Raw genomic sequence first — 57,671 nt, 5'->3', positions numbered from 1 at the left:
GTTGTTTTTACTTCAAAATCTTGATTTACATTTTTGAATGATAAAGAAGCTTTTTTGTTTGCATGATGGATAGTTAAAATTTCTAATTTGACTTTTTGTCCAACTTTAAAGTTTAGTGTTGTTAAATCCTTAATAAACTTATTACTAATTTCATTTATAAATACAACACCTTGATATTCTTCGGGCATATCAGTTCAGAAATATTTTTCTTTTATTTCTTTAATGGCACACACAACTACTTGTCCTATTTCCATAGCTAAATTATACAACTTAGAATTATTAATTTGTTATTAATCAAACAAAGTTATTTGATGGGTTTCATTTAAATCTTTAAAAACACCCATATCTTTTAATTTTTGAATTACAGTTGAATTAACACCTGCACGTTTTTCGAAATCTTCGATTGAAGAAAACTCTTTTTCTTTTCTTGCTAGTATGATTTTAGTAGCGTTTGCTTCTCCTATTCCATCTAAAGACGAAAATGGAGGAATTAATGAATTGTTTTCTTGATTTATAACTCATTGAGTTGCTTCTGATAAATTTAGATTAATTTTTTCTATTTCAAATCCTCGAGCTTTTAGTTCCTCAGCAACTTCTAAAATAGGAATTAATTTTTTTTCTTTTTCTGACAATTTGTCTTCTTTTTTACTATTTTCTCTTGATTTTAAAGCCAATATTTGATTAGATAATTGCTGTTTAGGTAAAATCAAAGCATCTATATTTTTAAAGTCAATTCTAATTGAAAAGTAAACTGCATAAAAAGCTAAAGGAAAATAAAGCTTATAATATGTAATTCTTCAAGCCATTAACACATAAGCGGCTGCATGAGCTTTTGGAAACATATACTTAATTTTCTTTAATGATTCAATATATCAAGAAGGAACATTGTGATTTTCAAGAATTGTTTGTTGCTCTTCTGTTATAGATTTTCCTTTTCTAACAGATTCCATAATATTGAAGGAAATTAAAGGATTTACACCTTTGTTAATCAAGTAAAGCATAATGTCATCTCTACAAGAAATAACATCTTGAAGACTTAAATTTTGTTTAGAAATCAACTCTTCTGCATTATCTTGTCAAACATTTGTTCCGTGAGATAAACCTGATACTTTTATTAAATCTGAAAAAGATTTTACTTTTGCTGTATTTAGCATTCTTCTAACAAAAGATGTTCCAAATTCGGGTAATCCTCTTGCGCCATTTTTTTCTCCTGGCATATCTTTTGGATCAATATTTAAAGGCTCTAATGAAGAAAATAATTTAATAATATTAGGATCACTTTTAGGAATATCTTCAACTTTTGTGCTTGTTAATTTTTCTAGTTCACGAACCATAATAGGATCATCGTGACCAAGAAGATCGAATTTTAAAACATTGTCATGAATATTTTCAAAGTCAAAGTGTGTTGTTTTTCAATCAGAATTTTCATCGTTAGCAGGGAAATTGATAGGTGTAAATTCTTCTACTTCTAAATCATTTGGAATTACTATAATTCCTCCAGGATGTTGTCCAGTTGTTTTTTTAACTCCGCTTGATTTTGAAGCTAAAAAGTCTAAAAAAGTGTTTGAATACATAGAAAATTCGTATTCATTTGGGTGATCATTTAAGTACAATCTTGTATGGATTTCATTAAGTTTTTTTGCTAATGAAAAAGCCGATTTTTCAGCATAACCTAAAATGGTTCCTGCTCTAAAAGTAAATTTTTCACCAAAAAGTTCTCGAATATAATTGTGTGTTTGCACTTGAAAATCACCTGCAAAATTTAGATCAATATCAGGAACTTTATTTGCATTAAATCCTAAAAAAGTTTCAAATGGGATATTTTGTCCATCTTTGTCATAAGTGATTTTGCAAGTTTTACACATTTTATCTTTTAAATCAAAACCAGATAAAATGTTTTCATCTGTAGAAAATTCAACACTTTTACATTGTTTACAAACATAATGTGGTTCTAAAGGATTTACTTCTGTAATGCCTATTAAATAAGCAACAACTGAAGAACCTACAGAACCTCTAGAACCTACTTTTTGCCCCTCTGATTTTGCTTTATCTACTAATTCTTTAGAAATTCAGTAAACTACATCATAACCATTTTCAATAATAGGATTGAGTTCTTTTTCAATTCTTACAGCAATTTTATCAGGAAGATTGTTACCATATTTTTCATGAGCTCTTTTATATACTAAATCCTTTATTTTTGAAGCAGAATCATCAAATTTAGGTGGATAAAGTTTGTCTTTGATTATTTTTACATCTTCTACTAAACTTGCAATTTTATTGGAATTTCTAACAACAATTTCATCAATTAAATCTTGATCTTCTAAAAATGCAAATTCTGCTTTTAACTCCTGAGTGGTCATGAAGTATTTTGTAGGAAAAATGTGATCATTTTTTTGATTTGTATCTCCACCAAAAAAATTATGAGGTTTACCACCAACACCTTTTGCATAAATATAAACTTGATGAAAAATTTTGTCTTCTTGATTTATATATCTTGGTTCTGAAGAAGCTACAACAATTTTTTTGTGTTTTTTTGCTAAATCTATAACTAACTTCAATCCATTAAGTACATCTTCTTTTTTTAATTTATTTCTTTTTATTAAATGAATAAACGAAGAAGGGGTTGGAATTTCAATAAAATCTAATTTTTGAATAAAATTTTCTAAGTCATTGTGGTGATTGTAAAACACAATTTCCATTAGTTGAGAATCAAAACCACTTGTTCCTCATAAAATATTTTTTGAAGATTTAATTTGGTCATAAAAAAGAATTGGTTTTGATAAAAAATATTCTGTATTTGAAAGGCTAATAAGTTTAAAAAGTTCTTTTAATCCTTCTTGATTTTTAACAATTGCTCTTATTTCTTTTGAGAAAAATCCTCGCCTTTTAAAGTCTAAAACATTTGAACCAACTGAATCTAAAGTGTATAAATCCTTAATATTTTGTTCAATTAATTTTAATAAAAATTGGTCTCAAACTTTTGCTAAAACTTCAGCGTCATAACCTCCTCTATGTGATTCGGTTTCGTCATAGTTAATTGAAGAGTTTTTTGCTAATTCTTTAAGATTGTGTCTTTTTTGTGTTGGAAATAAAAATCTACTTACTTCCAAAGTATCAATAACTGGTTGTTGAATTTCATATAATTCTAATTTTTTATAAAACTCAACTAAACAACCATAATCGAATTTTGCATTATGCGCTACCAAAATACTATTTTCAAAAATTTGCTTAATTTTCACAGCAGCTTCTTCTACTGAAATTGCTTCTTTTTCTATCATTTTATTGGTAATTCCAGTTAAGTCTGTTATGTAAGAAGGAATTTTTTCTTTTGGTTTAATTAGAAACTCGTGCTTTTCTAATATTTGTCCATTTTGTCAAACAACAGCACCAAACTCAATTAATTCATTAAATTTTGGAGACAATCCTGTAGTTTCTAAGTCAAAAACAACGTATCTGGCGTTTTCTAAATCTCGGTTATATCTAAGATTTAAAACCTTAAAGATCTTTGAATGAGTAGAAGAAAATGTTGTTCCATAAATAGCTTTAATATTCTCTTTTTTGCAAGCAAAATAAAAATCTGGGAAAGCTTGTACTGACTCTAAATCAGAAATTCCTATAGCTGAATGACCTAGTGCTTTCGCGATTTTCACATAGTCTTGAGCATCTGTGACTCCGTCCATAGTTGACATTTTTGTTCTTGCAAATAATTCCACTCTTTTAGTGGTTGCTTCATCAATTCTAACAGGGAAAATATTATTAATTTTTTCTATTTTGTGAGATTTAATTACAAAATCTCTAGAATAAATATCTTTGACTAATTCACCATAAACCTTAACAAAATCGCCTTTATTTAAAGGGAAAACACTATCTTGATTATAAAAAGCATTAATCATAATAGCTTCTTCATAATCACTTACGTTTATGATTCGTAAAACATTTTTATTTTTAGTTACTTTGTCTTCAAGCTTATAAATTTGACCTTGAATTTCTACAAATTGTTCGTTTGAACTTCTAACTTCCTTTAATTTTAAAGGAACGTACTGATTTGCTTTGTTAAAAGATTTTCTGCTTGAAACTTTAGTTGATTTTTTTTCTTGTTGACTTAATTGTTGAGCTTCACGAATTTCTTTTTCTTTTTGATTAGTTAAATATTCTTGAATAGCTAAATTTTGTTTTTTGATACTTTCATGATCTAAAATGAAATGAATCTGAATAAAAGAAAGACCAAATCTTTTAAATAAGGATAAAATCTTTTCTTTTTTTTCTTCTAAATCCTTGATAATTTCTTCATCTACAAAATAAAATCAAAATTCACGAGCTTTATTTTGTAAAGGAAATTTACTAAAAAAGTTTTCTTTATTAAATAAAACTTGATAAATAAAATTTATATATTTTAAAAATTCTTTTTTTTCACAATATTGTTGCTCATATTCAAATTCTATTTTGTAATTAAGTCTTTGAACAAATGATTGTTGAACCTTCTTTTGAAAAGCAAAAAAGTCTTCAAATTTGAATATATTTAGGCTTTGTATTTTTAAAATGTACTTTTTTTTGTTATTTATTTCTACTTGTTCTAAAGTAGCTTGCGTTTCAAGTAAATAACTAGGAATTGTATAGTTTATGCTGTTGCAAAGAGAAATAAAAGATTGGTTGTCGCTCATAGTTTACTCATTTTATCAAGTTTCTAAAATTAGAAAAGTGAAATAATTGATGAAATTATTGAAAAAATAATGATTACTAAAAACGTAGAATCAAAACGATCAAAAATGCCACCATGATCTTTAATTAATGTTGAAAAGTCTTTGATATTTAGGCTTCTTTTTATGAAGGAAAACAGCAAATCTCCTAGTATAGCTGCAATCGGTAACAATATCGGACTTAACACCATTAAAACTATAAATTTGTCATTTGGAAAGTTGTCGTAAAAAAATGGAGTAAAGTAAAATGTTAAAATTACAAATACACAAGAAAAGGAAAAACCAAAAAATACTCCTTCTCAACTTTTTTTAGGTGAAATTTTACTAAATCCTTTTTTTATTCATTTTCTGCCAAATCAAGAACCAAAAAGATAACCAAAAGTGTCATAAAATGAAGCAGTTAAAGCTAATATAACTAAAACTTCAATATTAGTAATATTTAATAAAAACATAAATTTTGCAAAAGTTGCTATTAAATAAGAAAATATAAGTCTTAAAAAGAAATTTTTAGTTCTTTGTTTTCAATCTACGTTTTCAAATAAAGCACAAACTAGTGTCAAAGCAAAACTTACTAAATAAACAATTCAACTCTTATAATGTTCTGAAATATAGTAATTTCAAGGTAAATTGCCATTATTTATAAGTGCTTGAAAGTCTTCAAAAGGAAGGATAAAAACAAGAAATATGTTTATCAAAATCAGGACATTAATAAACATATTCTTATTTAGTTTTACAAAAATTTCATAAGCTCCGTATGTAAACACAGAAAAATAGAAAATAAATCCTATAATTCTTCCTCAAAAACCAGCATAATAAGTAATAAAAATAAAAGGTAAAATAAAAAAAACTATCAATATTGCTATTGATGATTTTTTTATTATGTTTTTATTTTTTTCTGATTTTAGCAATGAAAGCATATTATTAAAAACTCATTAAATTTGCTGATTTTTCAGAAAGAACTTTATCTACTTCTTGAATTTTTTTGTCAATCTGTTTTTGAAGCTCAGTTAAAATTCTTCTTTCTTCGTCTTCGCTAAATTCTTCTTTTTTAACAAGTTTATTTACTTCTTGTCTTACTTGTCTAATTTCAACTTTAGCTTCTTCATCGAATTTTTTAAGACTTTTAACAAGTTCTTGTCTTTTTTGTGTTGTTAATTCTGGAAGTATTAATCTTATTTGGTGTCCTTCATTTTGAAGTTGAACATCTAATTTGTGAGCTACAATTGTTGATGCTATTTTTTTGGTTATGTTTTGATCATAAGGTTTGATAAGTAATTGTTGTGGAGAAGGAACGCTAATAGCCGCTATTTCACCAATCGGAGTTAAAGTTTCATAGTAATCTACTTTTAAGTATGAAACTAATTGAGGATTTGCTCTACCAATATTAATTTTTGATAAGTTTCTTTCTAATCTTTGAAAAATTTGATCTGATTTTGTGTTAATCATTTCAATAAAATCTTTAAGTTCTAATTTTGTTTCCATATTATTATTTTACTACTTTTGTGTGTTTTATGTTTCCATTAATTACTTTTACTATTGAATTTTCTTCTTTAATATCAAAAATTAAAAGCTCTAAATCATTATCTTGTGCCATTGTAAAAGCTGTGGAGTCCATAACTTTTAAATTTTGTTTGATAGCATTGTAATAAGTTAAATTTTCATAATGTTTTGCATTTGGATTTGTTTTTGGATCTGCGTCATAAACTCCTGCAACATTATTTTTACCAAAGAGTATTTTGTTAGCACCCATTTCTGCAGCAAACAATGTTGAGGCACTATCTGTGGTAAAGTATGGTCTTCCTGTTCCTCCAACAAAAATAATTATATTTCCTTGATCTAAATATTTTTTTGCTTTTTCTACTACATAGTATTCGCAAACTCTTGAATCTATATCAATAGAGGAAAGTACACGAACCTTTAATCCTTCTTTTTTAAAGCCAGATTCTAAAGCTAAACCGTTCATCAGTGTTGCTAGCATTCCAATATAATCTGCTTTAGTTCTCATTATTCCGTTTTTTTCAGCAGAAGTACCTCTCCAAAAGTTACCTCCACCTACTACTATTAGAATTTTATAGCCTAATTTGACAACTTGTTTAAGTTGAGATGCAATATTTTTTACTAATTCATAATCAATTGCTAGTGATTTTTCTTTATTTGCAAGACTTTCGCCTGAAAGCTTAAGTAAAATAGTTTCTTTTGACATAATTAACCTTAATTTTTGTTCTTTATTTTACTTCAAAAATTGATTTTTTCTTTATCTTTTCCTAATTTTTTTTATTTTTAACAAAAACTCTCAAAAATAGGAAAAAATAGGTATGGCATGACAAATAAAAAAACTTTTTCTAAAAATTCTACCAATTTTATTTTTAATACTTATCCCAGCATTTTTTGGTCTTTCTACTAATGTGAAGAAAAATGAAGCAGAATATGACATAAATTATGCTTCTTTGTATGAAGAAGTAAATTTTTTAGACAAATTAGATAAATACAAAACACTAGATGAAAATAAGGTAGTTATTCTGAAATATAAAGAAGACAAACAAACTAATAACTACTGATCTGATAATGTAAAAGTGATTAGTCACATTTCGCCTAAAACTATTGTTGAAATTAAAGAATTTTCAACAAGTCAAGAGTGATTTGATGCTTTAGACAGCATTGATACAAAGATTACAAAATTTGTACTTCATTTATATAATGATGTGCCGTTTTTAGACAACGTTTCCTGAGAGGGAAATATTCACAATAGATTTTTAGATTATTTATTTTATGTAAAGGGCTTAATAAATATTTTTAATGTAGATGTAAATTCTAAAGAAAAATGAAGCACAAACAATATTGTTTTAGTTGGTACTTATGGTTCTTTTAAAAATAACAAATTTCTTCCTGGGCAAACTCAAAATTTATACAAAACTAATTTAAGTCAAAATCAAAATTCTATAATCAAACCTAATATCTATATTCCTAAAATATCCTTCAAAAAAGAAGGAAAAATTCAATCAAGTTATGATTCTAAATTATCAGCTTCCATATTCGCAGCTCTAGCTTCAAAACTTAATATGTTGTTAGAAACTAAACAAAATTACATAATGAAAAATTTAAAAGTTTTAAATGCAATTTATGCTAGTGCTAAACAATTTGAAAAACGAAACATTTCTTTTAGTGGTTTTGATACACAGTTAGGTTTGGGAAAATTTAATTTTTCAGGAGCGTGACAAATTTTAAGCAAAGATGAAAATAATCCTGAAGTTATTTTTAATAAAGAAGAAAAAGCTTTTATTTATGAATTTGAATTAGATAAAAATGAACAATTGCAAGTAAGTGCTTTATTTCCAAAAATTGATTTTTATATTGACCCTGATCCAAGATATTTTAATCTATGAAAATACCTTGCAATTCCTTTTAAAATTCAACTAAATGCTTTAGTTAGTTTGTTTTCAGGAACAAATATTGAAGAGCAGATTTTTAAAGATATTTTTGTTCGAAATGAAGCATTTAATATTTATCTAGAAAAATTTATTGGTGAATGAGAAAGAGTTGCTTTTTCTAATTCAAAAAAATCAAATATAGAAAAAATAATCTATAAAAGTGATATTAAAACGAAGTACAGAATAGTGATCGAACCTGAAGAACTAATTTATACTATTGAAAGTAGTTATTTTAATTTAGCTATCTTAAAAAATAACTAGCTAGGTAATTTAAGTTGCGTTGTTGGTGCATTAGAAACATGTGCGTGAAATGAAAGCAAAATAGAAGCAATAATGATACCTGAAACAAATCATATCAGTGTGATATATCATTGTTTTTTTGCTCCTGATCTTAGATGAATAAACTCAGGCACTAATTCAACTACTACTACGAAGGATAAAATTGCTCCACCTGAAGCATTTACAATTGGTAAAATTCAACCTGCTTGATTTAAAAATCTGTAGACAAAAGCTCCAATTGTGATTATTGGAATCAATATAATTGTAGTTAATAAATTATAAATTACAGCTTTTCTTACCTTTTGTCCGTACTGAATTTGCCTGTAATAAATGATTAAAATTTCTATCAAAATATGAGCTACAAAAGTTATGATCAGACCATAGTTTAATCTTTGTCCTTGGCTTATTTTAGATACTATTGAACCTAAAATAAATCCATCAATTGTTCTATGTGAAAGAAGTAAAATAATAGCTAATCAAGCAGCTCTTGGATTATCTATATCTTTAAAATTAATAATATGATCATCGTGATCATGTTCGTGATGATTTGAATGTGTGTCTTTTTTAAAATGTTTAACAAAGAAAAAACGTACTATAAAAATTGTACACACACCTAAAATAGCGCCTGAGCCTACTAAAATTGCTACTCAAAGTTGGCTGTATTTTATTCACTGAGTATTTGATGTTGCTCAAAACTGTTGAAAAGCAAAGTTTTCTGCATTTTCATAAGCTTCTCTTAAAAGTCCTGCTGTAGCAACTATTAACAAAAGACCAGCACTTAAAGAATAAAGATAAGTGTTGGTGATTTGTTTGATCTTGGGTTTAACAAGTGCAACTAGCAATACCAAAATTACAGGTATAGCTAAAATTATTAATATAAAAATTATTAAATTAACTAAAATAGCAATATTTAAATTGTTATTAAAAGTTCTTGCTGTGTATGGAAAAATGACTTTTTCCTCTTTCTACATTTAATTTTAATTTACTTTATTATCAAGGATTCTTCGTTCATTTCTGAAGGTTTTTCGATACCTAAATAATCTAAAATGGTTGGTGCTATATTAGCAAGTTTACCGTCTTTTAATTTTAAAGATTTATCAGTTGTAATCAACATAACTGGAAATGTAGTATGTTTTGTTGAAGGTTGATGATTTTCATCCTCAGTAAGTTCAGCATTTCCGTGATCTGCTGTTATAAATAAAGTAGCATTATTTGCTTCTACTCAATCTTTTATTCTTCCAATTTGTTGATCTAGAACTTCTACTGCTTTAATTGTAGCTTGTAAATCTCCAGTGTGTCCTACCATGTCAGGATTTGCGAAATTCATAATAACTAGATTGTATTTTGAAGCATTTTCTAATAAAGCATCTGTAATTTCTTTAGCTGACATTTGTGGAGCACTTGCGTATGAAGTAACCTTTAAAGAATCTATTAATATTCTATCTGAATTTGCTAATTGTATATCAAATCCACCATCCATAAAGAAAGTTACATGAGCATATTTTTGAGTTTCGGCAAGTCTTAACTGTTTTAGACCTTGTTCTGAAATTACTCTTCCTAAAGGTTTTTTAACTTCAACTTCTTCAAAAGCAATATCAGTATCTAAACCTTCATATTTCATCATTGAAACAAATACATTGACTTTAACTTTATGTTCTGAATGATAAGAATAAAGATTTGAATCTAAGATTAAATGTGTAATTTGTCTAGCTCGATCAGGTCTGAAATTAAAGAAAATAACTGAATCATTATCCTTTAAAAATGAAGAAGAATCAAGGTTTTTGTTGATTGCAGGAATAAAAAATTCATCCTTAATGCCTTGTTTATATTGTTCATTTATGTATGTTTTTACATCAGTAAAATTAGATTTAGATTTTCCTAAAATAGCTTCAAATCCTTGTTCAACTCTGTCAAACATTTGATCTCTGTCCATTGTATAAAATCTACCTGCTATTGAACCTATTTTATAATTTGGAAAATCTTTTAAAAGATTTTCAAGCTTTTGAATGGAACTTAAAATAGACGCAGGAGCAACATCTCTACCATCTCCAATAATATGAATTGTTGCTTGTGGAACTCCATAATTTCCTGCAGCTTTTATAAGTTCAAACAAATGCTCTTCTGATGAGTGAACACCTCCTGGAGAGAGTAAACCTATAATTTGTAAAGATGTATTTGTTTTAATGCTATTATCAAAAGCTTTTATAAACTTTGGATTGGATGCAAAAGTTTTTTCTTTAATTGCTTTATTTATCAAAGAAATTCCTGTATGAACAACAAAGCCTGCACCTATATTTAGATGACCAACTTCACTGTTTCCCATTTGTTTATCTGGTAAACCAACAAATTCACCTGATGCTTGAATTATTGAATGTGGATAATTTTTAAACAATTCATCAAAAACCGGAGTTTTGGCTAGTGCAAAACCATTTCCTTGAGTTTCTTTTCTTAGTCCAAGACCATCAATAATCGTTAAAATAACTGTTTTTGTCTTCGTTTTTCTTCCTGTTTTTAAATTATTTGGCATTTTTTACTGAACGCATAACAGCTTTAATTTGTGATTCAGATGGTTTTTTACCCATTTGCATATACATAGCTTTTATCATTTTTTCATTGATTGGCGGATTGTTTTTGATCTGTTTTTCGAACATTTTTCTAGATACTATTAGAGCAATAATACCTCCTGTAATAAATAATATAATTCCTACAGCAAAAACTATTCCTATTCAACCACCTAAACCAACACCTCCTGCTTCATAAATAACTTTTTCAGTTTGGGTCTCTGCAAAATTAATAAATTTCATGTTTCTCCTTCGTATTTAATTGTCTTTAATTATAAAGCTTTTTTAAAAATTATTTGTTGTATCTATTAACCTTTGAATTCTCTCTAGTACTGTTTTAGGTGAAATTTTTCACTCTAGAAGATTAATTACATCTACTGGAAAATCTTTGAATTTGACAAACTTAATTACATCTAAAAATTCTAAGTATTTTGAAGCGTCTTTGTAGTATTGTAAAGTGTCAGCAAAGATACCTAATACAAATTTTTGCTTCTTAAATAAAGCAAAATCAAATTTTATAGTTCCAATTGAGTAATCTGCAACAACTTGTACATCAGGAATTTTTTGTGATATTACCTGAGAAATTTGTTTTTTAAACTCTACGAATTTATCATTAGAATTTGAAGAGAGAGTATGTTCTTCTTTGTCTTTTGAAGCATAGCTAATTTGCTCTTGTAAAGTTAAATCTAAAAACTTCAATCATCTTCTAAATACTGAAATATCTTCACTTAATGTTGCACTTTGAACATCTTCTGCAACTACTGATTTTGCAACAATAATTTTTTCACGAGCCCTTGAGGTTGCTACATTTAAAGCATTTTTTCCGCCTTTTTTAGCTACATAAGTTGAATGTCAACCTGTATTTGCATCATACGCTACTGAAATTATTAATAAATCAGCTTCATCTCCTTGAATATTTTCTAGATTTTTAACTAAAAGTTTTTCTTGAGTTATAGCTTCATCTAGTTCAGGAAAATCTTTGAAAATAATATCTTCAATTACTTTTTGTTGTTGTGCATTAAATGTTAAAAGAATAATTTTATTGTATTTATTTATGTTTTCTAAAGTTTTTTGAATTACAAAATTAGCCTCAACTAAATTTTGACCATTAACTCATGAACCTTGAACATTAAAAACTTCTATACAGTCTTTAAAATCAGAATTAAATTGGTTAATAATATCTAACTTAGATTCGTAAAATTCTTTTGAATTAAATGTCATTAAAGCAGCGTGTTGAGATCTGTAATTTTTATCTAATAAAATCTGATGAACCCCTTCACTTACTACATAATTTAAAATTGATTTAATTCCTAAACTCTCATCTTCATCTTCATTAAATTCTCCATAAGAAGTTGAAAATCAATTTGTTGGTTGCATTTGTTCTTTATCACCTGCAAAAATATGTTTTTGAGCAAGATACAAAATTGGAAATGCATTTTCTAAAAACATTTGAGAAGCTTCATCTATAATCGCATAATCAAATTCTTGCTTTGTATACATTGATAAATCAGTTAAAGGTGTAGTAATAATAACAGAATAAATTACTTTAATTACATCACTGTATTTTAAGAAAAATTTGTATGGATCTCTTGTTTTAACTCTAATTTCTTTAACAAACTTTTTATAAGTTTTAAAATTTTCTTGAATGTATTCATTTAGTCTATTATATAGAACTTTAGCATGTCATTGGAATAATTCTTCATCTGTATTTACGCTTGTTTTTTCTTCATTTTTGAAGGATAAAAAGTTGTGAATGTTTAAAATATCTTCAGGTTTGATTGTGTTTAAATGAGGTAATAAGTTTCCTAATTCTCCATCGTATTTACTTAAATAATTTAGAATAATACTTGCATCACTTCATGCACTTCTGTGTTTTGATAAAGTGAGTTTTTGGAAAAATGTAAGTTTCTTTTTAGTTTGTGATTCAACAATGCTTTCTACTAATTTTGTTTTTTTAGTAGGAGAAAGTTTTGGATTTAATTTTATATCTTTAGATAAATTAAAAATTTGGTGAGCTGCTTTAACATCAAAATTAGGCATTGATTTTCTAAGCTCTTTATAAGCTGCAATAGCTGCTTCAAAATCAGAACTAAAAATGTTGTTCAATAGTTGTAAATAGTTTTTTTCACTTTCAGAAACTACTTTAATAGGCTTTATTTCTGTAGCTTCTTGGAAATTTTCTAAGTAATCAATTAGCTCTTCCATTGGCTTATAAAATTGAGTTTTGTCCATATTTTTGTCATTTAATAAGAATAAACAAAATAAAGACAATTTACCTAATCTGTTTTTTAAAACCTCTAGAGCAGCTTTTTTCTCGGAAACAACAAGGGCTGATAATTTTAAAATTAAAATGTTAGAAATTATATTTGCAATTACTTGAGATTTTCCTGTTCCTGGAGGTCCTCAAATAATAGTATCTTGCAAAATAGCAGAGATATGTGCTTTATCTTGAGAAAAATTTGTAGGATTTATTTTGAAAAAATTATCTAAACCTTCGCCACCAAAAATTGTGTTTTGAATATTATTTTTATATATGTTTTTGTCAAATTCTACTTTTATTATATCGTGAATTTCTTCGCTTCTGATTATGTATTCTAATAATTGTCTTTGATATCCTCCAGATGGCTCAAAAAAACCAAGAACAACACCTGAGTGGAAAATTATTTTTTGATTTCTAATGTCGTTAACAATATTTTTGTCAATTTTATCAACAAAATCAGGAATATCATAATCAGGTCAAATATGTTTTACTTTATCTTCAAGTTCAGCGATAGTTGCTTGTGAAAAATCAAAGTCTAATTTAAAGTCATTTAAATCTTGTGATTTTAAAAAAACTTGTAATTTTTCATTTATTTTTATATCCCCATTTGAAGTTAAAATAGGTAAAGATTGTCTAAGTTCTATGTTAACTTCCTTGAAAAATAAAGGTGCGAAGACAGTTTTTGCTTCAGTTTTAACACTTAAATAACAAAAACCAATATGAACAGGTCAGATGTTAGTTTCTGCATTTCTAGAGTTGGCTTTTCTAATATATTTTTTTCACCTAACTGAAGCTTTTTGAAGCTCTTTTTCAAAAAAGTCAACTATGTCTCTTTTAGCTTCTTCAAAATTTTGGTTTAAAGCTTTTGTATATTTTTTTTCTAATTCAGGACGATATTCTTCTGCAAGTTCAAAAATTTCGTCAGCTGAAAATGCTTTTTCAATTTTCTCTTTTTTCTTCAAAAGTGAAGCATTTGAAAGATAAATTGCAAAATTTTGTTGGGTATAAATTTTTCTAAAATCTGTAGGTGATAAAAAATCAACTAAATCTAAAAAATCAGTATTATCTATTTTCGAAAATAAACAACTATCATTTCTTTTAATGTTAATTAAATTATCTAATAAACGTTCTCATCCTTTGAGTTGTTCTTGTTTGTTAGTTTTGCTAAAAATATTATCCATTTTTTAATAACCTTTCTTTTAATTTTGTTGCTATTGTTGATGCATTATTACCAACTATTAAATTTAATGTTTTTTGGCTTAAAACAACACCAGAAATACCTTCTAAATTCTTTATTTTATCAAGATCTAAGCCTTTAGTTTCTTTTAAAAATATTTGAACTCTTGATAGTGTATTTGCTACGTTTTCAAAGTTATTTTCACCTACTATTTCTATTAAATTTTCTAAACTAAATGGTATCTTATCAGAAGTTATAAAAGTAGTATTTGGTTTTGCATATTTTTTGTTTCAATATTTTGTAATTTGATTAAAAGTTATAATTTTTAAAAAATAATATATAAATTTTGACAGTTTCCTCATAATAAACCTTTTTATATTAAATTATACCTTTTCTGCTAAAATTCTTAAATTATGAAAAATAGAATTGTGAGTGGAATTACAGCCACAGGAAAACTTACTTTAGGTAATTATTTAGGTTCTATTAAGACAATGGTGAAGATGCAAGAAGAATATGAATCCTACATTTTTGTAGCAGATTTGCATGCTCTTACAATTGAAATAAAACCTGAAGAACTTAGAGAAAACAGAAAAGATATATTTGCATTTTATTTAGCTTGTGGAATTGATCCACAGAAATCAATTATTTTTTATCAATCAGATGTTTCTGAACACTCTGAATTGGCTTGAATTATGCAAACTCATACGTCTATTGGTGAATTATCAAGAATGACTCAATTCAAAGATAAAAGTAAAGTAAAAAATGATAATGGAACTGAAACAGTACCAACTGGTCTACTAACTTATCCAACACTTATGGCTGCTGACATTTTGCTTTATAATCCTGATTTAGTGCCTGTTGGAATAGATCAAAAACAACACGTTGAACTAACAAGAAATTTAGCTATAAGATTAAATAATAAATACAAAACTCAATTTAAAGACGTGGATATTTTAACTCCTAAAATTGGTGCTAAAATTATGTCTTTAACTGAGCCTACCAAAAAAATGTCAAAATCTACTGAACAACCAAATTCAGCCATCTTTCTTTTAGATGATCCAGAATTAGCTTACAAAAAAATTCAAAAAGCTATCACAGATTCTGAAAACAAAATTTATTTAAGTGACGAAAAACCTGGTGTCAAAAATTTACTAACCATTTTTTCATCTTTAAAAGAATGAGAAATGGAAAAAACATTGGAATTCTTTAAAGACAAAAACTATAAAGAACTAAAACACGAAGTAGGAATTGTTGTGAAAGAGTTTTTAATTCACATACAAACTGAATACCAAAAAGTTAAAAATAATATTGAAAAATATAGCCAATTAGGTAAAGAAAAAGCTAAGGCTGTCGCTTCTGAACATTTAAAATTAATTAAACAAAAAATAGGTTTATAAAATGAAGAAAATCAACAAAGAATTAAATCATAGTGCTTCACATTTATTAGCACTCGCTGTTATAAAATTATTCCCTGATGTTCAGCTAGGATTTGGTCCAGCAACTGATGAAGGTTTTTACTATGATTTTAAATTTTCTCAACCTTTATCAGAACATGACCTGACAAAGATAGAAAAAATGATGCAAAAAATTGCAAACAATAATTTTGTTATGGAACAAACTGAAGGAAAAGTTATAGATTTTTCCTCTCAACCTTTTAAAAAAGAATTATTAGATGAATTTACTTCAGAAAATAAACAAATTACCTTCTTTTCTATAGTAAATCCAACAAAAAATGAAATACTTTTTGAAGATCTTTGTGCTGGTGGACATATCGAAAATATGAAGCAAATCAAGCATTTTAAACTCTTAAGTATTGCTGGTGCATACTGAAGAGGTAAGGTGGAAAATGAACAACTTACTAGAATTTATGGAACTGCTTGAGAAACTAAAGAAGATTTGGACGAATTTTTACATATTTTAGCTGAAAGAAAAGAGAGAGATCATAGAAAATTAGGAAAAGAATTAAAGCTTTTTACTTTTAATAAACTATTTGGTCAAGGTTTTCCTGTTTGGTTAGAAGATGGAATGAAAATTGTTAACAAAATCAAGGAAAAAATCCTTTTTTATGACAAAAAATATGGATTTAAAGAAGTATTTACTCCTCATTTTGGTGAACAAAAACTTTATGAAATTTCAGGACATTTCCAACACTACAAAGAAGATATGTTTGGGGCTTTGAAAATCGAAGGTGAAAATTTAATTCCTAGGCCAATGACCTGCCCACATCACATTATTTTGTTTGATACTTTCAAAAAAAGTTATAGAGAACTTCCTTATAGAATTTCTGAACAATCAAGACTTTATAGATATGAAAAATCTGGGGCTTTAACAGGTTTAGAACGAGTAAGATCAATGCTTCTTACTGAAGGTCATATTTTTGTTGCAAAAAATCAAATTGTTTCTGAGTTTAAACACCTTTACAAAATGATATTAGAAGTTCTAAAGTTCTTCAAAATTGAAGTAAATTATGTTTCTTTTTCTAAGAGAGACCCTGAAAATAAAGAGAAATTTTTTGATGATGATCAAATGTGAAATCAAGCTGAATCTGATTTAGAAAAAGTTTTAAAAGAACTTGGTGTTGAATACGAAGAAAAAATAGGTGAAGCTGCTTTTTATGGTCCTAAAATTGACTTTCAAATTAAGACTGTTTTAAATCACGAAATTACAATTTCTACTTTACAACTTGATTTTTTATTACCTAAAAAATTCGATATTTCCTTTATAAATCAAGACAACGAAAAAGAAACTCCTATTTTAATTCACAGAGGCTTAATCGGTACATATGAACGTTTTGTTTCTATTTTACTAGAACAAACTAAAGGTATTTTACCTTTTTGATTAAGTCCAAAACAATTTGTTATTATTCCTATTGAAAATTCAAAACACTCAGAATTTGCATTTGAAATCTATAAAAAATTAGAAGACTTAGGATTTAATGTAACTTTTGATGATAGAAATGAAAGAATAAACAAGAAAATCAGAGAAGCTCAAATTCAAAAAACCAAGTTTCAGATTATTATTGGTGATCAAGAAGTTGAAAACAGAAATGTTACTTTCAGAGAATATGGAAAACAAGATTCTTATACTTTAGAATTTGAAAATCTTCTTCAAATGGTTCAAGAAAAAATAGAAAATAATGAATAAAAAACTAACAAAAATCCCGGATTGAATCTTTAGTTTTTTGTTGATTTTTGTTCCTTTTTTAATAATTTATTTGTGTTTGTCTCCCGATATTTGAATACCACCTGTAATAGAATATAAATGGTTAGTAATAATAGGTTTTGGTTACTGATTATTTGTTAGTCTATGTTCAATTTTGTTTCTTTATTTAAAGATGGTCAATTTTTCTTTTCCATTTTATAGCATTATTTTGTCTTTGTCTTTTTGAATATTAATAATTAGTTCTCCATTAACAGAACAAGGGCAAAATGGTTTGCGAGCAGTAATTATTATTATTTCTATTTTAATGATAATTCCTAGTTTGATTTTAAAAAATTACTTTGAAAAACGACTTAATAAAACTTATAAAACTAAAGGAAATAAAAAAAGATTTACTAAAAAGTAAATCTTTTTTTATTAATTAAAATATTTTAGATATTCTGAATAACCTTCTTTTTCCAAGTCTTTTTTAGGTATAAATCTTAAAGAAGCAGAATTTATACAATATCTTCTTCCACCAAATTCTTTAGGTCCATCGTTGAAAACATGACCCAAATGAGAATCTGCATTTTTTGAACGTACTTCTGTTCTTTTTGCATACTTATAAGAAAAATCGTCTAATTCTACAATATCTTTTAAGTTAATTGGTGTTGTAAAAGCTGGTCAACCAGAACCTGAATCATATTTATGAATAGATAGAAAAAGTGGTGTTCCATCTACAACATCAACATAAATACCTTCTTCATAATTATTGTAATATTCGTTATCAAAAGGTTTTTCAGTTTTATTGTTTTGAGTAACTTCAAATTGAAGTTCATTTAAGTGTGAAAGTTCTTCTTTTTTCTTCATAATTTTTAAAATTTGTAAATTAATTCGTTGTCAATCATTGCTTGAACAATTGCTTCTTTTGCTTCTTTTTCGTCTTCACCAACAATTTCCAATTTAAAAATAGCTCCATGTTTTATACCTAAAGCCATAATGTTCATTATTGATTTCAAATTTCCTGTTTTACCACCAGAAATTATTTTAATATCTGATTTAAATTTAGATGCTATTGAAGCTATTTTAGATGCTGGTCTTGCATGAAAACCAATTTTATCTATAACAACTGATTCGAAAATTTCCATATTACGTCTCCTAATGTTTAGTTTGCTATATTTTACTATATTTGAATTAGTAAATATAAAAAGAATAATTTTAGATTAAAAATAAAAAAATAACCACTGATGTGGCTATTCTAAGTTCAAGATAGAAAAATACTTAAACTTAAGTGTAGTATTTGCTTTTGAAAAAATTTTTTTGAAGAAATAATTATCTTCTTGGATTATTATTTCCTCTTCCTCCACCGGAACGATTTCCTGTGGTTGAAGGATAACCTGCTCCATTTGGGTTGTTATGTGGAGTACTAGGTCTATTTTTATCACCTAAATTGTATTTCACAATTAGTCCTTTCTTTATTTTTTATTTTAAAAATGGCAAATACTAATAAAATTAAATCAAAAAAAAAAAAAAAAAACAAGGAAAAGGGAATAAAAAAATGAGCATAAAGCTCATCGGTCATATTTGATATGGAGCAAGTGAAGGGAATCGAACCCTCACAATCAGCTTGGAAGGCTGAAGTTCTGCCATTAAACTACACTTGCAGGTATATATATTATAACAGAAAAAAATAATTTACAAGTTTTTTTATAAATTATTTAAACCTTTGTTATGACAAATTCTACATCTTGCTTCATATTCATCTAAATCACCTATTACTTTTAATTTATTAGATTTAATTGTTCTATAAGTTGTAGAAGCTGCATTTTTACAAACTACACAAATAGCTTGTAATTTTGTAATATGTTCTGCCATCGCTAATAAACTTGGCATAACTCCAAAAGGACGTCTTAAATAATCTTGATCTAATCCACTAATTATTACTCTAATTCCTTGATTTGCTAATTCTTCAACATAAGGCACTAAGTCTTTGTCAAAAAATTGAGCTTCGTCTATTGCAATAGCTTTATATTTTGATTTTTCGAATAATTGTTTTATATCTGCCACTGTTTCAACAACATATGTAGGAATTTTTGTTCCTGCCCGAGAAACTATTTCGTTTGTAGAAAATCTAGAATCAATTCTAGGTTTTACAGCTAAAGTTTTGACATTCGCAAAAGATAATGTTCTAATTCTTTTTATTAACTCATCACTTTTACCTGAAAACATTGGACCTGTAATAACTTCTATTGTTCCATCTGAAAATTTTTTATACATAGCTTCTCCTTTAACTCATAGAGTAAATAAAATTTTAAACAAAAATAATAATTTTGAAAAAAATTTTAAAAATAAAAAATATAAGGTTTAAAAAATGAAACTAAAAATAAAAAAATAAAACATAAATAGAAATTCAATTATAATTAATAAAAAAAGGAGGAAGAAGATGAAGAAAATAATTTTTGACATTGGAAATGTTAGTCAAATCCCAAGTGTATTGAGCCCTGTTGCTCAAAGCGTTCAATTAATATCTGATAATAATATTAGTGAATTTCAAGTTTCAAAAATTGAAAGTGAAATGGATTTACATAGACAAATTAGTACTACAGAAATAAACAATCAAAATGTAGAATTAAAGTTTTTACAAGAAATTGATTTTCAAGAATTATCTCAAGAAATAAATTACACAAAAAAAGTCGTTAAAAATATAAATTTTTCTGATAATTCCAAAGTTTTTGAAGTTTTAGAACAAAATTTAGAAAAAATTGGAAACAAAAAAGACCAAGAGTTTTTTAAAGAAGTTTACTATGAAACTTTAGACATAATTAAGACAAGACAATTATCTGAAACAGATTTACAGTTATTATTAAAAGGCATAAATCCTACAACACAAGATTTGTTTATAAATAATAATTCATTTGATGAGAATTCCTTTATTGATATAAATCCAACAGATGATGGTGCTGGATGAAAAAATACAAAAGAAAAAGAAATTCAAAATCAAGAGGTATTGAACAATAGAACAAATCAAATTATTGATAACCCATGAATGAACATAAGTTCTAAAAGTAATAAATTCAAAAATACTCTTTCTAATAAAGAAAAACAAGATATTCTGGATTTAATCTTTAATGATATTCAAACAAAAAGCGAATTTCAAAATATTCAAAAAGATATTGTTGAAAATAATGAAAAATTAAAAAACTTTTATAAACATTATAAAGAGTTTTATGATATCAATTATAACATTAACAGAATGTCTTTAGCACTTTCTGCTACTTATGCGGGTTTAGCGGCTTGATATGGATTTGTGTCTTTTTTTGCTCCTGCCGTTGGTGTACCGATACTAACTGCTTTAATACTTCAGGGTTCTGTGACCGGAGCTTTTACAGCATTTGCTTTTAATACAGAAAAAGAAATTCAAAAAGACTTAAAAGATATTGAAAATTTTTGACACTCTGATACTTTTTATTTTTTAAATAATTTTGCAAAAAAAAGTTATTCTGAATTTGTAAAAGAAATGAAAAAGAAACTTTTGAACAATACTTATGATGTATCGTTCTGATTTAATTTTGCAAAATTCGCAACTAATAAATCTTCTTATAAATTTGCTTCAAAAACAGTTTTAAATAAGTTAAAAGATTCAATATTTTCTAAAATTAAATATTATCAACAAGTAAGAAGTTATGAAAATGAAATTTTAAAAATTGATATAAAAAAAATATTTTTTAAGCAATATTGAAAAGCTGCTAGTGGGATTTTTGATGAATACCTTTCTTTTATAAAAGCGAAAAGAATTGTTATGATTACTACAATTTTTGCAAATCCTATAGTTAGTTTTGTATCACTAATAGATAACGCTATTTCAATAACTACTACAATGGTCAATTTATCTTTTGCTTTAAAAACTAAAAAGAATTTTTAAATTTTATTATGATAGACTCTATAAAATATGTTAATTTTTTAAACTATAAACTTAAGAAAAATAAAGTTTGTTTTTTACTACTTTCTTTTTTGTTTATTTGTTTTATTTTATTTGTTAGTCAAATATTTTTTCTTCAATTTTTACTAAAAATTTTTTATTTGAAAAATGATCTTAATTTAACAAATATAGATAATATTATTTCAAAAATCAACAAAGTAAGTATTAGTTTTTTAGTTATAGCATTTTTAATTTTATTTTTTATAATTATTATTTGCATTAGAAATAAAAATGTTTTAAAGCAAAACCAAGTTTTACTGCAGGGCTTATCATTGCAATGCGAAGTTTCTTGAAAAAAGAAGGATTTTTTAATTATTCATCAACTTTTTAACGAATTTCAAGATTATAAAATTAAAGAGAATTTAAATATTTCTTGATTCGAACTTATTTGGTCGAGTTTGTGATTTTTAATTACTAAAAGAAAAATAAAATATAAAGATTTTTTATTCGAAACTATGTGCAGTAAAGAGTTATCTGAAACTTTTAATTTAAACATTGTTAAAAAAGTAAATTTTTCAGAAGTTTTATATATTAACCTTAAAAGAAAACACAAATATATTTTAATTTGTTCTTGAATAAGTGTAATTAGTTTTGCTATTTTAATAAACAGTATTACTTCAGTAATTGTGGCTTCAGTTTGTATTTCTTATTTAGAAAAGATTTCTAAATTGGAACAATTGTATGTTTTTCGCAATTTTGAAACTGTTTTTATCTGTTTGCTTGTGTTTTCATTTTTAATTTTCGGAGTTATTCAATGACAAGTTGCTTGTACAGACTTAATTGAATTTTACTTGTATTCTTCTCTTATTGTTTCATATCTTAAATTTAAAGTTGATATTAATGAATTAGAAAACAATGAACAACTAAAAAAAACTTTATTTGTTTGTATTAATAGAGAAAGGGGTTTAATTTTTCTTAAGAAAAATAAGTACTCGTAGATTATGTTTTCAAAAGATCAAATTGATATTATAGAGGATATTTTAGATTTATATAAATTAAAATCTGCACTAGTTAGATGAAGGTTAATAAAATTTGAGTCTCAAAAATTAAATAAACTTTTTTTCTTTTTAGTTTTTATTTTTGTTTTAATTCTAACTACATGCTTTTATTTAATTATTACTATTATCGTGCATTTATTAATTAATACAAAAGAAAATAACAAAACTAATTTTTTAGACAATTATTCTAATAAAATGATGGTTATATCTTTTTATTCTTTGATTTTTATATTAATAATTTTTTTAATTTTAGTTTCAATTATTGTAAAAATAAACAAAAAGAAGATTTTATTAGATTTTAATGAAAAATCTATGAAGCAAATTAACGATATTTTAGTAAATAATTTTTCTTTTATAAAAAGTATTGAAACAGAAGAAATTGAAAGACTACAATTATTAAAAAAAAGAGCAGAACTAAATCCATTACATAATATTGATTTTAATTTAAAAAAAATGTTTTCTGAAGTTTATTCTTTTAATTATACATATATGGAAAGTTGTTTTAAATTAACAACTAATAATGATTTTATTTTTTATTTAAAAAATACACAAACGCCTCAGCTTAACAAATCTTATAAAATGATAGCAACTGTAGAATTTAATAAATTAAAAATAAATGAAGAAAAAAGAAGGATTTTAGAAGAAAATAATTTTATACTGTTTGAAGAAAATGAAGAAAATATTAGTTTTGAAACTCCATTTGGTTCATTAAATGTTTTTGAATTTAATATAGAAAGATTAACTTACAAAAATGTTTTAAAATTTTTAATTTTGAGTATAGAAAATAAAGTAAAATATATCAAAAAATTTGTAGACATTATAGAAAGCTAGAAATTTAATTAATATATAATTTAAGAAATGAAAAATAAAAAAAACAAAATACCAGAAGATTTTTTAGATGAAATTTTATTTAAATACAAATTGAATAAATGAAGAAAAAGACTTGTCCATTTTAGATTTGAAAATAAAGTTCTGAATTATGTTTTTAATTTCTTTTATTATTCATCTTTTTTTAGCGCATTAGTTCTTTTTCCATTTTTAATAATATCTTTAATTCTCTATAAAGCTAATCGCAGCTCTGATCCAATAACGGATTACGCAATTTCTCGGCTTTTACTTACTGCTCTAAGTATGGCTATTATTTCAATTGTTTTTTGTTTCATTTGGAATATTTTGTATAAATCGATTCCAAATAAAAAATATGATTTAGATTTTAATAACTGATCTATGAACAAGATGGTTAACGAAACTGAATGGAATTTTAATTATATAAAAACATTTGAAACTGATTTTTCTAATCATGAGTTATTTATAAAAAAAATGAACACAAAAGTGTGAGAATCTTTAAAAAAAGACGATAAAGATTTTTTTGAAGTTTTTGTTTTTCGACTTGCTAATATGTCTTCACATTTTAAAATAACAACTGTAAATAATTTTGTTTTTTATTTAAAATATTCAAAAATTTCATCTAATTTTCGTGTTTATGAAAATGAAAACTTTTTAATTGTAAATTCTGAATCAATGAATGAAAATAAAAAAAATATATTAGAAGATAAAGGTTTTAAATTTTATAAAGAAAAAGATGGTAAGATGTATTTTTGAAGTCCTTATTCAGGTCTAAGCATTTTTAATATTATAGTAAAAGAATCTTCTTATTTCACTATAAAAGAAAGTATCAAAATTCATCTAGAAACAAAATTAAAGCTAATTGATGAAATAGCAAAAATAATAAATAACTAAGAAGGTAAATATGAAAAAAATATTATTCGATTTAGGTAATTTATCACAAATTCCAAGCATTGTATCTCCTATATATCAATATGCGAATATTAATATAGATAAAGTACCTCAAACTCTCCAAGTTCAACCATTAATAGATGGAACTATTTCAGATTATATTCCTATAAGTAAATCAGAAAATCTAATTTGAGATGCTAAAGTTGATGAATATTTTGAACAAGTACAAGATGTGATTCAATTTGTAGATTTTTCTCAATTCAAAGAAACAGAAATATTATTAAATAGTTATATAAAAAATTTCAGCAATAATTATGAAAAAAATAAATTTAAAGAAGAATTTTACAAAAATTTAAATTTAATTAAAAATAAACAAATTGACTTAACAGAAATTAAAAATCAATATGCACAATATTTAAAACTAAATCTTGATGATGAGGATCAACAAACATCAACATATGATAATTTTGAAGATCAAGATAATGAAAATTTAGCTGAATTATATAATCAAAATGATTCTAATTTAAATGAAAAGATTACTTCTAACAAAAATGTAACAAATAAAGATAAAGAAAAATTGATTGAAGAAGCTTTAAACGATCCTGAAGTAAAAGACAAATTTTTAAAATTAAAAAATGAGACACAAGATACTTTGAAAAAATTTAATTATTTTGTAGAAAAATACCAGACTTTATATGATATAAATCATGGTTTAAATATAACTTCTGCAGTTATAGCTGGTGTTTCTTGAGCTCTCGTTTTTACTTATTCTATTTCTAGTTTTTGAACTTTTGGTGCAACTGCGCCTCTTGCAGCAGGAGCAGCATTGCAGTCTTCTATAATGACATATTTTGTTCACGAATCCTTTGAAACGGAAAGAGCAATGAAAGCTGACTTAGATAAAATTAAAGAATTCAAAAATTCATCTGAATATCAAAAAATCCGTAAATTTTCTGGAATGACATATAATGAATTTAAAGGTGAATTAAAAAAGGAATTGTTAGCAAAAGTACTGGATTTTTCTTTCGTTTATAATGTATTAAATTTCGCAACTAAAACTTCTGCTATAAGAAAGTTAGCTAAATTCATAGTTGATAAGTTATATAACAAAGTTATGTCAAAAATTTTAGGAAAATTCGTCGAAGAAAAAGCGATAAAAGAAATTATAATGAAATCAGTATTTAAAAAAACTTTTTTTGGTGCTTCTAAAGTCTTAGAAAAAATGGGAATTTCTATAGGTCTTAAAAGATCAATATTATTAACTACTTCTTTTGCAAATCCTTTAGGAGTAATTATTAATATTATGGACAATCTAGTAAGTGGAATATCAGTTGTGTCTACTATTGCAATAACTTATCAAATTAAACGTTATAGTTAAATATGATGAAAAATGAAAAAATTTTTAAATACATTCTTTTTTTTAATTGAAAAATAAAAAGAAACAAGTTTATTTACTTACTTTTTATAATTTTTTTCTCTTTTTTTTCTTATTTTTTAGCATTGGCTCTTGTTTTTGAATTCCGTTTAAAACCTTATGTAAATAGAAATGAATCAATATTAACTGAAATTGGTTTTCCCGTTAGATTTATAAATATTTTGTCTATTATATTTTTTGTTGTTTCTTTTTTTTCTTTTATTTTTGTTATTTTATTTGGGTGAAAAAGCAAAAAAATATTTAAACAAAATAATCTTTTTTTAGAAGGTTTATCCTTACATTTTGAAAATAAATTTGTTCAACAAGAATTTTTGGTAAAAAATAATTTATGAAAAGAATTTGAAGAATTTGAAGAAAATAAAGGAATTAAAATTTCTAAATTTGATTATTTCTATAATGGGTCGATATTATTGAGTATATTTAAAAAAAATAAATTAACTGATTTTGTGAGCAATGAAACACATTCTTTAAAAGAAATTAACTTATTTATTAATGATTTTAGATTAAAAGACTATAAAATAAATTATTTTGAAGAAATTAAAAAAATATATAAAAATTTATTTGTAATGACAATTACTTCTTCTGTTTTGTTACTTGGAACTTGAATATTTGGAACATTCGTTATACTAGAAACAGTTCTACAATTTTTTATTTTTGATTTTGTAGAAGCTAGCGATGGTTCTATATTAGAATTCTACTTAGAATCACAATCATTTTCAATTATTTTAATACTGTTTTTACTTTTTTTAGTATGCTTTTGAATACTAAATTTTACACACTTTAGAAAGTATTTAATTATCTATTACAGAATATTTACTATTGCTTTATCAAATTTTGAAGAAATAGAAAATTTTGAAGAAAATGAAGACTTTAAGAACAGTTTATACGTTTGTATTAAACAAAAAAATAATATTTGAAGACCTCTTGATTTAAATTCTACATATAATTAATATTATATTGTTTCACTATCACTAAAAAAGGGCTAAAATTTAGTTATCAATAGAGGTTATATGGAAAATATTCTTAAAAAATTAGAAGATGTAAAAAACAGCACAGATAACTTGGTTTTTTCTCACATTGCATCTTATTTGTTATCTAATTTAAATAATATAGACACTATGAAAATTGGACAAATTTCAAAAAATTCAGACGTTTCGAATGGTTCTGTTTCTAAATTTATAAAATATTTGGGATACAAAGGAGTAAAAGACTTTTTACCTGAATTAAAACAGCAACTTAAATTTTATGGTGTCTCTTCTGATACTTGTAAAAAACCTTTGGAAAAAAATTTAAGATATCTAAAATATCACAACTTAATAAAGTCAAATCTTGACTATATTTTTGAAGTAAATCAAGAATCTATTTTAAAAGCTGTGGAGCTATTAAAACGATACAAATATATTTTACTTTTCGGTCGTGGGGCAAATTTAGCTGTTATTAATGTCTATGCAAATTATCTATCAAAACTAAATTATTTTGTCGATTATTCTTTTGATTTAGATGTTCAGAAAAAATGAGTAGAAAAAGCTAATGAAAATTCATTATGTATTTTCTTTTCTTTTTCTTCATTAACACCAAATATTGAAAAAATTTTTACTGAAATTAAACAAAAAGGCAACATTAAAACTATTTTATTTACAGCAAATAAAGATTCTATGATGGCTAAAAAATCAGATGTTGTTTTACTTACTAAAAATAATGAAGACTTATTTTTAAATCACACTAATTCACGAATTGGTTTTAATTATTTATTTATGCAGATACTTAATTTACTTTCCGAATAAAGGAAAAAATTAGGAAAAATAGAACAAAAAGTTTAATAATTAAAAAAATGGCACTTTTTACTTGTGAGTGCCATTTTTTGTGTTATACTATTGCTGTCATAAGAATTTAAATCAATACAAAGTTATAAAATAGATAGATTATAAGGAGCGACAAAATGGCAAAAGAAATAATTTTAGGTATAGACTTAGGAACTACAAACTCTGTAGTTTCTATTATAGAAAATGGAAAACCAATCGTTTTAGAAAATCCAAACGGAAAAAACACAACTCCTTCTGTTGTTGCATTTAAAAACGGAGAAGAAATTGTAGGAGATGCTGCTAAAAGACAATTAGAAACAAATCCTGATGCAATTGCTTCAATTAAAAGACTAATGGGAACATCTCAAACAGTAAAAGCTAACGGAAAAGAATACAAACCAGAAGAAATTTCTGCAAAAATTCTTTCTTATTTAAAAGAATATGCAGAGAAAAAAATTGGTCACAAAATTTCAAAAGCAGTTATAACAGTTCCAGCTTACTTTGATAATGCGCAAAGAGAAGCTACAAAAAATGCAGGAAAAATTGCTGGATTAGAAGTTGAAAGAATTATTAATGAACCAACAGCTGCAGCTTTAGCTTTTGGATTAGACAAGTCTGACAAAGAAATGAAAGTTTTAGTATACGACTTAGGTGGAGGAACATTTGACGTTTCTGTACTTGAACTTTCAGGGGGAACATTTGAAGTTCTTTCAACAAGTGGAGATAACAAATTAGGTGGTGATGACTGAGACCACGTTATTGTTGATTGACTAGTTGACAAAATTAAAAAAGAATATGATTTTGATCCTTCAAAAGACAAAATGGCTTTATCTCGTTTAAAAGAAGAAGCAGAAAAAACAAAAATTTCTTTATCAAATCAATCAGTTGCTACAATTTCCTTACCATTTTTAGGAATTGGACCAAACGGACCTATTAACGTTGAATTAGAACTAAAAAGATCTGAATTTGAAAAAATGACAGCTCATTTAGTTGATAGAACAAGAAAACCAATTATGGATGCTTTAAAAGAAGCAAAATTAGAAGCAAAAGATTTAGATGAAGTATTGTTAGTTGGTGGATCAACAAGAATTCCAGCTGTACAAGCAATGATTGAACACACATTAGGTAAAAAACCAAATAGATCAATTAACCCAGACGAAGTTGTTGCTATCGGTGCTGCAATTCAAGGGGGAGTTTTAGCAGGAGAAATCAACGATGTTTTATTACTTGACGTTACTCCATTAACTTTAGGAATTGAAACATTAGGTGGTATTGCAACACCATTAATTCCAAGAAACACAACAATCCCTGTAACTAAATCACAGATTTTTTCAACTGCTGAAAACAACCAAACAGAAGTAACAATTTCTGTAGTTCAAGGAGAAAGACAACTAGCTGCTGATAATAAATTATTAGGAAGATTTAATCTTTCTGGAATTGAACAAGCACCTAGAGGAGTTCCTCAAATTGAAGTTAGTTTTTCTATCGATGTTAATGGTATAACAACTGTTTCAGCTAAAGATAAAAAGACAAATAAAGAACAAACTATTACTATTAAAAACACAACTACTCTATCTGAAGAAGAAATTCAAAGAATGGTAAAAGAAGCTGAAGAAAATCGTGAAGCAGATACTAAGAAAAAAGAAAAAATTGAAATTACAGTTAGAGCCGAAGCATTAATTAACCAACTTGAAAAATCTATTACTGATCAAGGTGATAAAGTAGATGCAAAACAAAAAGAAACTTTAGAAAAACAAATTCAAGAACTAAAAGACTTGTTAAAAGAAGAAAAATTTGAAGAACTAAAAACAAAATTAGATCAAATTGAACAAGCTGCACAAGCTTTTGCACAAGCCGCAGCACAACAAGCAAATACTTCTGATACTTCATCAGATGACAATCCAATCGAAGCAGAAGTAAAAGAAAATTAATTTTTTAAAACAGTCTATAATTGGACTGTTTTTTGATAAGAAATATATTATTTTAAAATTAAAAAAGAGTATAATTTAATAAGTTCTTTTTAACAAGAATTTTTACTTAAATACTATAAAATCAAAGGAAAAAAATGAAAAAAATAGCTATAAACGGATTCGGAAGAATCGGTAGATTAATTTTAAGAAGAATAGTTGAAATTGATACAAAAGAAATTCAAGTTGTAGCAATTAATGACTTAACAAGTGCTTCAGTTTTAAAGGATTTATTCAAATATGACTCAGCACATGGAACTTTTAAAGGTACTGTTGAAACAAGAGGCGAAGATAAATTAGTTATTAATGGACACGAGATTCAAATTTTTGCTGAAAGAGACCCAGAAAACTTACCTTGAGGAAAATTAGGTATTGACTTAGTATTTGAATCAACAGGATTCTTTACATCAAGAGAAGGAAGTGAAAAACACTTAAAAACAGGAGCTAAGAAAGTATTAATTTCAGCACCAGCTGGAAATGATGTTAAAACTATTGTTTACAATGTTAACCATGAACAAATTACTTCAGAAGATAAAATAATTTCTGCAGCTTCTTGTACAACAAATGCTTTAGCTCCTTTAGTTCACTTTTTAGATAAAAAATTCGGAATCAGTCATGGATTTATGACAACTGTGCACGCTTATACAGCTGACCAAAAATTACAAGATTCACCACACAGAGACTTAAGAAGAGCAAGAGCAGCAGCATTTAATATCGTTCCTTCTTCTACAGGAGCAGCAAAAGCTATAGGATTAGTTGTTCCTTCATTAACAGGAAAATTAGATGGAATTGCTATTAGAGTTCCTGTTATTACTGGTTCATTCGTTGACTTATCAGTTGAATTAAAATCAAATCCTACTATAGAAGAAATTAACGCTGAAATGAAAAGAGTTGAAAACGAATCATTCCAATACAATGAAGATCAAATTGTATCTTCAGATATTATTAACAACACACATGGTTCAATTTTCGATGCAACATTAACTAAGTTTGTTGATGTAAATGGAAAAAGATTATACAAAGTTTACACATGATATGACAATGAATCTTCATTTGTTGCTCAATATGTAAGAGTTGCTTTACATTTTGCTAAAAAATAATTTTTATTTTAAGAAATTATAGAAAATACATATTAAAATAAGAAGTAGTTTTACTTCTTATTTTAATATTTTAAGGAATTTATATGAATAAATCATATACACAAATTGCCATTAAAAATAACTTTAGAGTATTTTTATCAGATTTTACTGAAGTGGCACAAAATATCATTAAAGTGCAAAATACTAGACAAATTCCTTCTATTATTTTAGCTAGCGCTGTAGCTTTATTTGGTCCACTTTTAGTTGTTTTAAATCCTAAAAATGACAAAACTACTACTTTAATTAAAACAGATACAATTGATTCTTTAATAATTGATTCAAATTCAAATCAAACTATTAGAGCAATGTTTAAATACAATGAATTTGCTTCAGAAATCAAGGATTTTTCAAAAATTAATTATCTGGATTTGCTTCAAAAATCTATAACTAAAAACGGATTTATAAAAATAGTAAGCACAAAACAAGAACAAAATTATGGTGGACAAGTAGATTTACAAAGTGGTGATCTTATTTCAGATTTAGCTTTTTATTTTTATTTATCTGAGCAAGTTCATTCTGTGGCTAAGCTTTATTTAAAAATCGACAAAAGTGGTAATATTTTACAAGCTCAATCTGTAATTTTTCAATTACTACCACAACACAGTGAAAATGATATTGCTTGATTAGAAACATTTTTAAAAGAAAATCCTTTTGAAATTTTAGGTTTAGAATCTTTTTCGTCCAAGCTGGATATCGAAGTATTAGACACTAAATTTTGAAAATACAAATGTGGTTGTTCAAGAGAAAAAACTAAAAATTTACTTAAAGTATTAAGTAGGGAAGATATAGAAAAAATCCTTCAAAAACAAAGAAAAATTGAACTTATTTGCCAATTTTGTAGAAGAAAATTTTTATTTACAAAACAAGATTGAGAACTTGAAAACACAGTTCAAACAATTTCATGTGTAGAATCATTTACAGGTGGAGGTTTTACCGCAAAAATAGTCTCAACTCCTGGTGCTTCAAAGTATTTTAAAGGTGGTTTAATAACTTACACAAATGAAATAAAACAAAAATTAAATATAGACACATCAAACGGGGTTGTAAACAAAAAAACAGCTTTAGAAATGGCAAAAAAAGGTAAAAAATTTTTTAATACTACATTTTGTGTTTCTTTCACAGGAAATGCAGGACCTACCGCTGAAGTTGGAACAAAAGTAGGTCAAGTTTTTATAGCTATTAATGATAAAGTTTGAGAACAGAATTTTAAAGGATCAAGAAAACAAGTTACAGAAAAATCAATTAAATTTGCTTTAAGTAAATTGAAAAAAATAGTAAATTTTACTTTATAAAATGAAGTAATTTGTTAAAATATTAAATACTAAAAACTAATGCAAAACTATTAGTTAGACTGGAGAAAAAATGGTAAAAAGAGAACTACTAGCTGAATCATCAGAATTAAAAATTACAGTTAAACCAGAAGAAAATGTTTGAAAGAAAACTCAAGAAAAAGCAAATAAAGCTTTAATTAAAAATTTAAAAGTTGATGGATTTAGAAAAGGAAGCGTTCCTGCTAATATTGCTAAAAAATATATTTCTGAAGCATCTATTTTAAGAGAGGCAGTTTCATTAATTGCACCTGAATTAGAAACTGAAGCAAGAAAAAATATTATTGAAGATGACAACGTTTTAGATAGTCCTATCTATAAAATCGAAGATATTTCTACTTCAAATTTAGAAATTAGTTTTTTATATCCTGTATATCCAACTTTAAATTTACCTGATTATAAACATTTAAAAACTAAATTTATTGAACCTAAAGTTGGTAAAGAAGATATAGATTTACAAATTCAAAGATTATTAGAAACTAGCGCTGCAACTCAAGAAACTGATAAACCTATTAAAAAAAGAGATATTGTAAACTTCAATTTTAAAGGTTTTATCGATGGACAAGCTTTTGAAGGTGGAGAAGCAGAAAACTTTGATTTAAAAATTGGTTCAGGAAGTTTTATAGCTGGTTTTGAAGACCAATTAGTTGGTATGAAAAAAGGTGATAAAAAGGAAATCACAGTAACTTTCCCTGAAAATTATCACGTAACAGCTTATGCTGGAAAAGAAGCTAAATTCAAAATTAAAATTAATCAAGTAAATGAGTTAGTTTTACCTAAATTAGATGAAGAATTTATTAAAAAATTAAGTCTAGAAGATGTAAAAAATGAAAAAGATTTAAGAGCATATTTAGAAAAATTAACATTTAATGAAAAACTAGAACAAAATAGAGTTATATTTCAAAAAGAATCATTTGCTGAAATTCAAAAACAAGTTCAAATTCCTATATCAGAAAAATTACTTTTAAATGAAATTAGAAGACTAGAAAAATTATTTGAAAATAATTTAAAATCACAAGGTTTTACTGTAAAAGAATATTTAGAAATTACTAAATTTACTGAAGAAGACATTAAACTTCAAATGAGAACTGAATCTATTAATTTACTAAAAAATGCTTTTATTTATGCTGAAATTGCTAAGTTAGAGAAAATATTTGCAACTGCAGCTGATTATGATATTGAATATGGAAAACTTGCTAAATTCTACGGAAAATCAATTGAAGATATTAAGAAAACATTCCCTCTTGCACAATTACAAGTAAATATCACAAATTCAAAAGTATTAGATAAATTAATTGAATATAATTCAACAAAATCTTCTAAAGTTTCTTCAGAAAAAGAAGTAAAAACCGCTAAATCTGCTGATAAAAAAGAAGTAAAACAAACTAAGTCAAACACAGAATCTTCTGTAAAGAAAAATACTAAAAAAGAAGCTACTTCACAAACTAAACAACCTGCTTCTAAACCTGCTTCTAAAAAGCCAGTGAAAAAATAATTGTTAAAATTATCATAATAAAAACAACGAATTGATTTCGTTGTTTTTTGTTTTTATTTAAGTTAATTTCGTTTTGATATTATTAAATATTTTTCTGAAATAATATTCGACTAATTTTTTATTTTGAACTTTTAAATTAAAGTAAAATTGTAAAAACTGTATTATTGCTATAAATATTCAACTGACTCAAGAATAGGTAAAAAGCTGTGCAATATCTTCAGTTCTTTCTCCGGCTTGTCCGACAATACTAATTTTGGAACCCAATAAAGAACCTCCAACTGAACCTAATAAAATAAGTGTTTGGACTTGATTTTCAAAGTAAAATAGTAAAAATGAATAAAAGTCTTTCTTAATGGAGGGAATTACAAATTTGATTATTCTTTGAAATTTACTTTTTCCTTGTATTTCCAAAGTTTTGTATATTTCTCAATTTATAGAATTAATGCTTTCGTTTAATTGCTTTACTAAACTTGTTGATTTGTGTAGAGCTGTTATTATTGCAGTGAGTAAAAAAATGTTTGTTCCTATTCAAAATATCGAAAATAAATAAATAAAAATTATTGTTGGAATTATTCTAAATAATGTGTTTAAAAAACGAAGTGGAACTCATTGAACTCATCTATTTAATTTTTCATTTCCTAAGATTGAGAAGCACAAAGAAACTATTGCTATTATTGTGATTGACAACACACACTGATAGATTAAAATTAAAATTCAATAAAATGGATTATCTTCTTTGTTGCTTGAAAATACTTCTTTTTTGAAGCTAAAAAAATGCTGTCAGAAATTTTTAATATGATTTGGATATGTAGAAAACGAAGAAACCTGAACAATTGCATATATATTAAATGCTATAAAAAACAAGACAAAAATTCATTTAAAAATTCTTCTAAAATTTAATTTTAGCCACAAAAATGAAGTATTTTTGTAATCTAAATTTTTAACATTTAAAATTACTTTATTTAAAAATAAACTTAAAAATTCAAAAAATATTGTTGTAATTAAAATTACCAATAACGGAAAACCAACTACTGATCAACCTAAAGAAAAATCTCTTGCATCATTTAGAAGTAAACCAATTCCAATAACACCAGCTGCATTGATTATTGTTGTTCAACGAATATTACTCTCCAAAGAATAAACAAAGAACATAAAATATTTATTTATTATATAAGGTAATAATGTTTTTCTAAATGAAGAAAAATTATCATTGGTTTTCATATACATAATTTTGTATGTAGTTAAATCTAAATTATTTAAAAAATCAAAAAAATACTTGTGCATTCAGAGCCAACTAAACCAAAATAAAATTAATGTTGCTGCTAATTCTTTATCAAAACCTACTGAGAAAAAATATACAAATAAAGAAATTGGAAAGGCTTTTAAAAAAAGAACTACTGCGGAAATACTTCATCTAATGGCTTTGTATTTTTGAAAATTTGAACTAATAAAAGAAGTAAAAAAAGCAAAAATAAAACCTAATGTTGTTCCCAATATACAATAACGAACTGTTAAAAACATATAATATCAACTTAGTTGTCAAAGGCTTCAACTTGGATATTTTTTGGAATAATTGGAAAATGTAAACAAATCTTTTAAGTTTTTTGTAAAGATTTTTGTTGACCCACTATTTATTGGTTCATAAAGTGAATAGAAAGAAAAAACAAAGAGAGAAAATAAAAGAAATAAAATTAAAATTTTTCATTTTAATTTTATTTTCTTGTTATTTTTATCTATTCATTCAAAAAATAAATTTTCTTTAATCATTTTTAAAAACCTGTTCTAAAATAGTAGAATTCATTTGTTTATTAGATTCATAAAAATGATATTCTTGATTTTTTATCAACAAAATTGAAGAATCAAACTGTTCAACAAGATTGGTGTTGTGAGTTACTATAATCAAAATTGAGTTAAATTTTTTTGCCATTTTTATCAATAATTCTATTATATTTTTCGAAGTTTCAGGGTCTAAAAAGTTTGTAGGTTCATCAGCTAAAATAATTTTTGGTTTTTGTATCATTAATTTTGCAATTTCCACTCTTTGTTGTTGACCACCTGAAAGTGAATCTACTCTGTGATAAATTTTATCTAAAATATTTAGTTCTTTTAATATTGAAATTATCTCTTCTTTTTGAGATTTTGTAGCTAAGTTGAAAAGATTAAAGACTACATTTTTGTATTCTTGAATCGACCTTGTAATATTAGTAAAAACTGTTTCAAAAGGAATCGAAGTTGTGGTTTGATTCAAGTAACTTACTTCTTTTAAGAAGGATTTTCAATCTTTTTTATTTAGTTGAAAAATGTTTTGATTATTGAATAAAATTGTTCCTGAAATAATATCAGTTTGCTTCAAAATTGTTTTTAATAAAGAACTTTTTCCTTGACCAGAAGAACCAAGCAAAAATAAAACTTTATCTGAATTTAAGTTTAAATTTAAATTTTTCAGAATAATATAATTATCATTTTTGTTTTTAAAAGTTAAGTTATTGATTTCTAATTTATTTAATGGCTTTTTCATAAACTTCTACAATATCTCTTTGGAAATTGTTGATTTTTTTATAACCATTATACCCCAAAAGTGGTCCATATGTATCTTGTTTATTTTTAGCTAAATTAATAAAAGTCTGAACAATTAAATCTTGCTCTAGTTTATTGACACTCTTTCTAAATATACCAATATCATATGAAATTGGATTTGTTACTATTAAAGCTTCAATTTTTTCATTGTCTTTTGTTAAAAAAGGTTTAGTTTCTGCTTTATTATGTGTTCAAGCAAAAGAACCTTCTTCTGAAAATGCAATGTGGAAATTTTCTTGTTCTCCTAATGTATCTGCAGATTTTAGTTTGTATTTATCAGGATGTGCAGTTCTATCTTCGTTTAATGTAGTAAATTTGCCTTGAAAATGGTTTTTTAGAATTGTTTCTTCTAGTTTAAATTTACTTGAGGAATTGTCTTTACCGTGAAGGATTCCATAGTTTCTAAAGGTTTCTCAGTTCTTTTCATTTCAAGCTTTTTTGATATTTGTACGAGTAGTTTCATCTCCTTTTATTCAAATCATACCTCTATAAAAATTAGCTTGCACTGAAGGATCATAAAGTGTTTGATATACACTGCCATTTCATTTATGGTCTTCATCTGTTCAATTTGCATAAGGTGTATCAACAAATATTTTGTTTATTTCTTTAGCAATTTTTACAAGTGGATCTGTTTCTGAACCATCAACATAAAATTTTTCTTTTTCCTTATCAAAGGTGAAAGAGTTTGTTGTAGTTTCTAATGCTGGAGTCACAACATCTGGATTAGTTTTTAAGAATTCTACAAGTTTTCCGGAAGCACTAATACCAAAATCAAGATTTTTATTATCAGTTTGTAAATTAGTTAATAATATTGTTGAATCTTGAACTGGTGAAACTATAAAGTTAACATCTGGATAATTTTTAGCATTTTCATCTGCATTTTTTAACCTATCAAATTCTGCTTTAAAATTTTGTAAAAAAGAGCCAATTTTTTCTTTGTTAGGAAAAGCATCACCTTGTTTCTTGTTAAGTCAAGCTTGAGAAATTCCAATGGTAATGGTCTTGTCTCAGTCTGCCGGTGAAACAATTGGTGTTGGAGTTTCAACAGGTGTTCCAGGATCTGGAGTTGGAGTTGGTTTTTCGTTTTTATCTGTATTTCCACAAGAAATGGCAAATATTGCTGGAGTAAAAATAGAAGTAAATAAAATTAAATTTTTAAGTTTTTTGAGCAAAAAAGCTACCTCCTTTATTGTGTTATAAACAGAGATAGCTTATAAAAAATATAAACAAAAAATAAACTCGTTACGCTAGTATTACCTAGATCAACTTTTAGAGTATTTCTCAGCCTTTTACAGCACCCCTGTTTGTAATATTATACAAAAAAAGTAATACAAATTAAATTTTTGCATTACTTTTTAAAATATGTTGATTTTTGAAGTTATTTTTTATAGTAAGGAATAATGTGAACGTGAGTGTGGAAAATTGACTGTTCAGCGTCAGGTTCATTGTTGATAAGTAATTTAAAGCCTGTGGCACCTAGTTTTTGTACTTCTTTTAAAGCAAATTCTCTAGCTTTTAGAATTAAGTATGATAAATCTGCGTCGGTAATTGTGTATAAATTTCTAGAATAAACTTTTGGTACTACTAAAAAATGTCCTTTTGTATGTGCGTATTTATCTAAAAATGCTATTACTTTATCATCTTCATACAAAATAGTTGCTGGTTCTTCTCTTTTAATAATTTTTAAAAATAATTCTTCTTGTCAAGTTTTCATAAGTTAAATTATATTAAAACTAAAGTTTTTTAATTATTTTTTATTATCTTTTTTATCTTTAGAATCTTCTAATTTAATTACTTTATCTTTAACATTGATTATATAACCCATATCTTCAAAGTAAGTTTTTACATCATTAAAAATAAGATTTTGATCTGCTAAAAATAAAGAAAAAGCAAGGATTTCTTTTTGTTCTAAAGTAGATCAAGGAGTATTATCTAAAGAAAAGTATCTTTTTGTTTCTTTCTTGTTATCATCTTTTACTACTTTGTCAAACAAAGGAACAATTTTGTTTACATAACTAATGCTAATTTTTGAAGCATCGGAAGAAAGAGAAGAAATACTTGCTGGTATTTCTTGTGATAGTTTTTGTCCATCTTGGTTGATTTGTGGACTATAAGTTATGTTGTCTTTGTTATTTCAATCTACTGTTACTGTGTAGAAATAGCTTTTATCTTTTAAGTTTGCATTATCAGATTTGATTGTTATTTTAATTACAACTTGAGCACTTTTTTTGTTTGAAGAAACAAGGGAAGGATAAATTTTATCTACTTCGTAAGTTGCATAAGTTAATGAATTTTGATCAGCTTGAATTTCTATATCTGATGATGAAAGTTCTTCTTTTTCCTTGTTAGTATCAAAAGTTGTCTTTAATTTTATAGGTGCTAATTTTACTTGATTTCACTTGTCAAATAAACTTAATTGATCTTGACTAAAAATGTTGTTGTTAGCATCTAAAAATCCTGATTTTATTTTAAATTCACTTTGAAGATGAGAAATCGAATAATCTAAATCGTTTCTTGAACTAACACCTTGATTGTATAAAATTCCTTGATAACCAAATAAATTATGTAAATCTATTGAATCATTTGCTTGTAGAAACTCAAAATTTTCTTGTTTTTGTGTAGTTTTAGAATCTAGTTTTGCATCTGCAAGTACTATAGAGTTGAAGGATTTTGCGTCTTTAACTTGAGTTGCAGCAAAAGTTGCTAAATCAAGACCGTCTGAGGATTCAAATTTTCAAACTTGAGCTGGTTGTTTTTCTAATAAAAGCTTCATTAAGAAGAAGTCTTTGTCACTTGGATCTAAACTTTCAAAAATATTTTTTGTTGTAAAAGAAGCTTTATCACTAGTAGATTCTTTGTATATTTTTGAGTTTTTAATATCGTTTTCTTCTTGACCTAGTAAAAAGTGTTTGGTTAAAAGTAATTTGTTAATAATTTCAGCAATTCCTGTATCAAAATTATTATAAAGAATTTTAAAAGAAGGAGTGGAAAATTTGTTTCCTGAACCCAAGTCTTCTTGAAGTACTCTAAAATCATTTGACTTTAAAACTTGATCTTTTAATAATTTAGAATAAGTAGTATAAGTAAAATTTTCATCTTGTTTTAATTGGTAATTTTGATAAAAATTAAAAGCTTGTTGTGCGTCTTTAAAAAATTCTGAGTTGGTATCGTTGAAGTTAGATGCTATAGCAGTTGGCTGGATTTTATAGACTCTTTGAGCTAAAATAGTTTCTACAAAAGCATTGTCAACATATCTTTGTACAATTTTGTCTTGTAATTTTTTATCTTCTTCAATTCTTTCTGGACTTTCCACATTATAGCTACATGAAATAAAAGTAATTGCTGAAAATCCTACAGCAGGAGTTAAAAGTCATTTTAGTTTACTTATTTTTTTCATCATTTTTCCTAATTATTTCCTAACTTAAATCAAGTTTGTAACTCATCTAGTATTGCTTGAGAAGCTTTTTTATCCATCTGTGTTTTTACTGCTCAGAATTTTTGTTGATCATTAAATACATAATCATCAACTAATCTATTTTCCAACTCTTTTTTGAGATAAGTTTGTACATTTGAGTTTATTTTTAAAACTTTGTTAATTACAAATGAAACTAAAAAATTATTTGATAAGTCAGTAATGTTTTTAAGATATTCTTGTTTTTGTTGTTCTGTTCTTAACTTATCATTTAATAACACATCTTGAAATTTTTTGTCTTTTATTGAAGAATATAAAGCAAAATCATCGTTTTGTACTTCAGATAGTAAAGAAGAAAGATTAATATTAGAGTTTATTTTATTATCAAATTGATTGTTTGCTTTTAGTTGTAATTCTTTATGAATTATTTGATCAAAAGCATCTCAGGTTTTAATTTGTGATACTTTGAGAATTTGCATTCCTTTATCATCAAAAACAATTTTTATGTTTGGATTATCAGTTAAAGTATAACTATAATGAATTCTGAAGTTGTTTGTTTGTTCCCCAAAAGTGTTTCTAAATGCTTCACCTGCTTTGTTTAGTTCTGTATCACTTAATTTTTCTATAAAGTCTTTTAAGCGGCGGTTGATTTCTTTAATTTCTGCAACGGTTTTTCCGACTAAAGTACTTGATTCTGGAAGCAAGTTTTCATTATTTTTAAAGACTTCAGATTTAATTTTGTCAAATAATGTTTTGGAAAGAATTTGAGTTGTGGATTTTGGAGTAAAAAGTTTATCTAAGAAAGAAAGTCCAAATGGAACAGAGTTATTTTCAAAAATTTGACTCAGATTTTGAAGAGGTAATTTTCCAAAAGTATCAGCAGTTTGTTTGTTAACTGAAGGATTAATAGTTGTTAGTAAAATTTTGTCTTCTTGATTAGTTTTATATGATTCTTCTTCTTTTTTAAAGGATTCTAAAGATTCTAAACCATTTCTGATTACTTTAGCTTTTAATCCGTCTTCTTGAACCTCAACCAAGAAATAAGTTAATAATTGTTCAAGATCGGCTTTAGCAATTTTTCAAGCTGATTGTGAATTTTTATCATCAGTTTTAACATTTACAACTATTTTGGACATATCAAATAATTCAAAGTTATCTTTTAAAATTGCTCCATCATTGAAGTAAATTTCATCAAATAATTTTTTAGGATACATATAATCTTTAACAAATGATTTACTTAAAAATGCTGCTACTGTTTGATTTTCTTTGTTTTTTTCTATATCTTCTGGTTTTTGATTTTCATCTTTTGGATTTTTAATGTTAGGTAAAAAACCATTAATAAAATCTTCACCTTCTTTAGTTGATAAATTTATGATATTTTTAAACAGTCTATCTCCTTGGTGGAAAACAACGCGACCTGAATCGTCTTTAATATCATTTTTTAGCACTCTGTTAGTTACATCTGAATTTGTAAATGAAGTATTAAACTCAAATTTAAAACGTGAAAAAGCAACAGGAATTAAAGCCTGAAATGTTAAATAATCAACTGCATCTTCAAATGTTTTTGCATTTCCGTATTTTTCAGTTGTTAATTCCTTATTAAACTCAGTTTCTCAATTGTTAAATCCGAAGTTTTTTTGGAATCTTGCTCTTTCATCTTTTAGTCTGTTTTCTTGTTCAGTTCTTACTTCTTGTTGACTTCTTATAGTAAAAGTTCTTGAATTGTTTGAAGTTTTATCTGAGTTAGAATCATTTCAAGCTTTTTGAAATAGCTCTGCATTTTTTACTTCTTGATCGTAAAGGTATTCAACAATTTTTTTCTTTGCTTGTTTTAATTCTTCGTTTTGTTCTTCACCTGTTGATTTAATAGCTTTTAAAAGTTGTGAAGCTAAAATATTTTGCTCACCTGAAGGTGTCGCAATACTTACTAAAACATCTGAATCTGCTCTTTGCTGAATTAAAGAACCTGAAGTGCTAGATGCGCTAACTGGAACTCCAATTCCCAATCCCAAAATCAAAATAAAACTTCCAATTCCAATAGCTGAATAAACCATTTTTCTTTTCTTAGAAATAGGCTTTTTTGATTTTTTATCTTTTGGATTATTGTTGTTTTCTTTTGAGTTAAGACGAGCAATTTTTTGTAATAAATTAAATTTACTCATAATCCTTCTCTTTTTTTAAAATTAATTAAGTTATAAAATTTTACTAAATTTTTGTTAATTTTAAAGCATACAAGACAATAAAAAAACAAAAGACTTAAAAATTATTAAGTCTTTTGCAAAAATTATTTGTTTTGACTTGATTTTTCTTCTTTGAATAACTCTGAAACTGTTGCCATTGTTGATGCAACATTAGATAAATTTGGTGGAATAATAATTTTTGTTGCTTTTCCGTTAGCAAGTGTTCCTAATTGTTCAATAGATTTTAGTACAAGAACTTCTCTTTTTACATTTGAACTATTTAATAATTCAATAGCTTCTTTAGTTCCTGCTGCTTTTAAAATCTGTGATTCTTTTTCTGCTTCCGCAGCTAGAATTGCAGCTTGTTTTTTACCTTCTGCTTCAAGAATTGAAGATTGTTTGAAAGCTTCAGCTTCTAAAATTTTTGCTGTTTTTGAACCTTCAGCTTCTAAAATGTTAGCTCTTTTTTCTCTCTCTGCTCTCATTTGTTTTTCCATTGCATTTTGGATATCTTTAGGTGGAATTATATTTTTAATCTCTACTCTGTGAACTTTAATTCCTCAAGCATCTGAAGCAGTATCTAAAATTTGAGTTAGCTTTAAATTTATAGTATCTCTTGAAGTTAATGTTTCGTCTAACTCTAGATCACCTAATAAGTTTCTTAAAGTAGTTGCTGAAAGATTTTCTATAGCTTTTATAGGTTTTTCAGCTCCATATGCAAAGAGTTTAGGATCTGTAATTTGTAAAAATACAACTGAATCAACCTTGATATTTGCATTATCTTTAGTAATAATATCTTGTGCTGGAAAATCGTAAACTTTTTCTTTTCAGTTTTCTTTTAAACTTATTCTTTCTAAAAACGGTCAAATGAAATGTAGTCCATTTTGAATAGTTCTATGATATTTTCCTAATCTTTCAACAATATAAAAATGTGATTGAGGAATAATTCTAATTCTTGATACTAAAATTATTGCTAAAACAACAAGAATGATTATAAAAAATATTAATATTACTAAGCCTGCTGTTGACATTATTCTCCTTTTTGTATTGCTTTTTTAACAATTAATGTTGTTCCTTCTATTCGAACTATTTTGACAAAAGTTCCTTCAGAAATAGTACCTTGTCCTTTCTCTGACAAGGTTCTATAAATTTTACCTTGAACATTTATTTGTCCATACTTTGTCTCTTCAAATCCCTTTTCATAAGTTGTATGAGTAAGAGGGATAGGATCTAAATCAAAAAGCTCTAAAACTGGACCATCATATTTTGTTTTGTTAAAAATACGTTTTAAAAATTTAAATAAAGAAAAATATAAAATTAGGAACAAAACAATAAATAAAATCAATTGTAGTGTAACTGATCAACCTTGACCATCTGTTGTTATTGCTAAAATAAATGGAATTATTGTAGACACTGAAATTAATCCAGATCAAACTCCTGTTGTTAGCAATTCTACTATTAGAAAAATAAGAAAAATAATTGCTCAAAGAACTGCCATAACAACAAATGTTGAATAATCTTTTGTTAAAAAATCCATTTTATTTCTCCTTATTTTTATGTTTTATAACTATATTTATATAATTATATTCAATATGTTAAAGAAAAAAATTTTTTTTATCGATTTAGATGGGACATTGCTAGATTCGGGTTATGGTCGTTCAGCTAAAATGAGCAAACGAAATGAACAAGCAGTTTTAAAAGCTTCCAAGAAAAACATAATTGTTATTTCAACAGGGAGAAAATACTCTTCAAAAGTTCAAAATATTTCAAAGAAAATTGGTGCTAAATACATTGCTTGTTTAAATGGTGCTTTAATTTTACAAACTGATAATCAAAGCGTTCTTAAATCTGAAGATATTAATGAAATAGTGGTAAAAGAAGTTTTTGAAATAGCACAAAATAATAATATTTGTTTTTCAACTGATACTGAAAAAATATTATTTGGTGAAGGAATAAGAAGTAAAATTTTAGCTTTTATAACAAGTTTAAAAGCTGAAAGTTTTAAAACTTTTAAAGTCAAAACTGCTAAAAAAATTTTACTTATGTCTTTTTCTACAAATAATATTGAGATTGTATTTAAACAAATCAAGAACAAATATGAAGGATTTTTAAATTTAGCTTTGGTTGCAAAGGGTAGAGCTATAGAAATAACATCTAAACCTGCTTCTAAAGGAGAAGTGATAAAATTTATTGCTGCTTTAGAAAATATAAATCTTAAAAATACTGTTCATATTGGAGATTCAATGAATGATGCTTCAACAAAAAACATTGCAGGGCAACTTATTGCTTTAAAATCAGGTTCTAAAAATTTACAAAAAATTGCTGATAAAGTAGATGGAAAAATAAAATATTCTGCAGTAGCTAAAATTTTAAGAAAAGAAGAAAACAATAATGAAAAATAAACCAAAAATGTATGCTGTTATTGGAAAATATGCTGTTGGTAAAACTACTTTTTTAAATTTACTTCAAGATTACAGTAAAAAAGTGTTAAAAAAGGAACAAAAAATTTTATTTTCTGATGAATTTTTTCAAAAATGCTATTTAAAAAATGAACCTTGTTTTTTAGCTTTAAAAAATTATAATCCTTCTTTTGTTGAAACAAATCAAGTAAATAAAGAGAAATTAAGAGAATTTATAAGATCAAATATTGATAATATTAATGTCATTGAAAAACTTGTATATCCATTTTTGGAACAGCATTTAAGAAATAATAAATATGATTTTGTAGAAATTCCAAATTTGTTTACTAAAAATGCTAATTTTACAATTTATTTTGATGGTGTTATTAACATTTATTCTTCTGAAGAACAGCGTGTTAAAAACATTTTAAATAAAAATGTTAATAACTCAATTTCTAGCTTAAATGACTTCTTAAATAAAGGATTTTTTGATAGAGTGGATGTTAATATCTGTAATAGTGACTGGAAAAATGAAGACTTTTTTCCTAAATTTTTTTCTAAATTAAATAAAAGTTTATAAAATTAATGAAATAAATAAAAGGGAGATTTTATGAATAAAAAATATTTAATATTTGGAACAAAAAATATAAGCCAAGAAGACTTTAGACTTATCAGGTTTTTTTATTTACCTATAATTGAAAAAGAAGCATACATTTTGTTTAATTACTTTTATGATTTTGAATTTTTTAACGAAAAAAAAGAATTTTTGAATTTAAGTGATTTAGAACCTATATTTAAGATTGATAAAGTAATTTTTGAAAAAAATAAAAAGATTTTAGAAGCAATAGGTTTGATTAGAACTTTTTATAATGAAGAGGAAAAAATTGTTTTAATTGAACTGAAAAAACCTTCTACAGTTACACAAATTCTAAAAAACAGTTACTTTAGTGATTTGTTAATTAAGAAAATTGGAAAAAATAAATTTGAAGAACTTATTGAAAGATTTTCTGAAAAAGACTATAAAAAAGAAGGTTTTTCTGAAGTATCTACAAATTTTTTTCAAATATTTATTTCTGATAATATTAAAGAAGAAGTTCACATAAATGACATAAAAAGCAATATTGAAGCAAAGCAAGTATTAAACAGTAAAAGATATATAGAATATTTAACACACAGGCAACCAATGCCTAGTTTAGAAAAAAAAGTAGAACACTATCATCAACAGGGATTTTCTTTTCATGCATTAAACGAAATATTAGATTATTGCTATAAAATAAACAATAAAATTAATTTTCAATATTTTGAAAAAATTGCTAAAGATTTATATAGTAAAAAAATAATTCTACACCATGAAGTTTATCAAGAATTACTTGAAAAATTTGAATATAAACAAAAATTAAATTCTAAACCGAAACCATTATTTGAACCTTTTGAAACAATGGGTGTTTCAATCGAAGCAGAAAACAAAGAAAACACAATAGATGATTTTCTAAAAGAAGTAGAAGAAACGGAATGATAAAATGAAGACTAATAAAATCTCTTTAAAAGATGTTGTGCCTGCAACTAATCAAGATGATTTTGAAAAAATAAAAGAATTTTTTATAGAAAAGGTAACTACTGAACCGGAAGTTCAAAAAATTGTTAGCAAACTTAACATTAGTGAACAAGAAATTAATAATAATATTGATATTTTCTTGAATTTCTTAGACCAAGAACCTAATGCTAAGTTTAAAAAAATCATTATAAGAGATTCAAGAACAAATGCTTTAAAAATAAAGCTAATTGAGTCTGAAATAGGAAAATCCGATAGTTTAGAAAAATATATTTTATTAAAAGAAATTTCTCAAATTTCTTTTGATAATTTAACAGTTAGTTTTAAAGAAAATTTCTTAAAGCAAGTTAATAATGAAGTAAAACAAAAATTATCTGTATTATGAAAAGAAGTTCCGAAAAATAAAAAGTGAAGTTTTATTTATGGACCTTCTTTATCAGGCAAAACTGCTTTTTTTAAAATATTAGCTTGAAGTATAGTTTCAAAAGAAAAAACAATAATTTATACTAATTTTTTAGATTTATTAAATTTATACTCACATTCTATTTCCAAAAAAGGTGTAGTGTTTGATATAGTAAATAAACTGAAAAAAGCAGACTATCTTTTAATTGAAGATTTTATTATTTCTAATGATGTTTCTTGATTTATTGAACAAGTTTTAAACCCTGTTTTAGATAGTAGAATTAAGGAAAATAAAAAGATTTTTATTTCTTCTTTATATAATCTTAATCAAATTGAACAGATGTTAATTGAAAACTTAAAAAAAGAAGTGAAAATTCAAGAAATTACAAAATTTATTAACCGTATAAAAAATTATTCTAACATTTATAAATTATAAATTTGCTTCATTTTTGAAGAAAAAATAAAAAATATTCAAGAAAAATCTTGAATATTTTTTTATATTATGAATTGAAAAAAGGTAATGCAATGATTATTAATATTAAACCCACAACAAAACCTAATAATATAGGGATTAAAGATTTTTTTTGTCTCTCAGCTTTAAGTATATTGTCATCGACTTTTTCTATTTCTGGTAATTGATTTTCTCTTCGCATTTTATTTTCTGAAGAGATTTTTCAATTTTTATAAGTTTTTGAATAGCTGTTAAAAAATCCTAATCTTAAAACCGTTGAAAAAGCACTCACACAGATTAATAAAAGTCCGATCATTGATTGTGCATCGTATCATTTACTTTCTTTAGCAAAAACTAAAACTAAATACAAAACAATGCAAACAATGCTTCAAAATACTATTCAAACTATAGAAAATTTATTAAAATCTCTAACAATTTTTGTTTTTAAAAATGAAGTAAATGTTTCTTTAGACATACATTAATTATACTTCTTTAAGTCACTCATTAATTTGTTTTTGTGTTCCAAATACGTAGTGATTTTCTTCAACTTTTTGAGAAACTATTTTGTTTGGAAATTCTTGTTCACTTAAATATGAATTTACAAACGGAAGAGGTTTAAAAGGAATATGTGCATTTGACATTTTAGGTACAGATTCAAGGAGATTTTTTGTATAAGGATGGATTGGGTTATTATAAACTAAATCTGTTTTTCCTCTTTCTACAATTTTTCCTGTATGTAAAATAACAACTTCATCTACTAGGTATTCAACAATTGATAAATCGTGTGCAATGAAAATCATACATAGATTTTTTTCTTCAACTAATTTTTTTAGAAGGTTAACAACTTGGGCTTGAATTGAAATATCTAGAGAAGCTATTGGTTCATCAGCAATTAAAACTTTTGGTTCAACAATTAATGCTCTTGCAATAACAATTCTTTGTCTTTGACCACCTGAAAATTCATGAGGATATCTATAAGCAAATTGTCTTAACAGACCTACACTTTCGAGTGCTTCATAAATTAATTCACTTGTTATGAATTTTTTTATCCTTCTTTTTAGAAGACAAATTGAAATTGCTTGTTCTATACCAAAAAATAATCTTATGTTTCTATAAATGTTTGAAATATTTTTATTTTCAATAGAAAATGACTTAATAATATCTTGCTTTTCTTTAAATCTATTTTTTTGTCTATTAAAAAGATCTTCATCTCTTTTAATTGTTTCAAGTAATTTTTGATTTAGTTCTAAAACTTCTTTTTCAAGTTGTGCTACTTTTTCTTTTAGTTCTTTGTTTTGTTGAATTAAATTAGCTAATTGCGCTTCTTTTCTTTTTTGAACCAAAGAAAATTCAGCTACGAATCTCTTTGTTTCTTCTTCAAAAACATTTTTAGCATCTTCATGCTCTTTAGTAACTTCTTTTAATTGATTCTCTAAACGAGATTTTTGTTCATGATCTTTTTTAGGAAAACTAATTAAATATTTGTTAATGATTGACTCAAGATGAATAATATTTTTGTTTTTGTAATTATTCTCAAAATTGTTTTTAGAATTTAAAATAAATTTAGTAACTTCTAGGTTTGCAAGAATATCAATAAATTCATGTCTAAAACTTGAAACTGATCTGAATTTTTCAGAAGTTTTTTGAGCTAATAAAACTCTTTGATTTTGAAGTAAAAATTCTTCTTTTGTGTTTTCAAAAATGTAAATAAAATCATCAATTTTTGAATATGTTAAATTAGCAAATTTATTAAAATGTAATTTTAAATAACTATAAATTTCATAGTTAACAATGGAAAGCCTTTTATAGTATGAATACTGTTCAAGATCATCTGTGATTAATGCATTGTGTTCATTAATTTTATATTCATATTTATATTGTGACACATATGAATTTAGTAGGTTTTTGGAATTATTATATTTTGTTCAGTTTTCTCAATGTTTTTCGATTTCTTGATTATGTTCTGGATTTTCTTTGACTCTTATGAAATGACTAATATCTTTAATTTCTTCTTGAATTTGCTTTAATTTTTTAGCTGTGTTTTTAACTTCTACTTCATCAAAAGTAATTTCACCCAAACGGTATTTTTCTTGCATTTTAAAATAGAATTTATATAAAACACCAGCTCTTTTATAAATATCATTAAAGTTTTGAGTTAAAAATAATTGTTTTTTATCTAAGAAAGCAAAAAAAGCATTAAATTGTTCTTCTATTTCCTTTGTGTTTTCTTTATTTACATTAGAAAATTGTTCTTTTCAAAGTTGAACTTTTTCTTCAAATTCTCCTAAAAAAGTTTTTAATTTCTTGTTATAACCCAAAGTATTTTCAATATCAACATCTAAATATTTTTCTAAAAATGTATACTTAAAGTTTTTTACTACATCTTGTCAATCTTGAAAAATATCCTTCATTTTTTCTTTTAAAATTCCATTTACTATTAATGGTTCTTTTAAAATAGAATAAATATTTTTTTGACCATTTAAAGAAGAATATGGATCTTGAAAAATCATTTGCATGTTTTTTCTTAAAAATAGATTTTGTTTTTTAGTTAATTTATTTCCTGAAATAACTTCATCTAATAAAGTAACTTGACCACCATAAGACTCATATAATCTAATAAGAGATCTTCCCACTGTTGTTTTTCCTGATCCTGATTCACCAATTAAACCTAAAATCTTTCCTTGTTCTAAACTAAAGTTTACATTGTCAACAGCTTTTACAACTCCGAATTTGTTAGAGAAATATTTTTTTAAATTTTTGACATTCAATGTGGTTTGTTGCGCCATTATTTTAATACCTCTTTAAATAGTTTTAGTCTAGCTTGTAATTCTTTTGTTAATTCTACTTTTGGTGCATCTGGATGAAGTAATCAAGTAGCAGCGGCATGTGTTTTAGATATAGAAATTAAAGGAGGTTCTTTTTCAAAATCTAAAGCCAGTGCATAATCATTTCTTGGAGCAAATGGATCTCCTGCTGGCAAGTTAGCCATATCAGGTGGAGAACCTTGAATTGTGTATAATCTTTCATCTTTGTCTTCAGGAATTGCAGAAATTAAAGCTCAAGTATAAGGATGTCTTGGATCAGTAAAGATGTCTTTTCTTGTTCCTTTTTCAATTATTCTTCCTGCATACATAATATAAATATAGTCACAGAATTTAGCTATAACCGAAATGTTGTGAGAAATGAAGATAATTGAAATTCCATATTCTCTTCTAATTTGGTCAAATAAAGCAAGAACTGAAGCTTGAACTGTTGGATCTAAAGCTGTTGTTGGCTCATCAGCGATAATTAAATCCGGACTTGCAGCCACAGTCATAGCAATAATCACTCTTTGCTTCATACCACCAGAAAGTGTGTGTGGGTATGAATGAAATCTATCTTTTGCACGTTCTAAACCAAATGATTCTAAAAGATTGATTAAATATTCTTCTTTTTCTTGTTTAGTTTTGAATCTTTCTGATTTTTCTAAAACATCGAGTAGTTGTTTTCCAATAGTTCTTGTTGGATTTAAAGCAACTAAAGGATCTTGTGGGATATAACCGACTTTTTTACCTCTAACTTGTAGCCACTGTTTATCTTTAGTGAATTTAGCAACATCAATGCCACTAATTACCATTTTATCAGCACTTGTTTTAGCAAATTCGTTAACACCCAATAAAGCTTTTGAAGTAACAGATTTTCCTGAACCTGATTCACCTACGAGTCCAACTATTTGTCCTCTTCTAATTGATAAATCAACGCCTCTTACTATTTCTACGTACTTTTTACCTTTTATTTTGAAGGAAACTTTTAAATTTTTTAAATCTAAAACTTTATCTTCTAAATTTATTTTTACTTCTGAATTTACCATTATTTTCTTCCTCCAATTCTTGGATCAAGTGCGTCGTGAATTCCGTTTGCTATAAATCTTGTACTTAAAGCTAAAATAACTAAAATAAAGGATGGGAATAATAAAGCTCAAATATTTGAATCAGCTAATTGTCTTGAAGAGTTAATAATTAGTCCTAAGTTTGCTGGAGAATTAAGGTTTTCTTTTAAAAATCCTAAGAAAGCTAAACCAGCAATAATTGATATAGCAGATAGTAATCTGGAAACAAAACCAGAAAGTAGTTTTCCTAAAATATTTGGAAGTATATGTGAGTAAATTTGTCTTAATTTTGAAGCACCAACAGCTTTTGCAGCTTGAATATATTCTTCATCTTTAATAATAATTGTATAAGATCTGGCTAAATAAGTAGGTCCAGTTCAACCTGTTGCTGTTAGTAAAATAATTATAACTATTGTTTTTGGTCCAAAGATACCAATAAAGATAACGAAGATAACAATTCAAGGAATAGAGTTAAAAACATCAATAACTCTTAAAAATATGTTGTCAATTCATTTTCCAATATGGTAACCCAAATAAGTACCTAACGCAACACCTATAATAGTTTCTATAACAGCAATTATTACTGAAATTCCTAGAGCATTAAGTGTTCCTACTCAAGTTCTTAGTCAAATATCACGTCCAAATTCATCGGTTCCTACAATTGAAAATATTTGTTTTTGTGATAGAACCGAAATCACCTCATATGGGTTGAAATGAGCTAAGTATCTACCAGGTACTATTTCTTCAACTGAACCATGAATTAGTTGAACGTTTGCATCTGCTTGTGCTTTTAAAATCTTGTTTAAAAGGTCTGCTGAAATGTTGTTTTCAAAAATTCCTCAAGAACCTGGTTTTTGTGAAAACACAAGTTCACTATCTACACCTGCAATTGCTTCTGTTGTTTTAAAAGGAGAAAAAGCAGCTGTAAAAATTGCTGTTAAAAGAAGCAAAATGAAGACTATTGTAGCAATTAAAGCAAGTGGAGTTTTGAAAAAGTTTTTAATTGTGTCTTTTCAAAGTTCAGAAACTTTTCCTGTAATTTGAAAGGAATTAAAGTGATTTGGAGAAACTTTTAATAGTCTTAAATCTTGCTGAGTTAAACGATATTTTGTGTTAAATTCTTGTGATGAATTAGACATTAGTTACTTCTCCTTTTTTAACTTTTTCTTTTCTTGATTTTCAGGTTTTAAATTCTGCTCAGTAGTTTCTTTCTGATTTTGATGCAATTGAAATTCTTGGATCCATAAAAACATAGGAAAGATCGGCAACAATATCAGTAACTAATGAAAGAGAAGTAAAGAAAATTAAAGAAAACATTGAAATATTAATTTCTCCATCTTGAATTGCGTTAACAATAATTGTAGATGAACCTGGAATTCTGAAAAATTGTTCTAAAATAATTGATCCTGATAGAAGAGCTAGATATGAAAAAATCAGTGTTCTTACTAAAGGAATTGAAGCATTTCTGAAAACATGTTTTGTAAAAATTTTGAATTTAGAAAGCCCTTTAGCTTTTGCAATCAACACTTGGTGTGAAGAAAGTGTTGTTACCACTCAGTTTCTTACTAAGAATGTATAACCTGCTATAGAAGAAAGAACAAAAACAAAAATTGGTGGTATCAATGAAATAATCATAGTGCCTACAGAATATTCAGATGCTTCTTTAAACTCAAAAGGAAGTTGAACTTTTAGAGCTATTAAAATCACAAATGGAGCTAAGATAAATGAAGGTAAAGCAACAAAAACTGTAGCAAATGAAGTAATTGAAGCATCTTGTCATTTTCCTCTTTTATAAGCTGAAATTGTTCCTAAAATTACTCCTAAAATTACACTGATGATAAATGAAGGAAGTGAAACTAAAATTGTATATCTTAGTGGTTTAAAAAACAAAACAGGAATTGAAGATTCACTTGATTTATAAATTTTTCCATAATCTCCATGGAAAATCCCAACTGTGTAATTTCATAATCTAACAACAGCTGGTTGGTCAAATCCATTTTCTCTTTGAAGCCTTGCTAATTGTTCGCTAGCGTCTGTAGATTTAGATTTAGCTGAATCAATTGAGTTTATAAAAGGATTATTTCCAAATTTTGCCATTATTAGATAGACAATAATGTAAATTACTATAAAAGTTACAACTGCAAGTAATAATCTTTTTAAAATGTACTTAGTCAGCATTATTGTTCTCCTTGTTTTTTAAGAAATGGTTTTATGACAGTTTGATCTGGAACTGCAAATGAGTTTTCTGTATCTGGAACTTGTAAATTAGGATTTAAAAAGGAAATTGTTGGTGTACTTCCTATTGTAGTTATTCCATCAGTTTGTGGTAAAAAACCATATAATGAAGTAATTTCGGAGAGAAGCTGAGCAATTTCTTCATCACTATGATTTAATTGGAATTGGTTATTAAACAATCCTGTTTCTTCACCTAAAGAAAAGTTTTTATCGTATTGTTCGAATTTTTTAACCATTTTTTTAGTTTGTGGATCTTGTTTTTCAACAACACGGAAAGTAATTCATTTAGTTACATCGGGTCTTTGATCTCTATTTTTATCATTTGGATCGTTTAAATTTCTTTGACCAAAATTTGGTGCATTTGGAGAATCTTTTCACTCACTAAATGGTCTCATTTTTCCTTTATATTCTTCTTTTGAGAAGAAAGTTTCAAGGTCTTTTGAATATTTATAAAACATTGGGAAAGATTTAGCTAAATTAGAATTTGCATCTAAAGAAGCAAAATAGCTAGCTGCTGCTAAACCAAATCCAGCGCTTTGTGTTAAACCGTCAATTGCTGTACCTGCTCCATTGTAATCATAACTTCAACCTACATAGTGGTATGGACCTATACCTCTGATTAAGAAGTTTAAGTAATTATCTTTTGTAACAGGTACTTCAGATTGTACATCAACACTTAATCTTGGATCAAGTGCTTCTATAGCCTTGGCAGCTTGTTGATAAGCAGAAATTTCTTTATTAGTAGCATTTGTATAACGTGTAGCTAGTGTTCATTGCACTTTATCTTCTGGTTTTAAGTTTTCTTTAGCATAAAAATCGTCTAGAAGTTCTTTCATTTTATTTTTTAAAATATCAAAGTTAGGTGCTTGAATTTGAAGCGCATTGCTTGATGGGTTGTTAAAGTTTTGTTGTTTTTCTTGTTCTGGAGTTTTTGTATAAAATTTGTTTCCATTCTGATCAACAGCAAAAATTGTAGAAACTTTTTCATAAAGTTGTCTTGCTGTTTTGTCTTTAGCTAAAACATTATCTGGAGAAACAAAAGAATATCAAGGTAATGCAGTATTTGAAAGTCCTCTACTGATGGTGTAAACATTTCAAGCTGCATAAATAATGCTTCTAAATTCTAGTCCTCTACCTCCAAAAACATAAGGTACAACCTTTGCTCCACCTTTTGCTATTTCTTCTAAGGAATGTCCAAAGTAAAGTTTTGAAAATGCATCATTAAATTTGTATAGTTTTGTAGGATCATCATATCTAACATCTTGATTATTACTTGAAGTAATTACTTGATTCATTGAACCAGGCATTAAAGAAGAATAAGTGAGTCATGGAATATGATCTAAAGCTTTTCCTAATACATATCTTCCACCTAATTCTTCAAAATGAGCTAGTGCATATTTTTTATCATTATCTGATAAACCTTCAAACCCACTTGATGCCTTAGTTTGTTCTTTAAAATTGTTAAATTGAGCAGATTCAAATGCTGATGCGTTAGGATAAGCAGAATATTTATATGTTATTTTTTTAAATGAACTAGGTTCAGCTTCTTTTCAACCTGTTCTTGGATAATATGGATTTCTTATATAAACTATTTTATTTTTGTCACCATAATTAATGATTCAAGGTGATGCATAAAGTAAGTCTTTGTCATAATCTTTACCATATCAGTAAATTCCATATTTTAAAGCTTCTCCAGTTTCACCAAATAATCCTTGTTTTTCCTTCACTTTTACTTTTATTTCTTTACCATCTTTGTCTTTTTGTGGTTTACCATCTTTGTCTTTAACTTCTTTTTCAACTTCTACTTCTTTAGTTTGTTCAGCAACTCTTTTTGCTATATATTCTGAAGGAACTGGTGAAAAATAGTTAGAATCAAAAACAATTTTTTGTAACATTTGATAGTAATTTACTTGAAGACCTTTAGTTTCCAGAGGTAAAAATGTTAATACTTTTTCGCCTTGAAAATCAGTTAAAAAAGTTTTTTCATCAAGCAGTTTATTTTTATCAATACCGAAAACTTTAAAAAGATAATCGTTGCTTAAATCAGATGTAAATTTTTCAGACTGAGGATTTAAATTTTTAATAGATGCCTTAACTTTATCATCAATTTCTTTACTTCCACCATGTGATTGTCTATAATGCTGATCGTATAGATTTTTTAATTTTCAAGAATAGAAAAAGTCTTCTGGTTTTACTGTATATTCGGTTTTGTTTGCTTGATAATCCACTCAAGGAACATCTTTTTTTACTTCAATTTGAAGTTTTTTTGCTTTAGCTAAAGTATCTCTAAAAAACTGTGAATTTATTGATTTTGGATCGTTGGAGCTAAGAGTATAAATAGATTGAGTTTGTTTTTCGTTAGAAGCTAAATGTCCTATTTCATGCTTATCATTATCGAAAATATATACTTGTTCTTCATGATTTTCATCTTCTGCTGTTACTATAAATCTCTTTGCTAAAGCTAAAACCAAATACTTATAAGAAGGTGATGTATATTTGTATTGATAAGATTTTATAGTAGTTCCTTGTTCTACTCTATCAGGTTGAGCTTCTTTACTTAAAATAGTTTCACCTTCATACATTGTTTGAACTAAATAAGATCCACTTCTTAAATAATCATCTTCTCTACTAGGTGAACCTGCAAAGTTAGTAAAACCATAAAAAGCATAAAAACTACTATCTGCTGAATTGACATTTCTTACTAATTCTTGCTTTTGTCACAGTGGAGTCACACCACAAGAAACTAGAACACTAATTGGAATAGTTGAGACTAAAGAACCCAACAGTAATTTTTTCTTTTTTAACATATTACTCCTTTCTAATTTCAATAAAAAAGCTTGTATTTTGAACAATACAAGCTTTTTTATTTATTTATTTTCACTTTTTTATATTATTCAAAAATTTTTAAAACAAAAAATGCAATATTTGCCATAGTAATATTGTTAATAAATTCAGATTTCTTGTTTCAATAATTTTTAAATGTCATAATCATAATTAATATTGATTTATCAATACTCGCTAATATTACCATATTTTTGGATTTTTATAACTTTTTTTTAATTATAAAACAAGAAGAAGGTTGTTGTGGGCAACGCTGAAAATCTAAATCTTGTTCTTTAATTATTGTAAACAACTCGGATTTTAAAGCACCCAAGCCATTTCCTGTGACTATTTTTACACTATTTTTATACTCTAAGGTTTTTAAAATATTCATAATTTTAGCCACAGCTTCTTGAGTATCTAAACCATGTAAATCATAAGTTTGATCTTAAATAGACCAATTATAAGTTTGTTTAATACCTGAAAAAGAATTTGAAAAATTATCTAAAATTTGATTTGCTTTTTCTTCTTCTTGTTCTCTAAAATATGCTTTATTTTTCTTCATTTTGACATTTAGAACAAATATATGTTCCTCTTCCTCCTACTACTATTTTTTCTATAATATTTTTACATTCCGGACAAGTCAAACCTTTTTTAGTATGTACTTTTAAAAAATTTTGAAACTGTCCTTCTTGTTTATTAAGTGAGGCGTAAGAATTTATTGTTGAACCACCTAACTCAATAGATTTTAATAAAATAGATTTTGAAAATTTTAGTATTAATTCTACTTGTTTTTTAGTTAATGTATTTGACTTTTTTAAAGGATGGATTTTACTTGCAAATAAAACTTCGTCTACATAGATATTGCCTAAACCTGCAATTACTGATTGATCTAATAAAGTAGTTTTTATATATCTAGAACTTTTTTGTAATTTTAAAAATAAGTCTTCTAAATCAATTTCCATTGGTGTTAAAGCAACTTGATTTAGTGGAGGAGTTTTTAAATAATTTTCTTTTGTTTTTATATGAAAAGTTCCAAACATTCTTGTATCGTTATAATGCAAAAAACTTGCGTCTTGAAAACCCATTACTAAATAAGTATGTTTTTCTTTTCTAGCTGAATTATTTAAAAAATACTTGCCATTCATTCTTAAATGTGAAAGCAAAATTTTATCATTACTAAAATGAAAAACTATGAATTTTCCTTTATTAGTAACTGATAAAATTACTTCATTTTTGAAGCTATTTTCTAATTCTTCTAGTGTGGAATTTTTTAGCATTTTTTCTTTATAAAGTTTTATAAATGCTACTTTTTTGTTTGTTAATTCTTTATTTAATTGATTAACAACTGTAACAACTTCTGGTAATTCTGGCATTAGTCAGTATCAAGCTCGTCAATTCTTGCTTGATGTCTACCACCTTCGTATTTTGTATTTAAAAATGTATCAACAATTTTTTTTGCTTCTTCTAACGAAGTAAATCTTCCTGCTAAAGCAAGTGCATTAGCATTATTATGTAATTTTGCTAAATAAGCATCGTTTTCATTAACAACTCTAGCTGCTCTTATGTGTTTGAATCTATTAAGCGCATATGAAATTCCTAAACCTGTACCGCAAACTCCGATTCCTAGATCAGCTTGTTGATCTAAAATTTCATGTGCAAGTTTTTTTCCATAATAAGCATATGAGCAAGATTGTGCATCGCTACCTGGACCTAAATCTATAGTTTCATACCCTTTTTCTTTTAAATATTCAATTAACTCTTGTTTTAATTTAAAACCAGCATGATCTGACGCGAATGCAATTTTAATTGTTTTTGGTTTTTGTTCTGAACTCATTTTTACCTCAATACTTTTTTTGTTTTTAAATCTATTATTGTAGATGCTGTTCCATTTCCTACAGTTAAATTATAAACATTTAAAATACAAGTAAATTTTTTTGTTGCTTCTTCTAGAGTTAAATTATTTTGGTTTGAAATATTTGCACTCGATACAAAAGCAGGTCCTTTTTGAAGAAGAAGATTTTGCACATCAGTGTTGTTCGGAATTCTAAAACCTTGTTTTTCTATAATTAATGAAGTAGAACCTGGTCAGTATTTGTCAAAATCTTGTTGATATTTTTCGAAGTTTTTTTGTGAAATAAAGGTCTTTAGTTGGTTAACTTTTCCTATTAAAATTATTATTTTTTTATCTAAAGGTCTTCTTTTTAGAAGGTATATTGTTTTTAAATCTGGTTTGTTTACAAAAGTACCTAAACCTACTAAAGTATCTGTAGTTAATAGAAATAATTTACTATATTTTTTTACTTTTTTAAAAAATCTTGATATGTGTTTTTTTACTATAGAGACTTCTTTGGT

Annotated in this window: 51 protein-coding genes, 1 tRNA gene and 1 riboswitch (2 of these 53 cut by a window edge); of the genes, 19 read left to right on the top strand and 33 right to left on the bottom strand. The window is 25.9% G+C overall.

Annotation, left to right across the window (positions count from 1 at the left end):
• The 5 genes in view from HF996_RS00505 to pyrH are tightly spaced (at most 36 nt apart) and all read right to left on the bottom strand, a layout consistent with a single transcriptional unit that may run on beyond the window.
• Positions 1-254: the 5' portion of an RNA-binding protein gene (locus HF996_RS00505; RefSeq protein ID WP_168910156.1), read on the bottom strand. The gene continues 169 nt to the left of window position 1, outside the view; the window shows 254 of its 423 coding nt (coding positions 1-254); the start codon lies at positions 252-254; its stop codon lies off the left edge, out of view.
• A 36-nt stretch (positions 255-290) separates the two neighbouring features.
• The gene (locus HF996_RS00500) at positions 291-4,661 is read right to left on the bottom strand and encodes a PolC-type DNA polymerase III (RefSeq protein ID WP_168910155.1); all 4,371 of its coding nucleotides are present in this window, start codon (positions 4,659-4,661) and stop codon (positions 291-293) included.
• Between the two features lie 29 nt (positions 4,662-4,690).
• Complete coding sequence (locus HF996_RS00495) at positions 4,691-5,614, bottom strand: phosphatidate cytidylyltransferase (RefSeq protein WP_168910154.1); 924 nt, start codon at positions 5,612-5,614, stop codon at positions 4,691-4,693.
• Positions 5,615-5,618: 4 nt separating this feature from the next.
• On the bottom strand, positions 5,619-6,179 hold the full coding sequence (locus HF996_RS00490; RefSeq protein WP_168910153.1) for a ribosome-recycling factor: 561 nt from the start codon (positions 6,177-6,179) through the stop codon (positions 5,619-5,621).
• Between the two features lie 4 nt (positions 6,180-6,183).
• On the bottom strand, positions 6,184-6,900 hold the full coding sequence (gene pyrH / locus HF996_RS00485; RefSeq protein ID WP_168910152.1) for a UMP kinase: 717 nt from the start codon (positions 6,898-6,900) through the stop codon (positions 6,184-6,186).
• A gap of 112 nt (positions 6,901-7,012) precedes the next feature.
• Here pyrH and HF996_RS00480 point away from each other — a divergent pair, with 112 nt between their 5' ends.
• Positions 7,013-8,386 (top strand): hypothetical protein, encoded by a 1,374-nt coding sequence (locus HF996_RS00480; protein ID WP_168910151.1) that lies wholly within the window; start codon positions 7,013-7,015, stop codon positions 8,384-8,386.
• Here HF996_RS00480 and HF996_RS00475 read toward each other — a convergent pair.
• The 5 genes from HF996_RS00475 to HF996_RS00455 all read right to left on the bottom strand — a co-directional run bounded on the left by HF996_RS00475 (position 8,383) and on the right by HF996_RS00455 (position 14,764).
• Positions 8,383-9,252, bottom strand: a complete 870-nt coding sequence (locus tag HF996_RS00475; protein ID WP_168910150.1) for a ZIP family metal transporter — start codon at positions 9,250-9,252, stop codon at positions 8,383-8,385. The two genes, HF996_RS00480 and HF996_RS00475, sit on opposite strands and share 4 nt — an antisense overlap.
• A 134-nt stretch (positions 9,253-9,386) precedes the next feature.
• Positions 9,387-10,931 carry a 2,3-bisphosphoglycerate-independent phosphoglycerate mutase gene (gene gpmI / locus HF996_RS00470; protein WP_168910149.1) on the bottom strand — a complete coding sequence of 515 codons (1,545 nt, stop codon included), beginning with the start codon at positions 10,929-10,931 and terminating at the stop codon, positions 9,387-9,389.
• Entirely contained in the window at positions 10,921-11,208 is a 288-nt protein-coding gene (locus tag HF996_RS00465; protein ID WP_168910148.1) for a YneF family protein, read from the bottom strand. Before HF996_RS00465 ends, gpmI begins: the two co-directional genes overlap by 11 nt.
• Positions 11,209-11,250: 42 nt before the next feature.
• Positions 11,251-14,406 (bottom strand): DEAD/DEAH box helicase, encoded by a 3,156-nt coding sequence (locus tag HF996_RS00460; protein ID WP_168910147.1) that lies wholly within the window; start codon positions 14,404-14,406, stop codon positions 11,251-11,253.
• Positions 14,399-14,764, bottom strand: coding sequence for a PTS glucose transporter subunit IIB (locus tag HF996_RS00455; protein ID WP_168910146.1), 366 nt, complete (start codon positions 14,762-14,764; stop codon positions 14,399-14,401). Before HF996_RS00455 ends, HF996_RS00460 begins: the two co-directional genes overlap by 8 nt.
• A gap of 51 nt (positions 14,765-14,815) precedes the next feature.
• On the opposite strand from HF996_RS00455, the gene trpS reads away from it, so the two are divergent.
• Genes trpS through HF996_RS00440 form a run of 3 tightly spaced genes read left to right on the top strand, consistent with a single transcriptional unit; the run spans position 14,816 to position 17,967 of the window.
• A complete protein-coding gene (gene trpS, locus HF996_RS00450) occupies positions 14,816-15,799 on the top strand; it encodes a tryptophan--tRNA ligase (RefSeq protein ID WP_168910145.1) in 984 nt (327 codons plus the stop codon).
• A 1-nt stretch (position 15,800) separates the two neighbouring features.
• On the top strand, positions 15,801-17,546 hold the full coding sequence (gene thrS / locus HF996_RS00445) for a threonine--tRNA ligase (protein WP_168910144.1): 1,746 nt from the start codon (positions 15,801-15,803) through the stop codon (positions 17,544-17,546).
• Complete coding sequence (locus tag HF996_RS00440; RefSeq protein ID WP_168910143.1) at positions 17,539-17,967, top strand: MAG3450 family membrane protein; 429 nt, start codon at positions 17,539-17,541, stop codon at positions 17,965-17,967. Before thrS ends, HF996_RS00440 begins: the two co-directional genes overlap by 8 nt.
• Positions 17,968-17,978: 11 nt before the next feature.
• On the opposite strand, the gene msrB is transcribed toward HF996_RS00440, so the two are convergent.
• The 5 genes from msrB to HF996_RS00420 form a co-directional block, all read right to left on the bottom strand.
• Positions 17,979-18,410 carry a peptide-methionine (R)-S-oxide reductase MsrB gene (gene msrB, locus HF996_RS00435; protein WP_168910142.1) on the bottom strand — a complete coding sequence of 144 codons (432 nt, stop codon included), beginning with the start codon at positions 18,408-18,410 and terminating at the stop codon, positions 17,979-17,981.
• 5 nt (positions 18,411-18,415) lie between these two features.
• Positions 18,416-18,688, bottom strand: a complete 273-nt coding sequence (locus HF996_RS00430) for an HPr family phosphocarrier protein (protein ID WP_168910141.1) — start codon at positions 18,686-18,688, stop codon at positions 18,416-18,418.
• A gap of 184 nt (positions 18,689-18,872) precedes the next feature.
• Positions 18,873-19,001, bottom strand: a complete 129-nt coding sequence (locus HF996_RS04165) for a hypothetical protein (protein ID WP_256366893.1) — start codon at positions 18,999-19,001, stop codon at positions 18,873-18,875.
• A 129-nt stretch (positions 19,002-19,130) separates the two neighbouring features.
• Positions 19,131-19,204 (bottom strand) — tRNA-Gly (locus HF996_RS00425).
• Between the two features lie 43 nt (positions 19,205-19,247).
• Positions 19,248-19,817, bottom strand: coding sequence for a thymidine kinase (locus HF996_RS00420; RefSeq protein ID WP_168910140.1), 570 nt, complete (start codon positions 19,815-19,817; stop codon positions 19,248-19,250).
• A 166-nt stretch (positions 19,818-19,983) separates the two neighbouring features.
• On the opposite strand from HF996_RS00420, the gene HF996_RS00415 reads away from it, so the two are divergent.
• The 11 genes from HF996_RS00415 to tig all read left to right on the top strand — a co-directional run bounded on the left by HF996_RS00415 (position 19,984) and on the right by tig (position 33,420).
• The gene (locus HF996_RS00415; RefSeq protein WP_168910139.1) at positions 19,984-21,462 is read left to right on the top strand and encodes a hypothetical protein; all 1,479 of its coding nucleotides are present in this window, start codon (positions 19,984-19,986) and stop codon (positions 21,460-21,462) included.
• A gap of 158 nt (positions 21,463-21,620) precedes the next feature.
• Positions 21,621-22,457: a hypothetical protein gene (locus HF996_RS04025; protein ID WP_254427726.1), complete on the top strand. Its 837-nt coding sequence runs from the start codon at positions 21,621-21,623 to the stop codon at positions 22,455-22,457.
• 3 nt (positions 22,458-22,460) lie between these two features.
• The gene (locus HF996_RS04020; protein WP_254427725.1) at positions 22,461-23,348 is read left to right on the top strand and encodes a hypothetical protein; all 888 of its coding nucleotides are present in this window, start codon (positions 22,461-22,463) and stop codon (positions 23,346-23,348) included.
• A gap of 342 nt (positions 23,349-23,690) precedes the next feature.
• Positions 23,691-24,257 (top strand): hypothetical protein, encoded by a 567-nt coding sequence (locus HF996_RS04015; protein ID WP_254427724.1) that lies wholly within the window; start codon positions 23,691-23,693, stop codon positions 24,255-24,257.
• 10 nt (positions 24,258-24,267) lie between these two features.
• Positions 24,268-25,632, top strand: coding sequence for a hypothetical protein (locus tag HF996_RS00390; protein ID WP_174813139.1), 1,365 nt, complete (start codon positions 24,268-24,270; stop codon positions 25,630-25,632).
• A gap of 368 nt (positions 25,633-26,000) precedes the next feature.
• On the top strand, positions 26,001-26,639 hold the full coding sequence (locus HF996_RS00385; RefSeq protein ID WP_254427723.1) for a hypothetical protein: 639 nt from the start codon (positions 26,001-26,003) through the stop codon (positions 26,637-26,639).
• Positions 26,640-26,699: 60 nt separating this feature from the next.
• Entirely contained in the window at positions 26,700-27,473 is a 774-nt protein-coding gene (locus tag HF996_RS00380; protein ID WP_168910138.1) for a MurR/RpiR family transcriptional regulator, read from the top strand.
• Positions 27,474-27,628: 155 nt separating this feature from the next.
• Positions 27,629-29,422, top strand: coding sequence for a molecular chaperone DnaK (gene dnaK, locus HF996_RS00375; protein ID WP_168910137.1), 1,794 nt, complete (start codon positions 27,629-27,631; stop codon positions 29,420-29,422).
• Between the two features lie 134 nt (positions 29,423-29,556).
• On the top strand, positions 29,557-30,558 hold the full coding sequence (gap, locus tag HF996_RS00370; RefSeq protein ID WP_168910136.1) for a type I glyceraldehyde-3-phosphate dehydrogenase: 1,002 nt from the start codon (positions 29,557-29,559) through the stop codon (positions 30,556-30,558).
• An 83-nt stretch (positions 30,559-30,641) separates the two neighbouring features.
• A complete protein-coding gene (locus HF996_RS00365; RefSeq protein ID WP_168910135.1) occupies positions 30,642-31,889 on the top strand; it encodes an Hsp33 family molecular chaperone HslO in 1,248 nt (415 codons plus the stop codon).
• Between the two features lie 70 nt (positions 31,890-31,959).
• Positions 31,960-33,420, top strand: coding sequence for a trigger factor (tig, locus tag HF996_RS00360; RefSeq protein ID WP_168910134.1), 1,461 nt, complete (start codon positions 31,960-31,962; stop codon positions 33,418-33,420).
• 57 nt (positions 33,421-33,477) lie between these two features.
• On the opposite strand, the gene HF996_RS00355 is transcribed toward tig, so the two are convergent.
• The 8 genes from HF996_RS00355 to HF996_RS00320 form a co-directional block, all read right to left on the bottom strand.
• Entirely contained in the window at positions 33,478-35,187 is a 1,710-nt protein-coding gene (locus HF996_RS00355; RefSeq protein WP_168910133.1) for an ABC transporter permease subunit, read from the bottom strand.
• Complete coding sequence (locus HF996_RS00350; protein WP_168910132.1) at positions 35,180-35,938, bottom strand: ATP-binding cassette domain-containing protein; 759 nt, start codon at positions 35,936-35,938, stop codon at positions 35,180-35,182. Before HF996_RS00350 ends, HF996_RS00355 begins: the two co-directional genes overlap by 8 nt.
• On the bottom strand, positions 35,919-37,169 hold the full coding sequence (cypl, locus tag HF996_RS00345) for an ABC transporter thiamine pyrophosphate-binding lipoprotein p37/Cypl (protein WP_168910131.1): 1,251 nt from the start codon (positions 37,167-37,169) through the stop codon (positions 35,919-35,921). Before cypl ends, HF996_RS00350 begins: the two co-directional genes overlap by 20 nt.
• 50 nt (positions 37,170-37,219) lie before the next feature.
• Positions 37,220-37,309: riboswitch (TPP riboswitch) on the bottom strand.
• 66 nt (positions 37,310-37,375) lie between these two features.
• The gene (gene hinT, locus HF996_RS00340) at positions 37,376-37,711 is read right to left on the bottom strand and encodes a histidine triad protein HinT (protein WP_168910130.1); all 336 of its coding nucleotides are present in this window, start codon (positions 37,709-37,711) and stop codon (positions 37,376-37,378) included.
• Positions 37,712-37,744: 33 nt separating this feature from the next.
• Positions 37,745-39,394 carry a HinT-interacting membrane complex lipoprotein P60 gene (locus HF996_RS00335; protein WP_168910129.1) on the bottom strand — a complete coding sequence of 550 codons (1,650 nt, stop codon included), beginning with the start codon at positions 39,392-39,394 and terminating at the stop codon, positions 37,745-37,747.
• 8 nt (positions 39,395-39,402) lie between these two features.
• Complete coding sequence (locus HF996_RS00330) at positions 39,403-41,571, bottom strand: HinT-interacting membrane complex protein P80 (protein ID WP_168910128.1); 2,169 nt, start codon at positions 41,569-41,571, stop codon at positions 39,403-39,405.
• A 122-nt stretch (positions 41,572-41,693) separates the two neighbouring features.
• Positions 41,694-42,620 carry an SPFH domain-containing protein gene (locus tag HF996_RS00325; protein ID WP_168910127.1) on the bottom strand — a complete coding sequence of 309 codons (927 nt, stop codon included), beginning with the start codon at positions 42,618-42,620 and terminating at the stop codon, positions 41,694-41,696.
• Positions 42,620-43,126, bottom strand: a complete 507-nt coding sequence (locus tag HF996_RS00320) for an NfeD family protein (RefSeq protein WP_168910126.1) — start codon at positions 43,124-43,126, stop codon at positions 42,620-42,622. The genes HF996_RS00325 and HF996_RS00320 overlap by 1 nt, the downstream gene beginning before the upstream one ends.
• A 55-nt stretch (positions 43,127-43,181) precedes the next feature.
• Between HF996_RS00320 and HF996_RS00315 the strand changes: the two genes are divergently transcribed.
• Genes HF996_RS00315 through HF996_RS00300 form a run of 4 tightly spaced genes read left to right on the top strand, consistent with a single transcriptional unit; the run spans position 43,182 to position 46,378 of the window.
• Positions 43,182-43,991 (top strand): HAD-IIB family hydrolase, encoded by an 810-nt coding sequence (locus tag HF996_RS00315; RefSeq protein ID WP_168910125.1) that lies wholly within the window; start codon positions 43,182-43,184, stop codon positions 43,989-43,991.
• The gene (locus HF996_RS00310; RefSeq protein WP_168910124.1) at positions 43,981-44,568 is read left to right on the top strand and encodes a dephospho-CoA kinase; all 588 of its coding nucleotides are present in this window, start codon (positions 43,981-43,983) and stop codon (positions 44,566-44,568) included. Before HF996_RS00315 ends, HF996_RS00310 begins: the two co-directional genes overlap by 11 nt.
• 30 nt (positions 44,569-44,598) lie before the next feature.
• Positions 44,599-45,507, top strand: coding sequence for a DnaD domain protein (locus HF996_RS00305; RefSeq protein WP_168910123.1), 909 nt, complete (start codon positions 44,599-44,601; stop codon positions 45,505-45,507).
• 1 nt (position 45,508) lies between these two features.
• Positions 45,509-46,378 (top strand): DnaA ATPase domain-containing protein, encoded by an 870-nt coding sequence (locus tag HF996_RS00300; RefSeq protein ID WP_168910122.1) that lies wholly within the window; start codon positions 45,509-45,511, stop codon positions 46,376-46,378.
• 64 nt (positions 46,379-46,442) lie between these two features.
• Here HF996_RS00300 and HF996_RS00295 read toward each other — a convergent pair whose 3' ends face one another.
• The 10 genes from HF996_RS00295 to HF996_RS00250 form a co-directional block, all read right to left on the bottom strand.
• The gene (locus HF996_RS00295) at positions 46,443-46,868 is read right to left on the bottom strand and encodes a DUF3899 domain-containing protein (RefSeq protein ID WP_168910121.1); all 426 of its coding nucleotides are present in this window, start codon (positions 46,866-46,868) and stop codon (positions 46,443-46,445) included.
• Between the two features lie 7 nt (positions 46,869-46,875).
• On the bottom strand, positions 46,876-49,179 hold the full coding sequence (locus HF996_RS04010; RefSeq protein WP_168910120.1) for an ATP-binding cassette domain-containing protein: 2,304 nt from the start codon (positions 49,177-49,179) through the stop codon (positions 46,876-46,878).
• Positions 49,179-50,243, bottom strand: coding sequence for an ABC transporter ATP-binding protein (locus tag HF996_RS00285; RefSeq protein WP_168910119.1), 1,065 nt, complete (start codon positions 50,241-50,243; stop codon positions 49,179-49,181). Before HF996_RS00285 ends, HF996_RS04010 begins: the two co-directional genes overlap by 1 nt.
• A complete protein-coding gene (locus HF996_RS00280; protein WP_168910118.1) occupies positions 50,243-51,400 on the bottom strand; it encodes an ABC transporter permease in 1,158 nt (385 codons plus the stop codon). The genes HF996_RS00285 and HF996_RS00280 overlap by 1 nt, the downstream gene beginning before the upstream one ends.
• The gene (locus HF996_RS00275) at positions 51,393-52,439 is read right to left on the bottom strand and encodes an ABC transporter permease (protein WP_168910117.1); all 1,047 of its coding nucleotides are present in this window, start codon (positions 52,437-52,439) and stop codon (positions 51,393-51,395) included. Before HF996_RS00275 ends, HF996_RS00280 begins: the two co-directional genes overlap by 8 nt.
• The gene (locus HF996_RS00270; RefSeq protein WP_168910116.1) at positions 52,439-55,303 is read right to left on the bottom strand and encodes an OppA family ABC transporter substrate-binding lipoprotein; all 2,865 of its coding nucleotides are present in this window, start codon (positions 55,301-55,303) and stop codon (positions 52,439-52,441) included. Before HF996_RS00270 ends, HF996_RS00275 begins: the two co-directional genes overlap by 1 nt.
• 236 nt (positions 55,304-55,539) lie before the next feature.
• On the bottom strand, positions 55,540-55,740 hold the full coding sequence (locus tag HF996_RS04000; RefSeq protein ID WP_256366903.1) for a hypothetical protein: 201 nt from the start codon (positions 55,738-55,740) through the stop codon (positions 55,540-55,542).
• Between the two features lie 127 nt (positions 55,741-55,867).
• Complete coding sequence (gene mutM / locus HF996_RS00260; RefSeq protein ID WP_168910115.1) at positions 55,868-56,692, bottom strand: DNA-formamidopyrimidine glycosylase; 825 nt, start codon at positions 56,690-56,692, stop codon at positions 55,868-55,870.
• A complete protein-coding gene (gene rpiB, locus HF996_RS00255; protein ID WP_168910114.1) occupies positions 56,692-57,153 on the bottom strand; it encodes a ribose 5-phosphate isomerase B in 462 nt (153 codons plus the stop codon). The genes mutM and rpiB overlap by 1 nt, the downstream gene beginning before the upstream one ends.
• A 2-nt stretch (positions 57,154-57,155) precedes the next feature.
• Positions 57,156-57,671, bottom strand: partial view of a Sua5/YciO/YrdC/YwlC family protein gene (locus tag HF996_RS00250; protein WP_168910113.1) — the 3' portion only. 213 nt of this gene lie beyond the right edge of the window; 516 of the gene's 729 nt are visible here — the last part of the coding sequence; the start codon falls outside the window, past its right edge; the stop codon is at positions 57,156-57,158.

The sequence above is a fragment of the Mycoplasma sp. 1654_15 genome, from assembly GCF_012516495.1.
In the GTDB taxonomy this organism is placed as follows: Bacteria; Bacillota_I; Bacilli_A; order Mycoplasmatales; family Metamycoplasmataceae; genus Mesomycoplasma.
This window is presented reverse-complemented; position numbering and strand designations above follow the sequence as displayed.